The organism is Actinomyces lilanjuaniae, assembly GCF_003606385.1.
Taxonomy (GTDB): domain Bacteria; phylum Actinomycetota; class Actinomycetes; order Actinomycetales; family Actinomycetaceae; genus Actinomyces; species Actinomyces lilanjuaniae.
On sequence record NZ_CP032514.1, the window covers coordinates 2,817,610 to 2,874,810 of the forward strand.

Genomic DNA, 57,201 nt, shown 5'->3' on the forward strand with positions numbered 1-57,201 from the left:
GCCCGTCGCCACCGCGCTGTCGGCGCCCTCCTCCCTAGGATCAGGCAGGACCTCGGTCACGTAAGGTCCGTAGCGGCCGTCCTTGGCGATGATCATGTGGCCTGTGGACGGGTCGACCCCCAGCTCGCGGCCGTCGTCGGCAGCGCGGGCGAACAGCTCGCGCGCCTTATCCAGGCTGAGCTCGTCGGGGGCGACATCGGCAGGCACGTTCGCCCGCCTACCCTCAGCGTCCTCCAGGTAAGGGCCGTAACGCCCCACGCGCAAGGTGACACCCTCACCGAGGTCAATGGAGTTCACCGCCCGCGCGTCAATCTCCCCCAGCCCGGCGACCAGACCTCTGAGACCGTGGAGCGTCAGCTCCGTGCTCCCAGTGTCCTCAGTACCTCCAGCATCCTCATCGCCCCCGGGGCCTGCAGTACCCTCAGCACCCGCAGCGCCGTTGTTCCCCTGCGAGCCGTTGTAGAAGCGGGACAGCCAGGCCACCCGGTCCTCCTCGCCAGCGGCGATCCGGTCCAGGTCCCTCTCCATGGAGGCAGTGAAGTCGTAGTCGACGAGCTCGGCAAAGTTCTCCTCCAGCAGGCGGGTGACGGAGAAGGCCAGCCACGTGGGCACCAGGGCCTGACCGCGGTGGTCCACGTAGCCGCGGTCAGAGATCGTCGACATGATCGAGGCGTAGGTAGAGGGACGCCCGATCTCGCGCTCCTCCAGGGCCTTGACCAGGGAGGCCTCCGTGTAGCGGGGAGGTGGGGTGGTCTCGTGCCCAGAGGCCTCAGCCCTAAGGGCAGCGAGCTCCTGTCCCTCCGTCATGGCGGGCAAGCGCACGTCCTTGCCCGCATCGGCCTTGCCAGCCCCGGAGGAGTCCTCATAGCGCTCAGCGTCACGCCCCTCCTCGTAGGCTGCCAAGAAGCCACGGAAGGTAATGACCGTGCCCGAGGCGCTTAGCCCCGCTACTGAGAACGTCGGCCCGGCGTCCCGGGAACTACCCGCCGCTGGGGTCAGGGGCACCTCAACAGTCACCGTCGCGGTAGAGCCGACGGCGTCAGCCATCTGGGAGGCCACGGTACGCCTCCAGATCAGCTCGTAGAGACGGAACTGGGCGCCGCTGAGGTCACCACTGACCTGGGCCGGGGTGCGGAAGTGGTCACCAGCGGGACGGATCGCCTCGTGCGCCTCCTGAGCACCCTTGGCCCGGGAGGCGTAGACCCTGGGGCGCTGCGGGAGGTACTGGGAGCCGTAGAGCTCGGCCACCTGCGCCCGGGCTGCCTCCACAGCCTGGGAGGACAGCACCGTCGAGTCAGTACGCATGTAGGTGATAAAGCCGTTCTCATACAGTCCCTGGGCCACGCGCATCGTCTCACGGGGATTCATCCGCAGCTTGCGTGAGGCCTCCTGCTGGAGGGTCGAGGTGGTGAACGGAGCAGCAGGACGGCGCTTGTACGGCTTGTCCTCGACAGAGGCTACCCGCGGCTGCCCGCGACCGACCGCCTCGGCGACAGCAGCCGCTCCCGCCTGGTGCAGGTGGACCACAGAGGCCTTCAGCGCAGCCGGCCGCAGCTGGCCGTCGTCGTTGAAGTCGCGTCCGGTCGCCACCCTCCGCCCGTCCAGTGTCGTCAGACGGGCAGAGAAGACGGAGTCGTGCTGGTCCTGGGACTCCTGCTGGGACGGCGCAGCCGCCTCGGGGGTATCCGGGCTCCCGGGCAGCACGGTGCTCAGCTCAGCTTCCACCCCCAGTAGGAGGCCGAGGTAAAGGCCATCCGCTCGCGCTCACGCTCCACCACCAGGCGGGTCGCCACGGACTGGACCCGCCCGGCCGACAGCCCGCCCTGACCTTGCGCCACAGGACCGGGCTGACCTCATAGCCGACCAGCCGGTCCAGGATGCGCCTGGTCTCCTGGGCGTCCACCCGGTGGGTGTCCAGGTCACGCGTGCTGTCCAGGGCGCGGGCCACCGCCTCGCGGGTGATCTCCGTGAAGGTCATGCGCCTGACCGGGATCGTGGGCTTGAGCACCTCCAGGAGGTGCCAGGCGATTGCCTCACCCTCCCGGTCGTCGTCCGTGGCCAGGTAGAGCTCGTCAGCCTCCTTGAGCGCCTTCCGGAGCTGGGCGACTGTCTTTTTCTTGTCCGGGTTGACGACGTAGTAGGGGGTGAAGCCGTCCTCCACGTCCACGGCGAACTTGCCGTAGGGCCCTTTCTTCATAGCGGCGGGCAGCTCGGAGGGCTGCGGCAAATCACGAATGTGACCCACGGAGGCCTCGACGTCGAAGTCCTCCCCGAGGTACCCGGCGATAGAACGCACCTTGTTGGGGGACTCCACGATGACGAGCTTGGTGGACACGGGCGACCTTCCTCACAGGCGGGCGTGACGGGTGGTGGCGAGACAGGCCGACTGGCAAGCCCTCAGCCAGGACACGCCTGTACCCCGTTGTGCATCAACCGCACAACCAGGCACGCCTACGCGTCCCAGACGTCTGGGAGCCGGTCGGGAACCGACAGGGACGACCCCCTCCCAGCTGACTGTAACGTATTGCGGCCGCTGGTACCTCGCAGCAGCCACGTCGTTGTGGAGAGGTCGTGGGGTCGTGGAGAGGCCGTGGGAACCACGGCTGCTGCGGACCGCACCTGCCGCCACGCCGGGAACTACACGCCCAGACCAGGTCAGCCAGCCGTCAGGACAGCTCCGACAACGCGCCACGGATCGTGGCAAGCCTCTGTGTGGTCGCGGTCTCGTCGTAGGGCAGGCCCAGTCCCCGGCACTCCGCGGCAAGCTGGGCGAGAGACCGCACCTCAGGGAATCCCTGGGACGCCAGGGAGGCGACCTCGTCCACCACGGGGGAGCCGGAGACCCCGTTGCCGCCACGGGCGTCCACCCACTGGCCCAGGCGGCGGGCAGCACGGTCGAGGCTGGAGGTAACCACGCGCAGGGCGTCGTCCAGCTCGCCGACCTGGGTGCTCACGCTGCGCAGAACAGGCCCCAGGCCCGCGACCCCCGACTCCAGGGCCTCGCACAGGTCCCTCAGCGAGCGGACGGCGTCCTCCTCCGAACCGTCCAGGATGGACTGGGCGAACCGCCCCACCATGAGGGTCAGCAGCCGCATCAGGGCTACGGCGAAGCGCAGCTGCGTGACCGCCTCGTGCATGGAGCGCAGGCGCCGGGGCAGCCCGCCGAGCTCGCTGCCCGCGGTACCGGACAGCTCACTGATCCGCTCAGCCAGGGACTGAGCCCGGGTACGCGCACCGCCCCCTCCGTCCTGGGAGACCAGCTGACCGATACGCATGATCCGCCCCCGGGCCGCCGAGATGGAGTCGTGAGCCGCCTCCATGGCGACAATGAGCCGCATGTACTCGTCAAGCTCGTAGACCAGGGCGTTGGTCTCCCGCTCGATCACGGCCACGGTGCTGAGGATACGAGCCACCGGCCCCAGCACGTCCGGGGCCGCGGCAGGAACACGTACCCCCGCAGCCACCAGCGCCGCCACCTCGCGGGGGAGAGTGGCCTCGGTCATCTCGTACAGGGAGCCGAACCCCAGAGCGGCGAGCTCGGTGGACAGCTCCTGGGCACCGTACTCGCCGATCTGCCGCCGTGAGGCTGCACGGGCGGCCAGCTCGCGCTCCTTGGCCCGCACACGCCGATAGGCCTCCTCCACCTGGGTCCGGGTGCTCGCGTCCATCGGCTTGATCCGCACCGAGAGGAACCCGTCACGCAGGGGAACTACTGTGGCAAAGACCCGGTAGTCCAGGCCGTCCACCGCCCGGTTGATGACATAGGCGCACACGGGCCTGCCCGCCTGGAGGTCGTCCCACATGAGCCGGAACAGACCCGCAGGCATATCCAGGTGCCGTACAATATTGTGAGGTGACCCGATAAGGCGCTCACGCGAGTAGCGGGAGAGGACGTCAAAGGTCCTGTTAGTGTTCTGGATGACGCCTCTAAGGTCCGTCGTCGAGAAAAAGATGTCCTGCGGGTCGAACAGCCGCTCGTATCCGATCTGCGATTCCATGGGTGCTCTCTTCCGGTCAGTGGAACATGACGCTCAGCGGGGAGCCGCTACGCCCCGCCCTGGCACCGCCAGGACCCCGGCACTGCATGACGTGCCCCGGCCTTGACGGTCACCCTCGGCAGCGGCTATCCCCCCATCTGCGCCAGGGCCTGGCGAACCGTGGAGACACGCTCACGGATAAGAGGCTCGTCCAGGGTCACGACGACCCCGCGCGCCTTCGCTGCCAACTCGGCCAGGGAGGCAGTCTCGGGGAAGCCCTGCTCCCCGAGCTCGACCGCCTCCTGGAGCACAGCAGCAGCGTCCACGCCCTCAGCCAGGGCCTGGGCACCCTCGTCCTGGAGCGCCCGGATCCAGCGCTGGAACGGACGCTTGACCCGGTCGAGGTTGCTGACCACCGACCGCAGGTCCGCGTCCAGGCGCTCAGCGAGGTCGGCCGCGTTCTGGCAGGACGGCGCAAGCGGCTCAAGGTCCACCAGGAGCGCCTCAGCAAGGTCACTGATGGCGTCGGCGGAGTCGACCTCCGTCTCGTCCAGGACCGCGGCGGCGAAGATCCCCGTCATCAAGGTGTGCAGACGCATCATCGAGGAGCGGAAGCGCACCTCGGAGGCGACCTCGTAGAGGGCCACCAGCGAGGAGTTCAGCTGCTGGAGAACCTCCACGGCCTGCGCACTACGCTCCCTGACCCGCTCTGAGACAGTCGGCACGGAGGAGTCCTGGTCCGGGCTGGTCACCTCCCCTACCAGCGCCCCCACGCGGTTAGCCCGGTCGATGACCGAGCGGACACTCGTCGCCCAGGCCCCCAGGCCGTTAATGAGGTCCTGGTACTCGTTGAGCTGGTAGATCAGCTCGTCGGTGTCCCGCTCAATGACCGCCATGGCCGACAAGATGGTGGACATGGGGCTGTCCGACTCCGTGCGGCGGGGTACACGCACGCCCTCGACCACGAGCAGGGCCAGCTCTCTCGGCAGGGCTGCCCTGGCAAAGGAGTACAGGCCGCGGAACTGCGCCTGGCTGAGCTCCTCAGACATCAAGGTGGCACCACGGTCAGCCACCTCACGACGGCTGTGCCCCTGGTCAGCGTACTCACGCTCTGCGGCACGGACCCGGGCGTACATCTCCCTAACCGGGGTGAACAGCGCGTGGTTGCTGGGGCGGACCCGCACCGAGAGGTAGCCGTCGGCAAGGGGGACGACCGTGGCAAAGACCCAGTAGTCTAGCCCGTCCTTGGCTCTGTTCAGGACATAGACGCATGCTGGCCGCCCTGCCTCCAGCTCGTCCCACATCAGCCTGAAGGCGCCTGCGGGCATGTCGTCATGGCGGATGATGTTGTGCGGAGCGCCGACCAGCTCCTCAGAGCTGTAGCGGGACAGCGAGTTAAATACCCGGTTTGTCCTGCGGATAACGCCCTTGGCGTCCGTGGTCGAGAAGAACAGGTCCTCGGCACCGAAGCGGCGCTCGTTGCCATCGACGTATTCCATGACTCTCCTGGTAGCGTAGTTATAAGGATGGCGGGCCGCAGCCGGTGGTAGCGCTGGTTCACGTACCACGCAGCCGGGACGCGACCCGGTCAGGTACAAGAGACTACGCTGCCATAGCCCTGATAGAACAGCAGGACCACAGCCTGGCACGGCGGCCCAGCACGACAGAAGCAGGTATGGGGGCGCGCACCACGGGCTCCGCCCCGACACTACTTTGATTCTTTGTACCAGAACCGGATCACCTCGCGGACGCGGCCACCCGGACGCTGCCCCGCTCGACATGTGCCCTGGTTTCTGGCACCAGGACGATCGGTCGCACGGCGCAACCGGTCCAGCATTTCATACACCGCCAAGGCATGTGGGTGTTTGTGGTCCCAACCTGATAACACAGGCTTCTCCCAGGCGGCAACTCGAAAGAATCCAGCAGCCTTATGCTGGAATTAGCAGCATGAGCACCACCCCTGAGCCCCTCACGCGCCCGGACGGGTCGCCTGTGCGCGTCCTCGTGGTCGACGACGAGCAGATGCTGGCCGACCTGCTGGCGAGTGCCCTGCGCTATGAGGGCTGGGAGGTCACCACAGCCGGCACGGGGACGGCGGCGGTCAGGACGGCCCAGGAGATCCAGCCGGACGTCATCGTCCTCGACGTCATGCTGCCCGACTTCGACGGGCTGGAAGTCATGCGCCGCGTCCACGGCCACACTCCCGGGGTACCCGTTCTCTTCCTGACGGCCAAGGACGCCGTCTCCGACCGGGTGGCTGGACTGACCGCCGGGGGTGACGACTACGTGACCAAGCCCTTCTCCCTGGAGGAGGTCGTGGCACGGCTGCGCGCCCTGCTGCGCCGGTCGGGAGCCAGCGAGGAGAAACCCGCTTCCCTGCTGGAGGTCGGCGACCTGCGCATGAACGAGGACTCCCACGAGGTCTGGCGGGGCGAGGATGAGATCCACCTCACTGCCACCGAGTTCGAGCTGCTACGCTACCTCATGCGCAACCCGCGCCGCGTCCTGTCCAAGCCACAGATCCTGGACCGCGTCTGGAACTACGACTTCGGCGGGCAGGCAAACATCGTCGAGCTCTACATCTCCTACCTGCGACGCAAGATCGACAAGGGGAGGGACCCCATGATCCACACGATGCGAGGCGTTGGTTACGTGCTCAAGCCCGCCGCTGACGCACCAGCCGCTGCGAGACACTCCCAGGAACCCGCCACGGCCGCAGGCGCCGCATCTCAGGGCCCGGCAGGCTCCTCGGGCGGGAGCCTCTGAGACCCCCGTGACGGCAGCACCCCCCGGGATACCGCCCAAGCCACCTGGCCCTGCCGGGCAGGACGACCAGACCCCTTCCTCACCTCTGCCGCGCCCACGACGGCTGCGCAGCCTGCGTACGACACTCGTGCTCAGCGTGCTCGGCCTTGTCCTTGTCACTGCCGCCCTCATGAGCGCCTTCTCCACGCTGACCCTGCGCTACACACTGACCGAACACCTCGACGACAAGCTGGCTGCCGCCTCCGAGCGGGCCGCGAACCGCCGCAACGGCCTGGAACAGGGACCGGCGGGCCCGCCCCAGTACCCTGACGTCGGCAGCACCGAGGAGGTGGCCCCGGGACTGGACGCCGCAGGCCAGTCCACGGGGACGCTGACCGTCATTATCACCTCGGGATCCGTGAGCAGCGCCACCTATATCGATGCCGAGGGCCACTATGTCAGCCTGTCCCCACAAGCCCATGCTGACCTGCTGCCAGTTCGTACCGATGGTCACCCCATGACGGTCAGCATTACCTCTCTGGGTGACTACCGGGTCGTGGCCAGCAAGGACGACTCCGGCGCTGTCGTCGTCACCGGCCTGTCCATGGAGGACGACAACAGGCTGGTGCGCACCCAGCTGCTCATCGAGGCCGGGATCGCGCTGGTGGGTGCCCTTGTGATCGCCCTGGCCGGGAGGAGCATGGTCAGGTCCTCCCTGGCACCCTTGGAACGGGTGGCTGTCACCGCCCAGCACGTGGCCTCCCAGCCGCTGGAGCGCGGTGAGGTCTCCATCGACGAGCGCGTGCCCGCTGAGGACCTGGTCTCCTCCACGGAGGTCAGCCAGGTGGGGACCGCCCTGAACACGCTGCTGGACCGGGTTGAGGACGCCCTGGGCGCCCGCCAGCGCTCGGAGACGCAGGTGCGCCAGTTCGTGGCCGACGCCTCCCACGAGCTGCGCACGCCCCTGGCCTCCATCCGCGGCTACACCGAGCTGATCCAGCGCGAGGGCGCTGACGCGAACCTGCCCGAGGAGGCTGAGCACGCCCTGCAGCGGGTGCACTCGGAGTCCCTGAGGATGACGGCCCTGGTGGAGGACCTGCTGCTGCTGGCCAGCCTGGACGCGGGACGCGGGCTGGTCCTCACGGAGGTGGACCTGGTCGGTCTCCTGGTGGACACCGTAGCCGACGCGCGCGCTGCAGGCCCCGACCACGACTGGGAGCTGGTCCTGGAGGCGCTGGAGCCTCCTGCGGGGAACAGTGATCGGGCCGCGCAGAACGGCTCCGGGATCCCCCAGGGCTGTGAGGGCCAGGAGCCCGAGCCCGAGGAGGAGTTTGTCCCCGAGCCGCCGCTGGTAATGGGAGACGAGCCCCGGCTGCGCCAGGTCCTGGTCAACCTCCTGGCCAACGCCCGCGTGCACACCCCGCCGGGGACACGGGTCACCACGACCCTGCTGCGCCACGACAACCACCTGGTGGTGCGGATTGCCGACAACGGGCCCGGTATCGAACCTGCCCTGCGTGAGCGCCTCTTCGAGCGCTTTGCCCGCGGCGACACCTCCCGTGAGCGTCGTACCGGCTCCACCGGCCTTGGGATGTCGATCGCCCTGGCTATCGTGCAGTCGCACCAGGGGACGCTGACCGTGGAGTCAGCGACCCGACAGGAGGACCCCGAGCACCACGGCACCACCTTCGCCATCAGTCTGCCTGCCGTCGAGGTCCGGTAACCGCCCGGCCAGTCCTGTCAAGAACGCGAAGGCTGCCACGGATATCGCAGCCGACGCCGGGATGTACCGGTTCCTCGCAGAGTGACCGGATTCTCACAGGGCGACCGGCAGGTCAGTCCTCTATAAGGATTCGGTCCGTTATGAGACTTGGTAGTTGTTGCTGCTGAGGATGTCTGCGGTCCGGCTCGGCTCCTACCCCGTCCTACCTATCGCCGCCAGCCACTCAGGCCGACCAGAGCGCCCAGAGCGAGGCAGGACACTGCGACAGTCGCCACCGATCCTGCGGTATAGGCGGCAAAGAGGTCCCACCGGGTCAGCGGGGCGGCGCTGCGCGACCACACCCACATCTCCAGGAGACCGGCACCAGCACAGCCCACGGCTCCTGCGACCGTGAGCACGGTGTTCCACAGCTGCTGCGAGCCCCTGGCTGCGGCTGCCTCACCGCCAGCACCCTCGTCACGATCCCCGTCGCTGTGGCCGCTGCCATGCTGACCGCCGTCATGCTGACCACCGTGCCCGTCCGGGTCGCGGTCACCGCCCTGCCATGCTCCCGCGGCGACCGCCACCGCGCCCCAGGCGACGGCTACCAGCACGGCCGAGAGCACGTCGGAGGGCCGGTGCCACTGGCACACCAGGGTGGAGTACCCCATGGCCGCCGTGGCGCCAGCCCCCACCCAGGCCGCAGCCGTGCGCCAGCGGGTCCCGGCGAGCAGCACCAGGGCCACGGCGGCTGAGGCCGCCATGGTCGTGTGCCCCGAGGGCAGGGTATTCGCGTTGTCCCAGCGCGCGGTAATGTCATAGTCGGGACGCCATAGGACCCACTGCTTGATGACCTGGGTGCTCAGGTTCGCCCCGACCACAGCGACCACCGCCCACAGGGCACGGCGGTGGCTGCCACGCAGCCAGCCGACAAGGAGGATCACCGCTACCAGGACCACCGCTGCGGGCATGGAGACCGTGGACAGGAGAGCGCGAGCCTGGTCGGAGACGTAGTGGGAGCCGATCTCAGAGCCCTCCAGGGCGGCCGCTTCCAGACGCTGGCCGGTATAGGTACCCACAAACAGCCACCACAGCGCGAGCACCCCCACCAGGCAGCACGACACCAGCAGCAGCGCCCGCCCGCGCACACCTGGCGCTGTAACACCTGGGGGTGCCGCCCTGCCTGGAGTAGTCCGGGAGCTCATCATCACCGAGCGATGGTAGAGGCAGTGACCGGGAGAGCTCCTGGTAGGTCCCAGCGATTCCACTGCGGAAGTGCTCACGGTGGCGCCACGACACGACTTTTGTCCCGCGCCTCGTTGCAGGTCCAGGGGGCTCTTCGTAGACTTTGTGCAAACAAGCCCCTTCAACTGCAGGGAGGCTGCGCATGCTGATCCGTTTTTCGGTTGGCAACTTTCGCTCGGTCAACGAGCCTGTGGAGCTGACCTTTGTGGCAGTCGACGAGGACCGCGACGTCGTCCGGCCCCATCCCCACATCGGCGTCGGCCTGCTGCCTGCGGCAGGCATCCTGGGCCCGAACGCCTCAGGCAAGACCAACGTCCTGCGCGCACTCCAATGGCTGTGCGACGCGGTCAGAGGCTCCGTCACCCGCTGGGACGACGAAATCCCGGTACAGCCCTTCGCGTTCGGTGACCCGGGCGATGAGGGTCCTAGCGAGACCACCTTCACCGTGGAGCTGGCCATCGATGGGATCCGCTACGAGTACCTCCTGGACCTTGACAGTAAGCGGGTAGCCTACGAGGCCCTGTTCCACTACCCTCACCGACGGCGTAGCCTTGTGTTTGAGCGTGACGGCGGCACCCTCAGGCTCCAGCGGGGGCTCGGAGCCCTGTCCGGGACCAGGGCACTCCTGACTGACCGTGTGCTCGCCCTCAGCATCATGCGGCGCTTTGACGAGCCCACGACCTCCGCGTGCGGGCAGGCTCTTCGTCGCATCACGTCGCTGGGGAGGTCCCTGAACCTCGAACTGCTGCCACACCCCGTCTCGCCGCGGATGACGAGCCAGTTCTGGGCCGAGGCCTCCCCAGAGCTGCGACGGCGCGCCCTGGCACTTCTGCGCCTGGCAGACCTCGGGGTGGAAGACGTCGAGCTCGTCAGGGAGCCAGACCTCACTGACTCTAGCCCAGGTAAGCAGCTGCCTCTGCCCGATCTGGAGCCGACCAGAAGACGTCGCGTCCTCAGGTCTCGGTATGGCGGCCCGGAGCTGCGCCTTGTACACCGGGCCGGGCAGGAGCGGGCCACCCTGGCGCTGTCAGAGGAGTCCGCTGGTACACAGGGCTGGCTCCGCCTCATTGCCCCCGTCCTGGGGGCACTCGACACCGGGGCGCTGGTCCTGTTCGACGAGATCGACGCCAGCCTTCACCCAGTGCTCACCCTGGAGCTTCTCCGTCTCTTCCAGGACCAGGACTCCAACCCCAACGGTGCACAGCTGTTGTTCACCACCCACGACACCGGCCTTCTCAACCACCTGGGACGCGACGAGGTCTGGCTGACGCAGCGCCGCCCGGACGGCTCCACCGAGCTGGGGGCGCTCTCCGACTTCGCGGGAAGGGCGGTGCGCCGTTCGGCGAACCTGGAGAAGGGGTACCTGGAGGGGCGCTTCGGCGCGCTGCCGGACACGCACCGCCCGGACCTCCTGCGCGAGCTGGGACTAACAGGATGAGCCCCGGGAGAACCGGACGGCAGCACCAGGCACGCAGGCTGCGCCGCTCCACCGGCACCAAGAGAGTCCGCCCTGTCTTCCACCTCTACCTGGAGGGGGGAGATCACGGAGAAGGAGTACTTCACCGCGCTGGGAAGCGACCCCAGGTACCGGGCCAGGGCCGGGCACGGTGGCGTCACGATCCAGGTCGTCCGCAGCCAGGGGCACCCTGAGGAGCTGGTCCGCGCCGCGTGCTGGGACAAGGAGCACAGCGACTACCCCGAGGAGGACCAGTACTGGTGCGTGTTCGACGTCGAGGCTCCCGAGCCGCACCCACACCTGCGCCAGGCCTGCCAGCGGGCAGAACGCGCTGGAGTCAGGACAGCCGTCTCCAACCCCTGCTTCGAGCTGTGGCTCATACTCCACCACAGGGATCACTGGGGCTACCTGACAACCGCTCAGGCCGGCACGCTGCGGAACCAGCTCGACCGCTCCGTCTCGAAGCACATCAACTCGGTAATCTACATGGACAGGCGAGCCGAGGCGGCACAACGCGCACGCAGCCTGCGAGGACGTCACGAGCGGGACAGGGCTGAGTTCCCTGCGGACAACCCATCCTCCGGTGTGGACCTGCTGCTGGACGCCCTGGACCAGGCGGCGCTCCCGCGCTTCTAGACACCCCGCCTGGCTCTAGCAGCCACCAGGCAGCTCTGGAAACTCTTGACAGCACTACGCTTCTGTGCTGCGCACCTTGTTTACTCCAGGACCAGGAAACCGAAGCGGGCCAGCTCGCGCACGCCTGCCACGAGCTCGGCACGCAGTGCGGCGGCATCAGTCAGTGCCTCCACTCCGGTCAGAGCCGCGACCGCCTGCGCCACCTGCTCCACGCTCAGCTCGCCGTCAGAGGCCCCCGCCAGGGCGGCCACCCCAGTGCTGACCCGTACAGCCCGTCCCAGGCCCCCACCCTGTCGCAGCATGATCACCGAGGGGTCAGCAGCGCCAGGCACCAGGTGGCGCTCCTCGGTGACGTCGGCAGCCAGCACGGGGTGCAAGGCGGCGACGGCGTCGTCGTCCAGGCCAGCCAGCAGGTCCTGGACTTCCAGCACCTGGGCGACGTGCGGTCCCAGGGGGGCGTCCACCACCCCGGTAACCTCCTCCAGGACCCGCCAGGGCCTGCGCGGCGCCTGCGGGCGGTGGAGGACCAGGTAGCCGAAGCCGACCCCCTCCACCCTCCGCTCCTCGAAGTCCCCGACCCATGCCCCGACGGCGGCGTCAAAGACCCCCGGCGCCCGCTCTGGAGCCACCCCGCCATCGCGCAGCCACATAGTCGCGTAGGACACCGGGTCCTGCTGCTCTCGCTCGATGACCCAGGCGTCGGCCTCCTGCGGCAGCCAGTCGGCAACGTCCTGGCGCCAGTCCCTCCCCCGGTAGTGCTCCCAGTTCCCCAGAAGCACGGCGGTGCCACCCGCCTGCAGGTGGGCACCCAGGCCCGCCACGAGACCAGGCAGGATGTCCTCCCCTGCGTCGCGGTACTCCATCAGCGCCAGCCCCTTCTCACGGACTGCGGCAGGCGTCAGGACGAACGGGGGGTTGGAGACCACGAGGTCAAAGCGACGCCCTGCCACCGGCTCCAGCAGGGAGCCCGCCGCCAGCTCCAACCGCTCCTCCTGACCGGCGAGAGCGACGTTGAAAGCAGTGAAGTCCAAGGCCCGACGCGAGATGTCCGTCGCAGTCACATGCCTGGCGTGGCGCAGGAGGTAGAGCGTCTGGATCCCGCAGCCGCACCCCAGGTCCAGGGCGGTACCCACCGGCGTGCGCGGGACCAGGCCGGCCAGGGTCAGCCCCGCCCCGCCGATGCCCAGGACGTGGCCGGGTGCCAGCTCACGGCCGGTGACCATCTCACCTAGGTCGGAAGCCACCCACCAGCGCACCTGCCCGGTGTCGTCACGAGCCTCGTGGGGGCGCAGGTCCACCAGGGCACGGACCCGGCCCCCGGCGTCAGGCGGGCTGACCAGGCCGATATCGACCGCACCGCGGGTACGAGTGCGCCTCAGGACGTGGTCGAGCTCGGTGGCCAGCACCGGCTCACCAAGCATGAACAAGGCGGTCAGGACGGCCGGAGGCGAGGGCCTCGCGCCTGCGGCCCGGTCCTCGTCCATGACGGCCCGCAGCGCCCGCAGGGCGGGGGAGCGGACCTCCCGGCGCAGAGCAGCATCGCCCACCTCCCCCAGCAGGTGGGCGACGGCGTCCACACCCCAGCCGCTGGCCTCCAGGTCCTTGCGCAGCCTGAGGGCCTGCTCAGCAGTGGCACGCGGCGGTGGGGGCACCACCGGGGGGTCGGCAGAAGAGTCGGACTGGGAGACCGGGACGTTCATGAGGTGACCGTAGCGCCTCGCAAGGGCTGAGCTGGTGCAAGCCTGCCCCTCACGCCACTGCCGCTACGTCTGCCTGGGCAGCCAGGGCCGTCCCAGTCGCTGCCCCTCCCCCCACGCCACTGCCGCTACGTCACCACGACGGCTCAGGCCAGTCGGGCGGCAAGCTCGGTGTACTGGTGGATCTTGGTCTCGACGTCCTTGATGTAGCTGATGAGCATGACCTCCTCGGTGTGGTGGCTCTCAGCAAAGGCCCTGACCCGGGAGGCGACCTCATCGTAGGTGCCGACGATGACGGCCGCGTCCCGCTCAAGGTGGGCCTCCACCTTGGCCCGGTAGGAGGTCTCCAGCGTGGAGGGGTCCCGGAAGCGAGCTGGACGGCCGGTGCGCAGTGCGTAGCGGGCGTCGGCAGCCACGAGGGCCTGCTCCCAGGCCTCGTGCCTCGTCGGGGCAGCGCTGACGCACAGAGCCGACAGTGTCTGGCCGCTTCGGTGTCCTGCTGGCAGGTGTGCCCGGTAGTGGTCCATGACCTCCACCTGCTGGCGGCCGGTGAAGAACTGCGCGTAGGCGTAGTTGAGGTCCCGGGAGCCCGCCCACGCCGCAGACTGGCCTGAGGATCCCAGGAGCCACACCTCGGGCAGCTGGTCGGGCCTGGGATCCACCGTCACAGAGGCGTAGTGGTGGTCAGCCGGAAGCTCGTCACGCAGCAGGGCCACCGTCTCCTCGACGAGGAGGTTGATGGAGTCAGGGTCGATGACACGCCCCTGGTTGAGCGCTCCCGCCGTGCGCATGTCGCCGCCGGGCGCGCGGCCCAGGCCCATATCCACACGACCAGGGTGGAGCGCGGCCAGGGTGGCGAAGCGCTCGGCCATCTGCAGAGACCCGTAGTGCATGGCCATGACTCCACCCGACCCCACACGGATACGCCGAGTACCGTCCAGGACGTGCATCATGAGCAGGTCCGGGGCCGAGGACTGGAAGACCCCCGTGCTGTGGTGCTCCGCCAGCCACAGGCGGTGGAAGCCCGCCTCCTCCACGCCACGGGCCAGGTGGACCACGTCGTGAAGGACCTGGTAGGAGCTGCCGCCTTCGAACAGGGGAATCTGCTCCAGGACGCTGATACGCATGTCTCTCCTTAGTGTGTACGCTGGTTGACGATGATCGATTGATCCGTCGTGACGGGGCACAGCCTGCCTCAGGCTGGCCAGCCCGGTGCTGACCACCTGCACGTACCGACGTCGACGGGGAACGTCCCGTCCACTCATGTCCCTTTCTACTCCTGCTTCCCCTGCTCCGCCCCAGTTCGGCAGCGGCTCCTCCCTTCCGTCCGGGACCACACCCCGGCCGCAGGCAGGTCCGCCCGTATCAGCACCACCGCGGCAGTGTCGCGTCCGTCCCCGGCAACCTCAAGGAGGTCGAGGCCATTCAGCCCGATAAGCTGTGCGCCTGCAGCCGAAAGGCCGACACCGCCGCCACGCTCAGCGGCGTCGCCCAGGCTGTGGTCGCGGTGGAGGCACTTGGGCAGGGAGGGCGCAGAAGGAACGACGGCCTGCCTGGTGCCCGGCTTAGCGGCGGGGGGCGAGGTCAGCAGCCCCCTGGACAGCCCCTTGGACGTCGTTGAAGAGCAGGTTGGCGATCTCGACCTGCACCGCCTCCACGTGGGGGACGTCCCTGAGCAGGAGCGGGTCGTCTGAGCTGGTCTGCAGGATAAGGGTGCCGCACCCGAAGAACCGGTCGTTGAGGTCCTTGTCCTGCTGCACGTCGGAGATGCGACTCAAGGGAAGGTCGTGGCCGGTGCGCCTGAGAATACCGGAACGAGTGATCACCCTTCTTGTGGTGATCGTGTAGGTGTCGGTGTACCACCTCAGCCACGGCAGGAGCAGGAGGGGGAGGCTCACGACGGCGGCCAGTGCCCACAGCGCCACAAGCCCCCACGGCCTCCAGCTCTGCGGGGCAAGGACCGACCCCGCGACTGCGGCGACAAGGACGACGACCTCCAGGAGGACCCGCCACAGGAGGACCTTCACGTGGGTGCGCATGTGCCGCACGACGACCTCGTCGCGGCTCAGCAGCTTCTTTGACAGTGCCATGGTCACATCGTGCCAGTCTGTCGGCCCACGACGCACGCACCCCACCGCCGCAGGCAGCTCAGCAGACATGGTTACGGGACGGACGGGGTGTGGCCAGACAGCGGGCACCCCGCCACCACGCTCACCGCTGCGAGGTTACCGTCATGAGGCCAGTAGTCCCGCACCGACCGAGGCAATGACGGGCACAAGCCCCAGGAGGACAAAGGCAGGCAGGTGGCACGCGCCCAGGGGCACCACCAGACGTACCGCAAGACGCTCAGCGGCCTCCTCGTCCCTGGCCCTGCGACCCGCCCTGATCGTGGCAGCCGTGGCCGCCAGCAGCGTCTGGGGTGAGGCGCCGTCCTCCCATCCGGGTCGCAGGCACCCCTCAAGGCTGGCGTACCTGTTCCGCCACACCGGGTCCCCAGGAGCCTCCCAGGCCTCCTCCCACCCGGCCCCCAGCAGCAGCGCCCGCCCCACCACGCACAACGCCTCCTCCTCCACGGCCTCTCCCAGAACGACCAGCACCCCGGGCAACGACGCCCCGGCGGCAAGGGAGGCGGAGGCCAGGTCCAGGACGAGCGCCTCGTCGGTACCACAGGCCGAGGCAGTGGCCGCCCGCACCATAGCTCTGGTGGCCTGGTGCCCGGCGACCATGAGCGCACCTCCCGTAGCTCCCAGGACTGACCCCCACCTTCCGTCCAGGAGGAAGGAGAGCGGATCAGCACCCACCAGAACTCCCAGGCCCAGTCCCACCAGTGGCAGGCCCCCCAGCAGACGGGCCGTGGTGCGCGGCCCGGTCAGTGCGCTCACCCGCGAGGCCTCGGCGCGCCCCGACTCGGCGACACCGCAGGCTACGGCATCCAGGACCTCGGCCAACGGGGCACCCAGGGAGGCTGACAACCGACAGGCCGCAGCGGCTCCCGGGGCCGCCGCAGCAGCGGCCTCAAGCCGTCGCCGCGCCGCGCCGCGGACGGGCAGCTGCCAGCACAGGTGCCCCTGCTCCCAGCGCGGCCAGGTCAGCGTCACAGCCGGGACCCCCAGCTCCGTAAGCGCGGGAGGGACGCCGTCATCCCCGGGGTCAAGCCCCTCGACCACTCCGCAGCGCCCCAACGCACGCGACCATGCCCGGGCCGGGGAGGCCCCTGCCCGCAAGAGGCTGGCGACCTCGGTCAGCAGCAGACCGATATCCACCTCCTGGCGCGATGTCGTCACCCGCACCGGCAGCCTCAGACGGGTCGTGCCCCGAGCGTCGGCCCAAGCGCGTCGCGGCGGGAGCAGCACGACCGCGACCGCCAGGAAGACCGCTAGGAAGACCGCGAGAAAAACCGCCGGGAAAGTCGGTACTGCTGCCATCCATACACCCCCGCTCACGACCGCCTCCCCACGGGACGGCAGCTGCCCCACGCGCGCGGCAGGGCCGCCGACACCGGCTCCTCACCAACACGCGACACCAGGCGGTCGACGGCGGGCCCGGCGGACACCACGCCGTCGGCTGACACGCTCAGGGCCTCTTGGCAGGTGAGAACCGCCCCAGCCACCGTGACCTCCCGCATGAGCACTCCGACCGAGGACACCCACCGCGCCCCTGGAGGCCTCGGCGACACGCCTTCATGCTCTGTAGTCTGTCGACCTCCCGGTCGACGCCGCAGGTGGACCACGGCGTCGAGCGCGCTCACGGCCTGAGAGGCGACAGCGCCCTCATCGAGACGGGCAAGCGCCCCCAGGGCGGTCAGACGCGCGGGCACATCCTCCACAGAGTTGGCGTGCAGGGTGGCCCACCCTCCTTCGTGACCGGTGTTGAGCGCGGTCAGGACGTCCCTGACCTCGGGTCCCCGGCACTCTCCCAGGACGATCCTGTCCGGCCTCATCCTCAGCGCCGCCCGCACCAGGGAGGTCATGCTCACGGCACCGGCCCCCTGGATATTGTCCCCGCGCTCCTGGAGGTGGACGACGTGCGGGTGGCGAGGACGCAGCTCGCTGGCCTCCTCAATACAGACGATGCGCTCACTGGAGGGCACCAGTCCCAGCAGGGCAGCCAGGAGAGTGGTCTTTCCTGTGCCGGTGGCCCCGGTGACCAGGCACCTGGCCCGCTGCCCCACCAGGGCGGCCAGCACGGCGTCAAGGCCTGGCGCCACCGTCCCTGCGCCGACAAGCTCTGCCAGAGTGAAGCCTTGCGGCCTCCTGGTCCGCAGACTGATCACCGTGCCCTGGCTGCTCAGGGGCGGCAGGACGGCGTTGAGGCGCGTCCCGTCCGGCAGAGTCGCGTCCACCACCGGGCTGGCGTCGTCAAGACGGCGCCCCGCCGAAGCAGCCATCCGTACCGCGAGCGCGCGGACCTGGCTCTCCGGTATCACCGGACCGGCGACTCTTTCTACCCCGTGCCCACGGTCGATCCAGGTCAGGCCGTCGAGCACCAGGACGTCGGTGACCCCTGCGGTGTCGATAAGGGGCTGCAGGAGCGGTCCGGCACCCTCCGCATCGGCGTGCACCCTGTGCCTCAGGCGTGCCAGACCCGCCTCACCCGTGGCAGGGTCGGTGACCTCCTCAAGCGCCTGGTCTAGCCGGGACCCGTGGGCGAGGGCACGACGAACCCGGGCCAGCTCGGAACCTGACGTCACTGCCACCCCGAGCCCTCCCGCCCTACCACCGACTCCTGCTGCGCGGAGACAGGGGCCGTCCCCGCGCCAGGTACGAGCCGTCGCGCCAAGACAGATGCAGCCCTACGCATGGCCGAGCGTGAGCGCACGGGGTCCTCCCCCCGAGCAGCACGCTGGACGACAGCACGGTCCCTGGGAACAGACCCCAGGACACGACACCCGGTGATGCGCTCGAGGTCAGCAGCGGTCACGTCCTCGCCCGAGCCACGCACCACCAGTCTCACCGGGTCGGTCTCCCCCGCACCCTTGTGGGCGGCGTCCTGGCAGCCGCTGCTGATCGTGTCCTCCCCCTGTCCCAGGGCGGAGGCCCGCAGCCTGGGGACGAGCACCTCCGCCGCGACCGCCGAGGACAGGTCGCGCCCGGTGAGCAGCAGGACCTGGGCGCACACCGGGACGGGCATGCCTCGGGGCAGGTCCACCAGGACCACCTCGTGCTCGCGGGCCACTGCTGTCAGCACGGCGTGCACGCACCCGGGAAGGCGGCCGTCCTCCCCTGTGGCCGGGCCACCTCTGGCGTCCCCGGTGAGGACCGACACAGTGTGCCATACCGGTAGCGCCCCGACCAGACGCGCGGCCCGGAAGGCAGTCTCCTGGGTCGGCAGGTCGGCCCAGCGCAGACCGGGCAGGACGTCGTCGCCCAGGAGCAGTCCCAGACCGCCCGCCGGGTCCAGGTCAACAGCCGCCGTACGACAGCCCCTGCGCCCAAGAGCCCAGGCCAGGTGAAGCAGGAGCGTGCTCGCCCCCAGGCCGCCCCGGGCACCAGTGACCGCGAGGAGGCGCGCCCCGCCAGCACCACCGTCGGCACGGTGCTGCCGACGGGCGGAGCCCGGTGCGGGATCTGGGGAAGGCTGGGGCAGTAGGTCAGGCATCAGTGTCCTCTCCGGCTCCGGCCGCAGCCGAGGCACAAGCACGTAGAAGTTTGCGGGGGACGGGGCATTGCAGGGTATGAGGGCTCCAGGGTGCGCGTCCTGGCCCCGGCACAGGACCTCGCTGCGGCAACCCTGTGAAGAACGGCCGCGTCATGCGTCCTGTGGTGACTGGTCACAGCCGTGAGCAGGAGGCGCGCACGGATCGGAGGCAGGACGGGCACCGCAGTGCCCGGGCGAGACTCGGACAGGACGCAGTCCAGACCTGGGCCAGACCTGAACCAGACCCGGTCCAGGCCTGGTCCAGAAGCGGGCAGGACGCGCAAAGGCACGGAAAATATGGGAAAAGGCGCGGAAAAGACGGGGAAAAGACGTAGCAACCTGGTGCAACCACGGCCGCGCAGTGTGATGATAGGGCCATGAGCCCCACAAGCTCCGTGACCCCTGAGCAGGACACCGGCCGCCCGGCAGCGTACTTTGATCTTGACAAGACCATCCTGGCGACCTCCACCGCCTTTGCCCTGAGCACACCGATGCACCGCTCGGGCCTGCTGTCCACCGTGGCCCTGGCCCGTGGTGTCGTGGCTCAGCTGCCCTACCTGCTGATAGGAGCAGGCGCCTCCCGTACGAACCGCCTCATGGACCGCCTGGCGACCCTGACCGCCGGAGTGCCACGCAGGCGGCTGCAGGAGGTTGTCGAGGGCGCGCTGGCCACCGCTATCGAGCCCGCCGTCTACGCCGAGGCGCTCGACCTCATCGCCGGGCACCGCCAGGCCGGTCACGACGTCGTCGTCGTCTCCGCCTCCCTGGCCGAGATCGTCGAGCCAGTCGCCCGGGTGCTCGGAGCCGACCGGGCCGTGGCGACCACCCTGGAGGTGGACGCCGACGGCCGCTTCACCGGGCGCATCCGGCGCCGCCTCCTCCACGAGGAGAAGAGCCGCGCCCTGATGGAGGACGCCCAGACCCACGGCGTGGACCTCACTCGCTCCTGGGCCTACTCGGACTCCTCCTCCGACGAGCCGATGCTGACCGCCGTCGGGCACCCTGTCGCCGTCAACCCTGACCGGAGCCTGAGGAGGCTGGCTGAGTCCCGGGGCTGGCCGGTACGAGACTTTGAGCGGCCCGTCACGCTGCGTACCACGTGGCAGTCCCGCTGGCCCGCCCTGCCGCGTCCCCGCGGCCCCCTGCCCAGCGCGCTGGCAGGCAGTCTCTGCGTGCTGGCAACCGCTGGCACCACAGCCTGGCTGGTGGCCCGCCGCCCGGGGTGAGGGCACCTGAGCCTGCTGGTCCACAGTCAGGTCCGCCGGGCTAGCCCGCCTTCCAGGTCCCAGCCTGCACCGCCCGGCACAGGGACTCTGCCTCCTCCAGGCCATGGAGAATCGCCTCGGCCTGCCACTGCACCCAGGACACCACCCCGTCCAGGCTGCCGGAGGCGTAGGCGCTCAGCGCCTCGGCGTAGGACGCCGGAGACCGGGCGGCCCACAGGTCCGTCACAGCCGTCCCCGTGGGCTCTAGGCCGTCACGAGTGACGAGGTGGCGGGCGAGGAGCCTGCCGAGGGCGGCACTGCCCACGGTGAAGGGTCGTACCACCGCTGTCTCCGCGTGAACGACTGCGGCTCGCACCAGGGCCGGGGCACCGGGAACGTCCACCATATCTATCAGCGCACCGACCCGGGTGACCAGCTCCTCCCCCTGCGGGGCCTGAATCGACCCGCCTTCCCGGGGGAGCGCGCCGGGCGCGCGTGGTGCGGCGACGTCCTCCAGAGCGATCTGGCCGCAGGCCGCCAGCGGTGCGGTCACGTCACGGTGCAGCGCAGCCAGCAGTCCCCGCGCCGGGGGAGCGGACGGACGTCCGGCTCCGACCAGGTCTGGCATCCACCCCACCACTCGGCTCCCTGCGCGCCACAGGCCTGCCACCGCGTCCAGGGCCGGGTCGCCCGTGGTCACCTCCTCCAACCCCGCCACCACATGCTCACGCAGCACGTCGACAGGCACCACTACACCATCCACGCCCCCCGAGGCGGCCGCGCAGCGCACGGACGCCTCAGCCCGCGCCTCGCGCCACCGGCGCCTCAGGGCCTCGTGCCATCTCAGCCTGGCTGAGGCCTCACGGACGACCTCCTCAGCCCGCGCTACCCGCCGGTCACCCGCGATGGCCTCCAGGGCGGCCAGTACTGCTGGACCCCCGGCGGCCTCGACCCCTTCCCGGGAAACCCGGGAAAACCGTCTAGCGGAGGTGGGAGCCGACTCCGGCTCCACCCTGTCGCGAATGTGCCTACGACCGGCGGAAGGGCTCGTCGTACTGTTCACAGCGTCACTGTCGCACACGGCGCAAGCCAGCACCGCCTGCGCGCAGAGACTGCAGGACCCACCAGGCAGCCAGGCCAGGGCAACAGGCCCGAGGCGACCTCCCTCGACCAATAAGCACGAGTTTGCACGTTTTCAACTGAACCGAGACTCGGGGGCTCATCCAGATCCGCGCCACCACGCCATCCGTTAGCATAACGGCAGAGATCTCATTGTGATCATCTGCAACAGGTAACGGGTGTGAGCACCCGTGCCAGGCCTGCGGAAGGCCTCCGGAGGGGACAGCGTGTCCTCGCGCCGCCAGCGCCCCTCTAGACTACTCTCGATGAGTACCTCCCCCTCCCTTCACTATCTTGCGCAGCCACCGGTGCCGCCCCCCGGCACTGGCACGGCTGCCGCTCCGCGGGGCCGACGCCGCGACCACGCCCTGGCCGTAGGCATCGGCACCGTTCTGACCCCGGTCTCCCTGACGGTCATCGGCCTGGCTGCTACCAGGGACGCCTCAGGCCTGGTCCTCCAGTCCGTCCTTATGCTGGCGGTCTTTGGTGCCCTGTGCGCCTCAGCTGCCACCTTCTTCGCGGCCCGCTCCTCGGCGGGAGCCCTGGCCACCGGATTGACAGCCCTCCTGGCCCAGATGGTGATCCTGCTGGCCCCCGGGCACATTGTCACTATCTCCGCGCCCTGGTCCAGGCCTCTCGCCCACACCTGGATGGTGCTGGTCATGGCAGGCCTATGGCTAGGTGGAGCCTGGGGGATGCGCCTAGCCCGTCGCGGAGGGCACGTCCAGGGCCGCCTGGCCTTCAGGCTCACGCAGTCGGACAAGGAGGTCGGCACGACGCCGACGCCACCTCCCTCCCGGCGACGCGACCACCTTGCCTCGCTTCCCTGGGTCCTGGGCAGCCTCGTCCTGACCGCTGCCATCTTGAGCAGGTACTACCGGATCGCTGTCTCCCCCGGCGTGCACCTGAGCCTGGTGACCACCGCCAGCATCCTGGCAGCGCTGGCCCTGCTGGTGGCCGCGGGGGCGTCTGTCGGCCGTTCGACCCTGGGCGCACGGGTCACCGGGCTGCTCCTTGTCCTCGTCTCGCTGCCACCTCTGATCAGCACCGCCGTTGCTGAGAGATGGCCTGTGCACCACCTGCTGCCGCGTGGTCCGGGCCCCGTCGTCACGGCCGCTATCGGCCTGACCCTCCTGGTCCTGGGCTGGGGCGGGCACGCCGCCCGTCGCCAGGCGCGCACGAGAGAGCTGGACGCTCTGCGCGCTAGTCACCAGGAGCCCTGACAGGCCCCTGACCGCAGGGGCCTGCCGCACGCGCGGGGAGTGCAGCGCTGCTGTACTCCCCGGGTCACTCGTGACGGCGTCACGCACAGCTCCCACAGGCCAGTACTCGCCTCAGGAACACAGACCTGGCACCATATGCCACGAGGCCGACGTCAGCCGACGCCGCGCCACCCGACGGAAGGAGGCACCACCATGGGACTTGAGGACCTGACGAAGAAGGCCAGCGAGGCTCTGGGCTCCGACAAGGCGGAGGAGATCAGCGACAAGACGCTCAACACTGCTGCGGGTGTCGCTAAGAAGGTGACCGGCGGCAAGGCTGACGCCACGATCGACTCTGTTCGCGACGCCGCCGACAGAAAGATCGGCCGCGACTGAGACCCTGAGCCAGGAATCGCGGTCTTCTGATCGCAGGGCGAGTGCCCCGCACCTTCCGGTGCGGGGCACTCGTGCTGTCGCCAAGGCTTGCGAAGGCCCCACACGGGCACCGACAGCGCTGCAAGCACTGCTGAACTGACTTCCTCCTCACCCGGCTCCTGTCGGCCTTCTGTCCTGTCAGGCTCGCTGACGCACCCCTCGGGACAGCCCTAGGACAGTGACGGCAAGACCGGTGACACCGCACAGCAGCGCCCCCAGCAGCATGGCACCAGCCATCACAAGACGGTCGGTGCGCAGCGGCGGCCCCACAAGCATCCCCTCGGTGCCACCCTCACAGCGCACCGTGTAGGTCCCGCTGGTAGAGGCGGTGAACCGGGCATAGGGAATACCCTGCTCCGGCACGCTCTTGGAGACTGCGGCCCCGTCAGGGCCGGTAACCGTGCACTCCGTGGTCTGCTCCTGGGAGCCGGAGTAGACCATGGCCTGGGTCCCCTCCTGAAGGTAGACGGCCCCCGACGTCCCTAGGACCGTCGTCTCCGCACCACTCCAGTCCACGGCCAGGCGGAACGCGCCAGCCACGAGAACCAAGGGCACGACCAGCATCAGCACCAGCCCGACGGCCACCGTACGCCACCGGCCGCGCCCTGCGCTCCTGCGAACCGAACGCTCACTACGGCGGCTGTCCGACCTGCTGGTCCAGCGCTCCAGGCTCACGCCACCTGGTGGCGAGACCCACCCGGAGGAGGCCTGGACGGCTGCGGGCAGCGTATGCGTCGCCTGCTCCCCACCAGCGGGGTCAGGAGCCGTCCCAGCAGGCTCGATACCCTGCTCAGCCAGAACCGCCGCCAGCTCATCAGGGCTGACACGCCTACCGTAGCGAGGCTGGCCGTCGTCGGTCTCGAAGGAGCTCACAGCGTGCTCCTCATGCGCTTGTACCTGTCATGTGCTCATAGGGCTGCGGCAGGCCGCCTCAGGAGCGCGCCCCGATCCTGACCGAGCTGCGCACGAGCTCGACGAAGAGACGAACGAGCAGGATCAGGGTCACGTTCCACGGGGCGCGCATGAGCAGGTCGACCACGAACTCGCTGAAGCTGAACTCAGTCTCGTAGGTGCGGGAGTTGAAGTGGTTGGCCCCCGCGTTGTAGCCCGAGTAGAGCCAGTTCACGACGATAGCGACGACAGCCACGACAAGGACAGCCCTCCCGTATCGCTCCACGTAGCCCTTTGAGGTGTCGAAGAGGTTCCCGAAGAAGGAGTCAGGGGCCTGGGGCGGGTAGGGCTGGCCCGGCGCCCCGGCTCCCGGCGCGGGAGCGCTGACGGTAGGGGCCGCCTGGAACTGCTGGGATGGGTAGGGCTGGCCAGGAGCGGGGGCCGAGGGTGCCGAGGGCTGCTGAGGGTAGTAGGGCTGGCCAGGGACAGGGGACTGGGTCATGACGAGGTCTCTTCCTTTGCTATCAGGGACACGGGCACACTACCGTGCCCCCAGGTCAGGACGAAAGCCGGGCGACAGCTCTCACACCTGGCAGACCTGGCACAGCCGTGGTACCGAAGAGTGCCGGAGGGTACCGTCGGATACGACGCCGCAGCCGGGGCTAGCCGGGGCTACAGCAGCTCGATCCACCGCTCTACGGTCTCGACCTGGCTGTCAGTGACCTCCTGGCCGGAGAGGTCCACAAGCGCGACCTGCAACCCTCTGCCTACCGCCCAGGTGGTCCCCCTGCTCTCATAGGGCCACGAGGTCTGGTAGTCCTGACGTGCCAGGAGAGTGCTCCCGTCGGACAGCGCCGTACGCTCCCCGACAGGACGGTAGCCGCGGGTGACGGCGCGGGCAGCGTTCATTGCCAGGTCCAGGGCCTGGTACACGTCGGCAGCGGTCACGGACTGGGCCGTCATGAGCACGCTGGAGCTGTCCGAGGGATCTGTCCACCGCGTGGTCCACAGACCAGACTGGGGCACGGTCCGGTCCCAGCCGGAGGGGACCGCCAGGGCGAGGCTGCCGTCCTGCGGCCTGTCCCACCCGGCCCCGGGGCCGGGACCGGAGGAGCACCCCGCCACCACCGTGGCCGCCAGGCCAGCCGAGGCGCTCAGAGCCGCCGCGATCCCGGCCCTTCTTGAGGAGCGCGTCATGACTGCCTCCTGACGAGGTCCAGGGTGTCCTCGACGCCGTTGCGCAGCCCGTCGTCGGTATAGGTCCCCAGCAGAGTCACCACACCCGCGCCGACACCTGAGGCAAGAATCCACGTCCAGCCGCACCACAGGCCCTCAGGCCCCCAGGAGAAGGCGGTGCGTTCCACAGCCGTGCCGCTGTCACGCTGCCAGGAGACACGGGCGAGCTGGGCGTAGCCGGTAACGAGCCCGGCCACAGCCAGGTCCACCGTCTGCCTAAGGCCGTCGGCAGTCGTGGTGGTGTCCAGCGCGGAGACCATGAGCCGCTGGTCAAAGCCCTCCTGGGAGGAGGCGGCCATGTCGTAGGACACCGTGTACGGTCCCCAGTCGCGGTGGGGCGTGGGCCCCTCCATGGCGGACAGCAGGCTGAAGGAGATCCCGGAGACGTTGACCGGGATCCAGTCCGTGGGCTGCTCCTGGGGGCCTGGGGAGGGGTCATGAGGCTGGGCCACCTCGGCCACGGCCTGCATCGCGTCGTTGGGGGCGGTCTCCTCCGAGCGGGCACAGGCAGAAACCATCCCCGCTGCCGCGCCCCCGGCCCCCGAGACCAGCAGGCTGCGGCGGCGCACAGCCTGCCGCTGGCCTGCGGCCCCACACCCTGGCACGGACCCGGCCGGGTTCTCCCCGCGCCTCATACCGGGCTCACCACGACCGACTCCAGGACCGCCTCGGCCTGCTCCAGGCTGCTCGTACTGGTCGAGTCCGCCAGCACGTACACGCCATAGCTGTAGCCCTGCGTCCCGTCAACAATAACGGCGGCACCGGCGACAGCTACCGTGCCCGGGCGCGACTCCCGGGACCACGGAGCAGGTCCCGAGGACTCCCACCTCAGCAAGGCCGCCTCATCCGCTCCCTCGACGCTCACCTCCTCCGTACTGGCCTCCACCCCCTGTTTCTCCAGGGTCTCCTGCTGCGAGGCAAGAACGTCGGAGGCCGACACGGAGCCGTCCGCGTAGTACTCGACGTCAACCGTGAGCGCGGCAGAGGCGGAGTCGTAGTAGATCTGACGCATACCGTCCTCGTAGACGGTGGTCTGCGCAGTGGTGGCGTCTGCGGGGACGCGGAGCATGAGCCCTGGAGCGGGCAGCAGGACCATCATGGCATTCGTCGCAGCATCTGTGGCAGCGTCCGCAGGGCCGGGCTGCGTCTGCGGGGACGTGGAGCTGCCCGTACTTCCGGACCCCGGGGACGAGGCCTGCGACGTCCCCGGAGCGGCTGAGGCGGCCTGCGACGCATCGGCACCCGCCTGCGTCCGCGAGGATGACGCACCAGCCTCCTGCCCGCCGGAGCAGCCCGCAGCCACCAGGACGACTGCGAGCACGACGACAGGCAACATTACGGGAAAAGTCGCGGGAAAAACTATGGAATGGGCCGTAGGGGGATCCGCGGGAAGAACCGTGCGCGGAGCTGTGGAAGGAGACGCGTGCGGCTGCCCCGCCCGAGGCCGCGCCTCATGGCTGGAGCTCCTGGGTGGCGAGCTGGTCGCGGCCCTGGGCCAGCTGGTTCGCGCTCCACCCGGGAGTCACCGCCTCCGGCCCCCCGTTGTCAGTCACCGCTGTACCCTCCAGGACCTGCTGGGTGGTGGTCGCCTGGAGCGCGATGACCTCGGCAAGCCCCTCACCCGGGTCGGCGGAGGGGCTCAGCGCCGTCAGCGGGACCGACAGGCCACCCGAGGACAGGCTCGCGTGACGCGCGTAGGCGGTGACGAGTCCACGCTCGGAGTCGCTGAGCACGGGGACCTCCAGCCTGGTGGTGACCACGGTGGTCACCACCGTTCCCGGATCGACCCCGTCAATGCCCTCCTCTGCGGCGCCCTCAGCCGCGTGGGTGACAACGAGGCTGTCCAGGTCACCGCCGCTGTCATAGGTGAGGGTCAGCAGCCCCACGCAGATACGCTCCCCCTCCGGCGGCGCTGTGGTGCCGAAGGCGGCCCAGGCGTCCTCCTCATCCGGCGCAGGGGGAAGGACCTGTGCGGTGTAGGACAGGGTGTGTGAGACGGTACCGGTGCCGTCAGGCTCCAGGGAGCTGGCACGCTGATAGCCCACGGCATCGCCGGAGGCTGACACGACTGCCTGCGAGGAGTCAGGGGTCCCGGTAGCGGTGGGCTGAGGGGTCTTGGTGTCCTCCGGCTCCCCGGCGACGTCGGGGTCCTGCCCGCCCCCGGTCGTCTCACCAGCACCCGAGGCCTGCGCCGCCTGCGGATCCGGTGAGCCTGTCGGTCCAGCCTGGTCGTCGGAGGGGGCCGGGTCGGCGTAGTCCTGGGCGGCCGACAGGGAGATGGTCACCCCCGAGGACTCCACCGACGGGTCGAGCCCGCCGCTGGCCAGGGGGTGCCCGGGACGGACCCGGCCCGTCCCGGCGTTGTCCTCCTGGGTCAGGTCCGACCCGGTGCCCGACTGGCTACCGTCACACGACCCTGCGGCCGCGCACGTCTGCGCATCTGCTCTCAGCAGCGCTGTCACCTGGGCGCCCAGAGGATCACCCTGGGAGGTGGCGGAGCCCGCGGAGGAGCCGGGGTAGCCGGTGGACAGCTGGCGTGTGGTCGCAGCCACCGCCTCAGCGCCGGAGTCGGCCGCGTCATCCGCTACGGCTACCGGCGTCGTCCCGGTGGCAAGGGCTCCCGCCGCCAGTCCCACAGTCACCAGGACCCGAAGCACCGCCTGGCGGTGAGCGGCTCGCCCCCTGCTGGTGGCAAGGCACCGGGCAGGGAGCAACCGCACCAGCCAGGGAGAGCGCTGGGAGGAGCATCGTGGAGACCGTTGCGCCTGGGGAGGACGACGCATGCAGCGTTCCTTTCGTCGACAGCAGGAAGCAGGGACTTCCTGACACCCGCGCGATGCAGGGTCGTGACCCGCAGGCAGTCTAGGGTCACCTCAGCTCCCTGTCCACAGGAAGCCGCCCCGTCCGGCGGGCGTCCGGTAGGCGCTGCCGCTGCGACCGGGGTGGCGGCACACGCCCCCCGACCAGAGGCGACGACTGACCCAGGCCCCGGGCAGCCCCGGGATCAGCGCACCAGCCTGGTGGAGACTGTCGCCTTCTCAGCCATGCCCTCGGGCACCGTGAAGGGGGTAGGTGGTGCCGAGGAACCGCTCGTGGAGGTCGAGGTCTTGCCCGGCTTAGCGGTCACACAGGTGCCGCCGATATCGAAGCCGACCTTGCCCCCGCTGAGGCAGGCGCCCTCCTCCAGGACCACCTCAGCGGTGGCCGAGGCAGTCATCGTCTCACCTGTGGCCTCCACGGGGGTGTCCGTCTCTACGCTCACAGTGACCTGCCTGCGGGCGGAGTCGATGGACAGCGACGTCAGGGTCGCACCGTTGCGGGAGGCGTAGCGGCTGGCGGCGCCCCTGACCCCAGCCCCGGCGAAGGAGCCGATGCCGCTGCCGGCGGCCCCCCACAGCCCGTCATCATCGTCAGCCCCGTAGGCGTCGTCGTACATGGACTCGATCGAGTCCGCCCAGGCCTGGGCGGCGGCCAGGGCGGCGGCATCAGCAGCGGTGGTAGCGTCACGCCGGTGGAGGGTGACGTCACCCAGGCCTGCCATGAGAGCCAGCGCCACCGTCGCCAGGACCGCGCAGGCCACGCTCACGTAGGGCAGGATGCTGCCCCGCTCGCTACCCGGCCTACCACGGCGAGCCCGCCGGGGTCGTCCGAGCAGCCGGGACACCACCGGGGGCAGCAGGGAGGAACGCACCCGCATCAGCTCCTTACCAGCACCATCAGGGAACACGCCGCCGGGGCACGGAGGCGGCAGCGCGCGGCGAGGTGCCGCCCCGCAGCGCCCCCCGCACCGTCCGTCACGACTGCCGCCAGTCAACCACGCCCAGCTCCGGCGGCACAGGGGCGAGCGCCCCATAACTTCAGTCCTGGCAGCCCTTGGGCCTGCGGCACCGGGCTCAGCGCCCGGCGGCGCCCCGGCGCACCAGCCAGACCAGCAGGGCACCGGCACACGACCCCAGGACCCCGGTGGCCACGAGCTGGAGCGCCACCTGCTCGTACCGGGGGAACACCTCCAGGGACATCTGCGCCACCGCGTTCGCGAAGTACACGATCGGGACGGGCAGCACGCACCCCGTCGAGCGCAAGGTGAGGAGCAGGCGGTCTTCTCAGGCCTCGACGACGGGGACGTCGGTGAGGCGGAAGGCGTAGTCGCCGTCCTCGGTGCGGCTCTCGTGGTCCAGGACCACCGTGTCCTGGCCCGTGTCCGGCCAGGCCACGCACACCCGGGTCACCATCCCCTCCTTGAGACCAAACCCCAGACCACGCTCGGTCAGGGGGGTGTACTTCTCCTCCCCGGGGGCAGGTAGTCCGTGGGGAAGACCCGCTCCCCACCCGATAGCAGCGTCAGACCACTGGCGGCCGCGGTGGTGTCTAAAGCAACCCCCTCTCCCGAGAGTTGGACAAGGCTTTCGCCCGCTCGTCGCCCAGCCACGCCCCAGGAAGGTGCTGCCGCTGTCGCCGGTTCCGCCCGGTCCGGCGGTGAGCTCGAGCTCGCCCAGCAGGAAGCCCCCGCCCGGGTCACCTGCTCCAGGACCACGCTCAGCTCACCGTCACCCTTGCGCCCGGGGACCGTGACCCCTCCGGTCCCCGGCCCACCGGACCGTAGGCCTCCGGCAGCCCACCAGACCCAGACGCCGAGGGATCAGCCGAGGCGGAGGGGCGGCGCTGCTAGCACTGTCCTGGCTGTCGGTGCCCTCGGTGGGGTCAGGGTGATCTCCACCCGTCGGTTGGCCGCCCGCGCCTGGTCGTCAGTACCCTCCACCGCAGGCTCGGACTCCCCTTGCCCGTCACATCTACATCCCAGGAGCCTAGGTCCACCAGGTCGCCCAGCCGGTCCGACACCGCCTGGGCCCGCTCCTCCGACAGGCCCTGGTTGTAGTCCTCCTCGTCCACGTCATCCGTGTGGCCCACGATACTCAGGCTGCCCCCGCCCGGGTAGCGCCTCACCTGCTCAGCCACCACCTCCAGCTGGGAGCCCGCCTCACTGGTCAGCTCGGCCGAGTCCGACTCAAAGGTCACGTCACTGGCCAGGGTCACCACCACCTCCTCCTGGGTGGTCAGCGTCGAGGAGGACTCGTCCAGCGCCCGCGTAAAGGTCTCCAGCCCCACCGGCCCCGCCAGGGAGGAGTCCGTGCCCATCTCCTCCAGCGCGGCCTCCACCTCCTCCAGGTCCACACCGGCATCAGCCGCCTGCTCCCGGTCCACTACCTCGACCTGAACGAACCCCGCCATCGGCACAAACACCCACACCGTCTCCACGTCCACCGCCCCGAACGGCACGTACGCCACCCCCGGCTCCCCCGCAGCCAGCATGATGGCAGCACCGGGCTTGTCGTGGGTCGGCACCCACACCCGCCCCCGTCCAGGTCAGCCACACGAGTGCCCACCGCCCCAGTTGAGTTAAAGAAGTCGTCACTGAGGTAGAGACTGACCCACAGCAGGTTGTCGCTGCTGCCGTTCCCCTCCTCCACAGCCATGTCGTCCTCGGCGCGCGTCAGCTCCAGCACCACCACCGAGGCCTCCTCCGAGACCCGCACCACCGGGGAGACCCCCACCGTGACCCGGTGCCCCGCCATACGGGCCTCCGCCTCCTGCGCCCCTACCAGGGCGGAGTGCCCGGTTGAGGAAGCCCCGCCCGACGCCTCATCAGAGGACCGCCCTGACGACCCACCAGCACCCGACGAGCTCTCAGGCCCCCTGATCCTCCCGAACCTACGCACCCCGTCATCACTGCACCAGCCCAGCCAGCACCGGCACCATCAGCAGCGAACGACGACGCACCATGAGGACCCCCAAACAAGGAGCTACGGGCAGAAGCCCGGGAGACGAACCACGGACAAGGCAATATCACGCAACCATAACACCATACGACTGGGCGCACCCGGCAGGCCGGGTGCGCCCAGTCATGCAGACGGTAGGAGCCTCCTAGACCCTCAGCCTAGACTATCGATAGCCTCCTGGATCCTGTTCACGATAGCGTCGCCGATACCGCCACCACTGCCGCTAACAGCAGCGACGACAACAGCAATAATAGCTGCGACAACCAGGGCGATCCCGGCGTACTCGACCATGGACTGGCCCCGCTCGTCACGCAGGCCGGCAAAGGTCTGCTGGATACGGACCTGGAGACGAAGAAGTGAGTTGCTCATGATGTCCTCCAATCAGGTTAGGTCGGTCATAAACGGGAGCCGTGCTGCCCCCTTGACGCCGTCAACACTAGGAAGGCCTGTGCCCCGCCATGTAGGGGCGCCCGCCCCGTCTACCGCCCCCGACCTCGCCCCAACCAGGATGACACCGCCTGAGCCCGACTGTGCGCCCCGATCTTGGGGTAGGCCGCGTTGAGGTAGTTCTTGACCGTCCGCTCCGACAGGAACAGCCGGGTCGCAATCTCCCGGTTGGACAGGCCGGAGGCCGCCATGTCCAAGATCTCCGCCTCACGTTCACTCACCTGCTCCCGCAGGGGGTTGGGCGGGACATAGTTCTCCGGGTTGAGGACCACGTCAGCTGCCTCCCGCCCCAGTACCAGCCCACCGCGCTGGCACGTCTCAATGGCGCCGGCGACCTCGTTGGCTCCCAGCTGGCCGTGCACCAGGTAGCCCCGGGCACCGGCGTCCAGAGCCTGGCGGATGAGCTCGGGGTCCTGGTTAGAGGTGAGCATGATGACCGACATGCGTCCCACCAGCTCAGGGAGGATGTCCAGGCCGCTGCGGCCCGGCATGGAGACGTCCAGCAGGACGATATCGGGCGAGTGCACCGCGGCTGTCTCCAGGGCCTCGAAGGCGTCACCGGCCTGAAGCACCTGCGTCACCGAGTCCACCCGCTCCAGCACCGCCTGCAGCCCCGCCCGCACGATCGGGTTGTCGTCCACGACCATGATCCTCATACCTGTCTGCCTCCACTCTCTGTCAGTGCCGTCATCGGCACGCTCATCCGGGTCCGTACACCGACACCCGGCTCTGGCTGGGACTCGATAGTCAGCCGGGCACCCAGCTGCCCGGCACGCTCACGCATACCCGCCACCCCGTAGTGGCCCCCCGACGGCGGAGTCGTCAGGTCCTGGCCACCCAGGCCGACGCCGTCGTCACTGACCTCCAGGTGCAGCGCGCCGTCCTCCACCCAGGCGCAGAAGTCCACGCACTGCGCCTGTGCGTGCTTCTCCGTGTTGGCCAGCACCTCACCAAGCACACGCTGGATCTGCCACATCGCCTCCGCCCGGCAGGCCACCCGGGGTGGAGCCTGCCCGCGGCGGCAGGTCACCTCAATGCCGGTGCGCTCGCTCCAGCGCACGACCTCCTGGGTCAGGGCACCCACGACGTCGTCCTCACCGCTGGCCCGCAGGCCGTCCAGCACCAGGCGGGCCTCCCGGCTGGCCTCGTCGGCGGAGTCGAGCAGGACACGGCTGAGACCGACGTCGTGGTGGTTCTCCGAGGCCAGCGAGTCGTGCAGGGACTCTGCCAGCATCCGGATGCCGTGGACGCTCTTGGCCAGGGAGTCGTGCAGGTCCCGGGCGATGGTGAGGCGCTCTGCCAGCGCCCTCTCCTCCGCCCGGGTCGCAGCCACCTCCGCCGACAGGCGGCTGGCCTCCCGGACCTGAGTGCGCAGCCGGTCCCCCAGGAGCACACAGGCCGCGACACCCAGCACCGAGGCCACCAGGACCACCGAGGAGAGCTCCTCCTGGCCGGTGCGGACCAGGGCCAGGGCGCTCACCACGCCTGAGGTCCACACGGCGGCCTGCACCGCCCGCAGGACGATGCCCACCAGTAGCGCCGAGGCCAGGACGTAGGGCACCACCAGGTGAAAGGCGTTCTCGAAGGCCCCGGACAGCAGCAGGACGGTGAGGACTGTCACCAGGAGGTCCGCGCACGGGAACCACCACCCCTGCCCCAGGGTCTCCGGCCACCTGCGCAGCAGGTACAGCGGCACCCAGCCCATAACCATAGCGGCCAGCAGGACAACCATGATGCGGGGCGAGGACCCCGTCAGGATCAGCCCGACCTCGCAGGCGAACAGCAGTCCCAGCCGCACGTCGCACACCAGTCCCACGGTGGTGCGCATGCTGCGGCCCTGCACCACCGCCGCCAGCGGGGAGTCAGCCGCCTCCGTCACCCCAGCACCTGGCATCGCACCTGACATGTCACCCGCCCAGGAGTCCGGAGATCATGTCCCGGTTGGCGTAGAGCATGCCCCCCATCATGAGGATCATGGTGCCGGGGAGCATGGTCGCCGAGGCAATGAGGGACACCTGGGGAGCCGTGCGAGCCGCCTCCCGGCGCACCTGCTCCGCCCGCTCACGCCGGATCTCCTTGACGATCCCCTGGAGGGCCTCACCAATGGGGGTTCCCAGCTCCTCCGACTGGAGCAGAGCCGTGACAAAAGTATCAATGCTCTCGGAGCGGCAGCGCTGTCTCACCGCGGTAAAAGCATCCCGCCGGGAGACCCCCAGGCGCATCTCGTGGAGCGCTGTACGCATCTCCTCCGATACCGGGCCCTCAAAGTGGTCACACACGCGCTCCAGGGCGTTGCGGAAGGGGGTGCCCGAACGCACCGTCACCGCCAGGACGTCCAGGAAGTCGGGCAGGTCCCGCTCGATCGCCTTCCGACGCGTCCGGACAGCCTGGGCCAGCCACAGGTACATCCACCCGGAGAAGACAGCCGCCATCACGACACCTATCAGCAGCTGCCCCATGAGGGCACAAAACAGGAAGAGCACCGTACTGAGGAGGATAAACCCCGCCTCCCGTTGGATAAAGAGGTCGAGGTGCAGCCCCTCCGGGTTGCCCGCGCCCCGGAGCCTGCGGTCCAGGGCGCGCAGCCGGACCGGACCGTAGACCCGGCGCAGCGTGCGCTGCCCCCTGACCCCCAGGGCGTCAATGAGCCTGACGAAGGCGCTCTCCCGCTGGGGCTCCTCGGCCTGGGCCGCGAGGTCGTCACGCAGGTAGGCAGCCCCGTCCTCCCGGACCATGCGGATGCCCTGCGCCGCCCCGAGCACCAGGAGCGCGCCCACCAGCCCCGCCACCACGGCTACCACCTCACACCTCCACCCGGGAGACCAGCCTCATGAGCAGCGCCCCCAGACCGAAGAAGACCAGTGCGCCTCCCAGGATGACGCGGCCAATGAGGGTGGAGGCCATGTCATCCAGGATTCCGGGCTCCATGAGGTTGAGCAGCACCACGCTGCCCACCCCCAGCACCGGGACGATGTAGCCGCCGATGGCGGAGCCGAGGATGGCAGTGCGCACCTCCCGGTGCAGCTGCTTGCGCTCCTCCAGGGCCAGGGCGATGTCCTGCAGGGCGGAGACCAGGGCGCCACCGGACTTGGACTGGATGACCACGGTGCGCACCAGGACGTTGAGCTCACGGGAAGGCATGCGCCGGGCCAGGTTGCCCAGGGCGTCGTCAAGGGTGCGGCCCAGGGCGATCTCAGAGACCACCCGCCCCAGCTCGGTACTGGCGGGCACCGGTACCTCCCGAGCGGCCAGGCCCAGCGAGCGCTCCACAGACATCCCGGCAGACGTCCCGTTGGACAGCACCCGGGAGACCTCCGGGAGCTGGGCGATGAACTGCTCCGCTCGCCGGGCCGCACGGCGCTGCAGCCAGCGGAAGAAGACCAGCGGCACGGCCGCGGCAAGGACTCCCCCGGCGATCCGCCCCATGAGCGGGCGGGTACCGACATAGGTCACCGCAATCCCCGCGACCAGCGCCACCTCGACCAGGGCCTCGTCCCACCCCAGCCCGGCGGCGCTGATACGGCGGCGCAGCGCAGGACTCAGCGGCAGGCGGCGCAGCAGGGAGAGGAGCACCGACACCGGGCCCCGCCCCTGGGACTCGCCCCTGCCCCCAGGCTGCGAGCCACCTCCTGACTGCGGCCCGCGCTGGCTCCCAGGGTGATCACCGCGGCGGCAGCCAGGCAAAGGGTCACCGTCACGCTGAGCAGGACAGGTCCCGGCTCGGTCACGAGGCCACCTCCCCTACTGTCAGGCCCGTAGGCAGGGAGTACCCGTGGCGCTGCACCCGGTGCGCCACGGCCTCTGGCAGCCTCAGGAGCTCGAAGCGCCCCTCCTCCCGGCCCCTGCCGTGGACGTAGCGCATGAGCGGGGAGGTGGCGTAGGCCTCCCGGTGACGTGAGGTCACCGCCTCGATGGTGCTGACCCGGCGGGCGCCCGAGGCGTCACGCTCCAGCTGGACGATGACGTCGATGGCCCCGTTGATCTGGTCCCGCACCGTCTCTACCGGCAGGGCCACCTCCGACATGGAGGCCAGTGTCTCCAGGCGGCTGAGCGCGTCCTGAGCCGAGTTGGCGTGCACCGTGGTAAGGGAGCCCTCGTGGCCGGTGTTCATCGCCTGGAGCATGTCCAGGGTCTCACCGCCACGGACCTCGCCGACGATGATCCTGTCGGGGCGCATACGCAGGGAGTTGCGCACCAGGTCACGGATAGCCACCTGGCCCTGACCCTCAATGTTGGGCGGGCGCGACTCCAGGCGCACGACGTGGGGCTGCTGGAGGGACAGCTCGGCCGCGTCCTCGATGGTGATGATGCGCTCCCTCTCCGAGATCATGCCGGACAGGGCGTTGAGGAACGTGGTCTTGCCCGATCCGGTCCCGCCGGAGACCAGGATGTTGAGCCGGGCTGCCACCAGGACCCCGAGCAGGTCGGCCGCCTCCTGGGGCAGGCTCTTGCGCGCCACCAGGTCCGCCAGGCGGAAGGGCTGGGGGAATCGGCGGATCGTGATCGTCGGCCCGTCCAGCGCCAGCGGGGGGATGATGACGTTGACCCTCTCACCCCCGGGCAGGCGGGCGTCCACCATGGGGCTGGACTCGTCCACGCGGCGGTTGACCGAGGAGACGATCCGGTCGATAAGCTGGTAGAGCTCCGCCTCTGAGGTGAAGCGGGTGGGAACCCGCTCGATGCGGCCCAGACGCTCCACAAAGACGTCCTCCACGCCGTTGACCATGATCTCGGTGATGCTGTGGTCAGCCACCAGCGGCTCCAGCACCCCCAGCCCCACGGCGTCGTCAATAACGCGCTTGATGAGCCACGCCCTGTCCCGGGAGGACATGACCGGCCCCTCCAGGGAGAGGACCCGGGAGAGCACCCGCTCCAGGCGGGCACGCTGCTGCGCCACCTCCAGCCCGGCTACCTCATCCAGGTCGATCTCCTCCAGGAGGCGGGCGCGGTAGGTCGCTACCAGCTCCTCTCGGCCGCCCACCTGCCGCCTGGCACTACCAGCCGACACCGCGCGGTCCCGCAGCGCCATCTCAGTCCTCCGGGAAGTAGGCGGTACGGCTCACCGTGACGTGCTCGGTGGTCAGCATCGGCAAGCCGATGGGGACCCTGGCTGTCACCTCCACGCAGTGGGCGGAGCCGCAGCCGTCCCTCACCGACTCCAGAGTGACCCAGCTAGGAAGCGAGCGCTCTGCGGCCACGGTCGCAGAACGCCCCAGCATCGCGGCCCGGGCACCGTCGCGGGCCGCCGCGCTGACAGAGGTCACGGTGGCGACGGCCAGGAACCCCTGGAGCAGCATGAGCAGCACCAGCACCACGATGGGGACAAAGGCGATCAGCTCGATGTCAAGGACACCGCTCTCGTCACGGCCCAGCCTCCTCAGCAGGCGTCCAGGACGAACCGTGCTCCTGGTCGTAGTGGTCGTCTCAGTCACCCTCTCACTCACCTTCTCAGCCTCCGTCTCGGTCACGGGGCCTGTCACCGGCCCAGTCGCGGGCATGGTCACGGGCATGGTCGCAGGCATGGTCGCGGTCATGGCTGGGCCTCCCACACGATCCCGGCCCTGGCAGAGGTGCTCAGGTCCAGGACGGAGGGCACCGGGACGGTGGCCGTCACCTCACTGGAGGCGCTGCGCTCGATCCTGAGCCCCGAGCGGTAGGGAGCAGGCAGCCGGTCCCTCACCTCACGCTGGACCTCCGCCGTGCTCATGCCGGTCCCGTAGGCGTGGGCCGCCTCCTGTGCCGCGTGGTTGGCCATCATGTAGGACACTCCGTAGCCGAGCAGCTGGACGCACAGCAGCAGCGCGGCCGTAGCCAGGGCAAACACCACCGGGAACTCGACAATCACCTGTCCCCGCTGCCAGCGACGGCTCTTGGCACCGCCACCGCGACGGCGCAGCCGCGAGCCCGGCGCCCCCGCGGCCTCCGGGGGAGGCGCTGAGGCGGCCGCGGCCCCGCTCAGGAGCAAGCTGGTCACGGGCTGGACCGCCTTGGCCAGGGCAGGCACCGTGGCGGTGAGCAATGTGGAGGAGTTCACCGCCACGTCCATCTGCGAGGTCAGGTCCGGGACAGAGGCCGCCAACGGAACCTCGGTCATCCGTGCCGCCATCCTGGGCTGGATCTCGCGCTGCCGGCCACTGCGATTCATCACCATCTCCACGATTCGTCCATGGGCAATGTCAAGTCGGGTGAACGCCTGCGTCAGGCGCCGCACTGAGCGCAGGGCCGGGGCGTCGGGGGTGGCCACCACAAGCACCCGGTCCGCGCAGTCCAGCGCCATGGCCAGGACGTCGTCCATGCGGCTGCCGCAGTCCAGGACCACGTGGTCGAACTGGTAGCGCAGCATGCTGATAATCTGGCGGGTGGCCGCCTCGGTCATAGCCTCCCCTGCCTCGCCGTGCTCCGGGGCAGGTAGCAGGGAGAGCCCGCCCGGCAGCGGGTACATGACCTCGGCGACCTCGCGGGCGCTGGCCTCCGCCGCGATGTCTACCAGGTCGATGACCGAGCGCCGTACGGACAGGCCCGTCATCGCGGCCAGGTCTCCGCCTCGCACGTCCAGGTCCACCAGGCAGGTGCGGACGTGCTGGGCCAGCTGGGCGGCCGCTACCACCGCGATCGTCGAGGTGCCCACCCCGCCCTTGGCCCCGACCACGGCGGTGACGGTGCCCTGCCGCCGAGCGCCGGCCTCCTCCTGCGCTCCGACCTCACGTACCGCCTGGGACCAGGCGAGCACCGGCTGAAGGCGGCTGTAGAGCTCCTCCAGGGAGAGGGGGAGGGTGAGCACGCTGCGGGCACCCGCGTCCATGGCAGCGCTCAGGAGCTCGGTGCTGCGGCTGCGAGCCAGCAGGATGACCGGGACCAGGGGGTAGGAGCGGGCCACCTCCTGCACGACCGCGAGCGCGGAGACGTCGGCGAGGGCCTCGTCGACAAGGACGCAGGAGCCCTCGTCCGTATCCAGGTGCTCGCGCAGACGTGCCAGGGACTCCACCGCTGTGACCTCACCCAGCCCCTCGGCCTCTGCCACCGCCGCAGCCACCTGTCGACGCACAGCCTCCTCACTGGTCAGCAGGTACTGCATCACTGCTCGCCCTCCTCGTCCTCAGCCGGGGCGCCCATCGCGGTGTACTCCGGGTTGACGACCAGGCTGTCGTCGCCCTCGCGGCGCAGCAGGAGCCTCAGCTTGGTGGAGAAGCTCTCCCCGTAGGCCAGCTTGAGCGAGTCGTCCGGGGTCAGGGCGAAGGTGACCGGCACAGCCTCCGACTCGGTGAAGTCGCCGGAGTCGGACTCGTCCTCCACGGTGGTGGCCACCCCTACGTCAGTGACCAGGGCGTTCTGGATGATGACCTCGGCCGTGCGCTGCTCGGTGGTGGGGTCCTCCAGGGTGGTCACGACGTCCACCCGGGCGCCGGAGGTGATCTTGCCGGCCACGCCGGTCTCCGCGTCCACCATGATCGTCACCTCCCGGTACCCCTCCGTCAGCTGTGGGGGGTCCTGGAGCATGCTGGCCTGGAGGACCGCCCCCTGGCTGTAGGAGGAAGCGGCCACCTTCCCCTGGAGCTCACTCAGGTCGTGGACCGCGTCGTCAGGGACCCAGCGCTGGGGTACCTCGACTGCCGTGACGTCCTCAGCCGTGACCTCCTGCAGCTCGTTGACGTCGCCAGACAGCTCCAGGACGGTGGTCACGGGACCGACCTGGGAGGACACGGACTGGACGTAGTTGAGCACCACCACGAAAGTGACCAGGGCGCCCAGGACCGTAGCGAGGATAAGCAGGACGCCGCGTCGTTGGCGTGGATTCATCGTGCCTCCTTTGGTGAGTGGGCAGCGGCAGGTGGCGGTGGCGCGGGGGCGGCAGGTTGCGGCGGCGGGACGGTAGGTGGTGGCACCGGAGCGGCATAGGGCACGGTCTCGTAGGGCCAGGTCCCGCACAGCAGGCAGCCCTCGGAGGTGGCCAGCTGCCCGCAGCGCGGACAGGCTGTCCGGGCAAAGCGCGCCAGCGCCTGGTTGACCAGAGGCTCCGGATCCGCGTCAAGCACCGTCAGCTCCGCCCAGGCCCGCGCCGGCCAGCGCCGGGATCGGGGCAGGACCGGTTCGCGGTGGATCCCGAGCCGGTCAAGGTTGCCAATGACCCGGCCCGAGTCGTCCTGGGCAGCCCAGAGCGCCAGGCGCGTCCCCCTGGGCAGCTCCCAGGTGAGGTCGTTGACCTTGGTGACCACCCCCCGGCCCAGGTCCAGGGCAAAACGTGTTCCTGGCAGCAGGCCCTGCACGTGCTGGCTGAGGCTGGGTGCCGGGCTGGTCAGCCCGCTGACGGACGTCAGCGCGACCCGGGTGCGTAGTGCGGGCGCAAGAGCGCTGACGACGACAGGGGCCTGGCCTAGCGCCCACGGACTGAGCCGGAGCAGGCAGTAGGCGAGCGCCCGGAACCGCGTCTCCGGCTCGTCAAGTGCCAGCACGCCCAGCGAGCCGTGGTTAAGGACGGCGCGAACCGTACGGGCCTCCTGCTCCTCCTCGCCGGTGCGGCACAGGAGGAGCGTGGGACCGTGGTCCTGGCCCGCGAGGACCTCAAGGACCTGGGACGCGGCCCGGTCACCGGTGTCACCACCCGGGGAGCGGGAGCCAGGGAGCACAAGCATCGTGTGGGGACTTTCTGTGTCGTTGCCGCACGCCGTGCGCGCAGCACCGTGGCCGTTTCAGTGAGCCACAGCCAATGGGATCTTTGGGAGGCAACTGGTAATCAGGCGCTTAGGAGGCGCCACCGAGATGATCTCCTGGTGAGTTCTCGGCGAGCCTCAAGGAACACCGTAAGGAACACCGTAAGGAACAACGTTTGGATAACGACGGTATCAGAAACATACAACCCTCTTCCCAATGACTGTGTGTTCTAAACATCACACTAAGAATCCCTCTTCGTCCTCCCATCACACTGTCAGGTCACCACCAGGGGCCAGGTCAGCAGGGCACCCGCCACCAGGTAAGGGCCGTAGGCCATGGGGTCCTTGCGCCCGGCCCGGCGGGAGACCAGCAGGAGCACGGCCGCCAGCCCGCCGAGGAGGACACCGACCCACAGGGCCACCAGGACCACCAGGCCGCCGTACCACCCCAGCCACAGCCCGATAACCGCGCACAGCTTGACGTCACCCATCCCCAGGCCTGAGGGGAGCAGCGCGAGCAACAGGCTGGCACCTCCCGCCCCCAGGCCGCACAGCACCGCCCGCAGGGCCGCGCCCGGGCTCCCCGGTCCGACCATCACGGCCACCACTGCGCTCAGCCCCAGCCAGGCCGCCGCCGAGCCCAGCAGCCGGTTGGGCAGCAGACGGGCCACGACATCCACGCTGGCGGCACACGTCAGCAGGGCATAGACCGGCACAGCCACCAGCGCCGCGCCCGTCGCCCCCGCCCGCAGACCCCATCCGGCGCACAGCCCGCAGGACAGCAGCGCGAGCACGGCCTGCGGCCCGGTCCCCAGGAGCCCCGGCCACACCAGCCGCTGGCCCGAGGTGGCGACAGCATTGCCACTATCACTATCACCCGCATCATCACCACCATCACTGCCGTCACTGTCGTCATTGCCGTCACTACCGTCGCCGGTATCTTCATCGGGGACCGGCTCGCGGACGTAGCGGCGCGCCCACGCCGACACCGGCCCCGCTACCACCACCACCGAGCAGACGAGGACAGCACCGAGCAACCAGGGGGCGAGTGCGGACAACGAGCTGAAGGTCCCAGAGAAAGCCCCAGAGAAGAGCGGCGCAGGGAAGAGCACCGGGGAGGGAGACAGGGATGACGGTGAGGGCACGACAGCGTCCCTCAGTGGCCCTGGACCGCGACGTTGCCGCACCTAGCGGCGTCAGCAGCCCCACACGGACCGGTCAGGCCAGCCGGGTCCACCGCACCGGCCGGGTCCGCGAGAACCACGCTCGACAGCACCGCGCCGGGGGCCACCCCCGCACGAGCGGCCTGCCCTTGCGCCATCTCCACCACTGCCGCAGCACGCGGACGAGGCAGCCCCACACGGCCGGGCGCCAGCGGGGCGACCGCGAGCACCTCGCCGGAGCGGGCGATATAGACGACATCAATGGGATAGCGCATGCCCCAGCAGTGGACCCAGCTGCATCGCGTGATCCACACGGCACCGTCGATTCCGTCAGTCCCCAACAGACCGGTGCGGCGCTCGCTCCTGCTGCGCGCCGTCCACACCGGCAGGTCCGTCACCTTCCCGTCGACGGCAAGTCGGGGGAGCGGGCTTGTCGCTACGGCTGACCAGGTCGGTGTTGTCCTAGGCACGCGCGGAGAATACAGAGCCGCCCGGCCCCCTCATAAGGGGCGTCCGCCCCCACACGACGGGGCGTCAGCAGGGCACGACGAGGTACCGCCAGGTGGAAGGCCGTGCTCCAACCGCGCCGAACCGATCCTCAGTAGGACGCGCCTCCCGCCGCGCAGGCGACTCGCCGCCGCACCTGCGGGACCATCCCACTCATCTGAGTGCCCACCACGGCTCACGGCGGCTCTGCCAGCCGGACGCACCCACGACCACTAGGATGACCTCGTGATCTTCAAGGCAGTGCGCGAGGCGGCCCCGTACCCGGAGCACGGGGTCACGACCCAGCGCGAGTGGGCTGTCATTGCGCCACGCCAGGTTCGGCTGGCCGATCTCACTACCACGCGCGCGACCCTTGACCTGCGCACCCTCCTTGACGACGACTCGACGTTCTACGGAGACCTGTTCGCCCACGTCGTCGCCTACCACGGCGAGCTCTACCTGGAGACGGGGCTGCACCGCGCCCTGCGGGCCGCCCTCCAGGGGCGCACCGCCATCCACGCCAGGATACTGGAGGTCGACGCCAACGGCGTGCCCCGTCTCGCCCCGGCCCCGCCGACAGACTACTGAGAACTGCTGACGGACGACGGCGCCCACCGCTGTCGTCTACTACCCTGGGGGCGTGAGCAGCCCCACGGACCCACGTGCCGAGTACCGGCAACACATGCAGCGTCGGCAGACAACCGTCATCGGCACGGTTCTGGCTATCATGGCCGGCCTGGTCGTGATCGGCCTGCTGGTGTGGACCGGTCTGATTCCCCTGAGCGGCCCGGCCTTCTCCCGCGACGAGGCCACCGAGGCCTACACCCCGCCCCCTGCCCCCCGGCCGACTCCACCACCGTGGACCTCACGGGGCTGACCATCAACGTCTACAACGGCTCGGAGACTATCGGCCTGGCCGGCACTGTGGAGACCGCGCTCACCGACGCCGGCCTGACGGTGGGCACCGCTGACGACTGGCCTGAGGACTACCGCGGGAACGTCCAGATCATGGTCTCCCAGGCCGGGCTGGTCAACGGGTACTCCCTGGCCCAGATCTTCCCCGACTCCACCGTGCAGATCGACACCAGCCTGGACCCCTCCGACGAGACGGTCTCTGTGGTCCTCGGCGCGGAGTACGCTCACACGGTACTCACCGCTGACGAGATCGCCCTGGTCGGCTCCGGCCAGACAATCGTCCCGCCGTCAGGCTGCGTCGCCCCCGGCGATGCGACCGCTGCGGCCACCGACGACTAGCCCACTGACGACAAGCCGACAGTGCCTGGCACTGACCGGCACCGACCGGGACTGACCGGCTCAGGCTGACTCAGCCGACTGGCTGGCCTGCCCCGGCCCCGCTTCCCCTCAGGTCCCACCGCTCAGTCCTGGGCGGCTCGGGTGGCTACCCGCTGAGAGTAGGGCGGGCCCTCCAGCTCGCTGCCCGCAGGGGCCGAGGCCGGGGAGACCTGCTCCAGGTTGGTCCCGCGCACCCTCGAGATCCACCGCATAACGTGGTAGATGACAATTGCGGCGGCCGAGCCCAGGGCGATCCCCTCAAAGCTCGTCCCGTTCCACACCAGGGTGTAGTTGGCAATGGCCACCACCATGGACACCGCAGCAGTGTTGAGGTTGACGGGGTCAGAGAAGTCCACCCGGTTCTGTACCCAGATACGGACCCCCAGCATCCCGATCATGCCGTACAGCACCGTGGCCGCCCCGCCCAGGACACCCGCAGGGATCGTCGCAATCACCGCACCGAACTTAGGCAGCATGGACAGGACCAGCGCCGTGACAGCTGCCACCACGTAGGCCGCTGTCGAGTAGACGCGAGTGGCCGCCATGACACCGATGTTCTCCGCGTAGGTCGTGGTGCCCGACCCGCCTCCCGCTCCGGCCAGGACTGTGGACAGCCCGTCAGCAGCCAGGGCACGCCCGGTGACGTCGTCGAGGTCCTCCCCCGTCATGGCGGACACCGACTTCACGTGCCCGATGTTCTCCGCGACCAGGACCAGCACCACAGGGACGAACAGCCCCAGGAGGGAGACGTCGAAGGCGGGAGGGTGGAAGCCCGGCAGCCCCGCCCAGGACGCGGAGGAGACCGCGGAGAAGTCCACCTCACCGCGTAGGCAGGCTGTCAGGTAGCCCGCCAGCACGCCGATCAGGATCGCCAGGCGGCTGATGATCCCCTTGAACAGGACGGTCACTAGCAGGACGGACACGATGGTGACCACGGCGGTCACCGGAGCGGCCTGCACGTTGTCCCACGCTGACGGAGCCAGATTGAAGCCGATGAGGGAGACCACCGCACCGGTGACGATCGGTGGCATGAGCCGGTCAATCCAGGAGGCACCCGCCAGGTGGACCACGACGCCGACGACCAGCAGGGAGGCTCCCGCTGCGATAACACCCCCCTGAGCCAAAGAGGCCCGGTGGGCGTCAAGGGGGGCGCCTCCGTCGGCTACGTAGCCGGTGACCGCACCGATCGGGGCGATCAGGGCGAAGGACGACCCCAGGTAGCTAGGTAGGCGTCCCGAGGTGATCCCCAGGAACAGCAGCGTCCCCACCCCGGTGAAGAACAAGGTGGTGGCCGGGTCGAAGCCTGTCAGCAGTGGCACCAGGAAGGTGGCGCCAAACATGGCCACGACGTGCTGAACGCCGATACCAATCGTGCGTGGCCAGGTCAGCCTCTCGTCAGGGGCCACGACCTCGCCCGGCGTGACGGAGCGACCGTCACCGTGAAGGCGCCAGCCGCGGGAGAAGGGGAGTGAGGAGGGCAGCGGGGACATTCTTCTCCTGCCTGCAGTGTGGACAGATGCGTGGGGCAGGTGAGCGTCGGCGGCCGACGTCGTCCGCGCCTGCGCAGCAGGACCCGGCAGAGCCTGCCGGGCCTTCAGCATAGGCGTGCGCCCACGAGCTGGTCGACCTAGGCAAGGGTGGGATCGGTCGCAGGTCTGTCACTCCTGGGGCAGGTCGCCCGTGGCTACGAGGCGCTCACGCCCGTGCAGGCATCAGGCATGATGAGGTCATGAGCCCGCCCCCACCCCTACCACCGCAGCAGGCCCCCGGAGCCGGATCGGCAGCCTCAGCAGCCTCGGCGGCGGATCTGGTATCTGACCTGTGGCCAGGACCCTTCGCCGCCTTCCCCGGGACCGAGATGCTCCAGCCCTCAGAGGTCTTTGCCGGCCCCGGCTACCAGGCCCCGCAGCCCCGTACCGACCCGGTAGCAGCCCTCGCCCTGGGCTGCACTCTCCTGTCCCTCGTGCCGGGCGTGGGGATCCTCGCGCTGGGTCTGGGCCTGTGGGGCGCCCGACGCGTGCGGACCCGGTTTGCCACCGGGGCCTCCCTGGCCCGGCTGGCAGTCGTCGTCGGTGCCGCCGCCACCGTCGCCTGGCTGTGGCTCGGTGCGCTGCTGCTGCTCCCGATCTCCTGAGCCTCTCCCGTGCCGCGCCTTCCCGCGGCACGACGACCACCGGTTCCCCTGAGACAACGGTTCCCCTTAGGGTAGTGGCGTGAAGCCTTTCATCATGGTGTCTACGCGTCCCGAGCTGGAAGCGGCACAGCACGAGTACGAGTCATTCCTGGCGCAGAGCGGGCTGGCCCGCCAGGACCTGCAGCACGTCCAGCTGGAGGAGATCGACTTCCTGGACGCCTTCACCGCCCGTGACGTCTCCGGGGTCTTCATCGGTGGCAGCCCCTACAACCCCTCGACTCCCGCGACCGCCAAGACCCGCAGCCAGCTCAGGGTAGAGGACCAGGTGCGCGAGCTGCTAGCGGTAGCCCTCAAGGAGGGCGTGGCCCTGCTGGCTACCGGCTTCGGCCTGCAGGTGCTGGCCGCCTACCTGGGGACACAGGCCGAGGAGGAGTTCGGCGAGGAGCTGGGCGCCGCAGACATCTTCCTCACCGCGCAGGGCCGCGAGGACCCGCTGCTTCACGGAATGCCCCAGGTGTTCAGCGTGTTTGTCGGCCACCACGAGGGGGTGGGGCAGATCCCGCACAACGCGACCCTGCTGGCCAGCTCCCCGGACTGCCCCGTGCAGATGATCCGGGTGGGCAAGGCTGTCTACGGAACCCAGTTCAACCCCGAGCTGGACGCGGCCCGCTTTGAGCAGCGCGTGAGCATCTACGCCGACGCCGGCTATGGCGACCCCGACCTGAGTGAGGACATTCTGTCCAAGGCCCGCTCCGAGGCCCCGCACGAGGCCGGACGGATCATCCGCAACTTCGTGACCCACTTCAGGCGGGACTAGAGCCTGCTGCGTCCCCCTGCGCCGAGGGGGGCCGAGGGGATCGGTTCGGGAGCGGGCCGCAGGCTCCGGGGCAGGACAGGCTCAGGACAGGTCTGCGTAGGCCAGGGGCACGTCAGCCACCGCTTGGGCGATCGGCGTGTCACCGTCGTGGAAGGGGATGACCCGACCGACGCTGCGCGGCTCGTCCAGGACAGCCGCGATAACGCGTGCCACGTTGCCTCGCGAGGTCAGTGCCGACGCACCGGACTGGTCATCTCCGCCGACCCGCTCCACGGTGATGCGCCCCGACGGCTCCTGGGCCGTCAGCCCGCCGGGCCCGAGGATCGTCCACTCCAGGTCGGTGGACTGGAGATGGCGGTCAGCGGCGATCTTGGCAACGGCGTAGGCCCGCAACGGGTGGTCCTCCGGGACCTCGCCGTAGGCAGTGATGAAGGAGACCATGACGTAGCGGGTGGCGCCCGCTGCCGCAGCAGCGTCCATGGAGCGCAGCGCCGCTGCGCGGTCAACGGCGTCAGTGCGGGCCGGTCCGCCCTTGCCGCCCGCTCCGGCTGACCACACGACCGCCCGTGCCCCGGCAAAGGCCTGCGTGAGCTGTTCGGTACTCGCCTCCTCCACGGAGAGCACCACCGGTAGGGCGCCGGTGGCGGACACCTCCTCAGCATGGTCCGGGTTACGGATCAGGGAGAGGACCTCGTGGCCTGCCTCAACGAGCAGCGGAGCGGTGAGAAGAGCGACCTTGCCGTGGCCGCCGACGATGACGATACGAGACATGAACAGGTCCTTTCGACTGGCACCAGGCGGTGCCGTTGCTGCTGCCCCAGGCGAGCACCTTCTGCGCGACGACCAGGGCTGGCCTGGGTCCTGCCTGGAGCGGCCCCGGACGTGGCTGCCATCCTCCACCTGCCACCGGGTCCCCGGCCAGCCTCACTCGCCGCCCGCGAACGCGCCCGCGAACGAGGTCAGTCGCGAGCGTGCACCGCCACGAAGTTGGCCAGCACCTTCCAGGAGTCACTGACGTCCGGCTCACTGGTCCAGGCCTGGATACGCGGCAGGTCCTGCGTCTCAAAGTACCCGTGCCCGGCGTAGAAGCCCAGGCGGTAGGACAGGGCGGGACCATCAAGCTCGGGGTGGAACTGGGTGGCGTAGAGATTGCGACCGACCCGCAGCATCTGGTAGGGACAGGAACCTGAGGTCGCCAGCACCACGGCGTTGCGGGGTGGCACCGTGACAGCGTCCTTGTGGGCCACGAAGGCGCGGAAGGTCGCGGGGATGTCGACGCAGACCGGGTCGTCAAGCCCCTCAGGCGTGAGCGTGACCTCCGGGGCGGAGACCTCCTCCCGGTAGGTCCCGTCAACCACCGCCCCCTGGTGAGTTGCCAGGGTGCCCACACCGTAGCAGGCTCCCAGGAACGGGAAGTCGGCCTGCACCAGACGGTCGAGGAGCGCGTCGAACTCGGCCTCCACACGCAGCTGGGTGGCCGACTTCCTCTCCGCAGGTGTCGTCGTGTTGAAGGGGGACCCGCCCACGATGATGCCGGACCAGTCCTCAAGGCTGATCTCCGGCATAGGACGAGCCTCGAGGCGGTGGCGTACCAGGGTGGACTCCTCCAGACCGGTACGCAGCAGGAACGACTCGTACTCAGCATCCGCAGGCCCGTCAGCGTCACGGGTCGCCAGGAACAGGAAGGGCTTCACACCACGACTCTAGCGAGCAGCAGGCGGCGCAGCCGCATGATCGTGCACGCCGGGCACGTGGCCTGCTCCACGCCGGGCTACGCCTCGCGACGGGCCAGCCGGGCCAGGACAGCCTCAACGGCCTCGTGGACCACGACCGACGCCGGCTGCTGCGCTGTCGAGCCAGCCGGGGCAGCGCGACGGCCGCTAGGCTGACTGACAGGACCAACGGCCTCGTCGACGAGAACCAGCGCCGCGGTGGCCACCCCACCGCCAGCCAGGGCCATCCCCTCCGCGACCGTGTCCGTGACGACGGCGTCGACTCCCATGCCAGCCAGGATCCTGGCCTCAGCGGGAGTGGGGCGGAGCGGACCCGCCCCCAGGGCTACGACACCGGTGCCTCGCACTCCGGGCAGACGCGACACGCGTGTGGTCAGGTCCTCGTCCCAGGTGGCCTGGATCAGGCGCTCGGAGGGAAACAGCGGCGTGCCCGAGAGGCTGACGTGGTCACCGACGGCCAGGAGATCACCAGGAGCCGCCCCGCCCACGGAGGAGGCGCGGGTGACCAGGAGAGCGGCTCGAGCACCGGAGCCCGCCACGATCCTGGCCAGCGCCGTGGTACTGCGAGCGGGGTGCCCCTCGTACAGGCAGGTACGGCCCCGGGCGACAAGGACGCCGAGGCCACCGCGGTCGTAGGAGAGCAGGGCGTCCTCCTGGTCGGCACTCCTGGGCTCCAGGACCCCCGGCAGAAAGGACAGACGCACCCGCGCCTGAGGAGCGCCCCAGGCCGCGTCCAGCTCGGCCAGAAGCTGCGGTTCACACACGACCAGAAGGTCGTGACGCGGCCGACCCGTAGCCAGGAGGATGGAGACTCCGGCGGGGTCCTCGTCCCAGGTCTCAGGCACAGCTGGCGACAGGGCCATTGGTCCTCCCTCTGTCGTGTGTGGTTGACGTACCCGAATGAGGGTAGCGCTATAAGACACCGTTTACCTGCGCACGCCTGTGAGAAGCACCTAGGATGATTATGGTCCGCTGGAGAGAACCTCAAGAAAGTCTGGGTATTCTGAAGTTCTCTCGCCACGCCGGACCGCCGTCCAGTCAAGGCAAGATTCGTCACATAAGCGCTTGAGCAGACCAGGCTGAGCCGTTACGCACACCGGCAGGTCAGGCCGCCAGCAGCACAGGAACCACGGCACCGCTGCGCACACGTAAGCCCGGGTCGCCCCGTCATCGTGAGGGGCCACCCGGGCACTGCGGCGGTAGCGCTGGGATTCGAACCCAGGGTGGCTGTAAACCACACAGACTTTCGAGATCTGCACCTTCGGCCGCTCGGACACGCTACCTTGTGGCACCGAGGGTACACGGGGCCTCCAGCTCCCTCCAACGGGCGGCTGCTGCGAGGTAGGTCACCACATAGCTGACCGGGCGCCGGGCGGCCGGTCGACGGGCGCAGGCTCCAGCCGCACGAGCAGCGGAAGACCGTGTCGCAGCGATCCACTGGCCTTACCGGCTGGCCTTACCGGCCCCATCAGGCCTCAGGCACCTGCCTGATGACCCGGGCCGGGACGCCGCCGACGACGGTCCGCGCGGGCACGTCCCTGGTCACGACTGCCCCTGCGGCCAGGACCGCCCCGTCCCCCACCGTGACGCCGCTGGTGACAACGACCTTGGCTCCCACCCAGACGTCGTCGCCCAGTCGGATCGGAGCCGGGTGGGTCGTGGCCCGGTCGGCGACCGCAAGGGAGTGGTCCAGCGTCGCCAGGACCACGTCGTGCCCGATAAAGCAGCGGTCCCCGACCCAGATGCCGCCCTGATCCTGGAACCGGCACCCGGAGTTGATGAAGACCTGCTCCCCCAGGTGGATGTTGGCTCCGAAGTCTGTGGTGAAGGGCGGGAAGAGACGGAAGGACTCCGGGACGGCGCGAGTGGTGATGCGCTCCATGAGCGCCCGGATTTCCCCCGGATCGTGGTAGCCGGTGTTGAGCTCGGCCGTCAGACGCTGGACCTCCACGGCACGCTGGCTCTGGAAGGCCGCCTCCTGGCTTCCGCCACGGATCGGCTGGCCAGAGGCGACATAGTCAAGAAAGGTACGAAGATCCATCGCTACCCCCAGGTCATTTCATTGCCTGCAGTGCCCCTTGCAGCGCCACAAGGCAGGCGCAGCCCGGCCCCTGCAGGCCTAGTGTGTCACAGTGGGGACCGTGGCCACGAGCCCTCGGCCAAAGCATCGACGCCGCTCGTGGCAGCCCTCCCGCCGCCTACCGTCGCCGGGAGAAGAAGTCCTCCAGCAGGGCAGCCGACTCCTGCGCCCGCACCCCGGCACGCACCTCGACCTGGTGGTTGGCGCGCGCATCGCGCACCACGTCACGCACCGAGCCGCAGGCACCGGTCCTGGGCTCCCAGGCTCCCAGGACGAGCCGCGCCACCCGGGCCAGCACAAGAGCGCCGGCACACATGGTGCACGGCTCAAGCGTGACCACCAGCGTGCACCCCTGAAGCCGGGCGTCCGCGAGGACGGCTCCAGCGGCGCGCAGCGCCCGGACCTCCGCGTGCGCCGTGGGGTCGCGCTCGGCCTCACAGGCGTTGGCAGCCTCAGCCAGGACTCGGCCGTCGGCTCCCAGGACCACCGCGCCCACCGGCACCTCGCCCTGCTCTCCCGCCGCCGCCGCGAGCTCCAGCGCTCGCGCCATGGCTGCAGAGTCGGCAGAAGAGGCAGGAGGTAATATCCCAGAAGAGCCTGCGGAGCCCGGTATCGCCGACGTCGCCCACGTCGCGTCCAGCCTCGGCCCCTGTCCCACTGCCCCAGGATGGCAGACCAGCCTCGCAGTCCCGCACGCACCACGCCCCAACAGCCCCGAGAACCGGGCAGAGACCTCCTCGCGACAGAAGAGACAGATCTCACAACAACCCCGCTCATTCCCCCAGATACCAGAGGTCGTACCACCAGATTTCAGCAGCGCAGCAGGGGCTGCGGTTGCCATATCTCCATGAACCTGCCAGGGTCGCCCCGGTTTGCACGAATCTGCCTGAGTCACCACGACAGGCACGAGCCACAGTGACTACGAACGGAGCACATCGGTGTCTCAGCCACCAGCACGTCCTATGACCGGGGCTGCCGCCAAGGAAGCCACGGAGCAGCAGACTGAGCACTCGCCGCGACAGGTCCTCAACGCGCCGGTCTTCGTCTCCTCCGCCATCGTCATCGCTGTCATCGCCCTGAGCGCCATCTTCTTCCCCCGGGCGGTGTCAGACGCCTTCGGTAGCGCAGTCTCCTGGACGGGTCGCTGGTTCGGCTCCTTCTACATCCTCCTGGTCACCGTCACCCTCCTCTTCTCCATCGTCCTGGCGCTGTCGAAGTTCGGCAAGATCCGGCTGGGACCCAGCAACTCCACCCCCGACTTCTCCACCTTCTCCTGGGCCGCCATGCTCTTCGCCGCAGGCGTGGGAACCGCCATCATGTTCTACGCCGTGGCCGAGCCGGTTGCCCAGTACATGGCGCCCCCCACAGGAGAGGGCCAGACTGTCGAGGCCGCCCGTAACGCCATCGTCCTGACTCTCCTGCACTACGGCATCACCGGCTGGGGCCTGTACTCCATCGTCGGCATGGCCCTGGCCTACTTCGCCTACCGTCGCCACCAGCCCCTGGCCGTGCGCTCCACCCTGCGCCCCCTGCTCGGCGACCGCGCCGACGGCGTGCTGGGGCACGTCGCTGACGCCGCCACGCTCATCGGCGGGGCCGTGGGCATCGCCGCCTCACTGGGAGTCGGCGTCGTCCAGCTCAACGTCGCCCTGACCATCCTGTTCGGCCTGCCTCAGGGCACCCCCACACAGATCGGGCTCATCGTCCTGTCCGTGCTCATGGCCACCATCTCCGCCGTGTCCGGGGTGGACCGTGGCGTGCGCGTCCTGTCCAACATCAACGTCCTGCTCGCGGTGGGCCTGGCCATGTGGGTCCTGGTCACCGGCGACACCGCCTTCCTCATTGACGCGATCGTGGGCAACGTCGGCGACTTCATCACCCAGTTCCCCTCCCTGACCCTGGAGACCTACGCCTACGACCGGCCCACCGAGTGGCTCAACAGCTGGACACTCTTCTTCTGGGCCTGGTGGATCGCCTGGGCCGCCTTCGTCGGCATGTTCCTAGCCCGCATCTCCCGCGGGCGCACGATCCGCGAGTTCGTCATCGGCGCCCTGGTCCTGCCCTTCAGCTACGTGCTCATGTGGAGCTCGATCTTCGGCAACAGTGCGCTGGACCTCATCCGCTCCGGCAACCTGGACTTCGCCGAGCTGACCGTCAACGAGCCCGAGCAGGGGCTCTACACCCTGCTCACTCACCTCCCCGGGGGCACCTTCCTCGTCGCGCTGGCACTGTTCATCGGGATCCTCTTCTACGTCACCAGCGCGGACTCCGGCGCCCTGGTGATGTCCAGCCTGTCCAGCCACGTGCGCTCCGAGAGAGAGGACGCCCCTGCCTGGCTCCGGATCTTCTGGGCCAGCCTGGTCGGTGTCCTCACGATCGCCATGCTCGTGGCCGGCGGCATCCCGATCCTCCAGCAGGCCACCATCGTCATGGCCCTGCCCTTCTCTGCCGTCATCATCGTCATCATGTTCTGCCTGTGGAAGGCGCTGAGCACCGAGGCGAGCCACAGCGTGACCCGCTCGCAGGCCTACCGTAACCGCAGCCTGGGCCTGACCGGGACCGCAGCGGGGCTCACGCGCATCTCCTGGCAGGACCGGCTCTCCCACACCTTCAACACGGTCTCCCCCAGCCGCGCCAAGCGTGCCCTGGACAACCGCATCGTCCCCGCCCTGGAGGCCGTGGCCACCGAGCTGCGCAAGGAGAACCTGCACGCTGAGGTGGTCGTTGAGGGTGAGGAGGCTCAGGACCCCGACGACGAGCGTAACTTCCTGGGACGCGCCACCCTTGTCGTCAGCGCGACCGAGGCCGGGGAGTCCGCAGAGGGCGAGGACTCCCTCGACACCGACTACGAACGTTCCAGCGGGCTGGACTCCTTCCGCTACGTGGTCCGCATGGTCCAGGCTCCCGTGCCCGCCTACGGTCCTGTGGTCCACGAGGCAGACGACCTGACCGTGCGCCTGGAGGTGCGTCCCAGCGGCGGCGGCCAGGGCTACGACCTCATGGACTGGTCCGCCGACCAGGTAGCCCACGACGTCCTGGACCACTACGAGCGCTGGCTGGAGTACCTCGGCTTCACCGAGACGGCGGCCCGGGCCTCGGGCGGTTCCGCCCAGTAGGGCGCCGCACAGCGCTCGGCCGTGTACAGGCGTACGCCACCCGCGCTGCACGCCTGTACACAGAACAGGCACAACAGGGTCGGGCGGGACCGCAGAAGCCAGCGGTCCCGCCCGAGCCTGTCACTAGAAGGTGCACGACGACGGGCTCAGTCCTCCTCGACCTGATAGGTGGCCAGGTACCCGATGAGCTCAGGGTCGCGGTGGTCGACAGTCAGGCTGTGGCCCTCGTCCAGGGCAGCCACGGCCTCCAGGTCAGCCTCGTCTAGCGAGAAGTCCAGAATGTCGAGGTTCGCGGCCATGCGCTCGCGCTGGACCGACTTAGGGATAATGATGACGTCGCGCTGCAGCAGGTAGCGCAGGGCCACCTGGGCCGCGGTCTTGCCGTGCCTCTGCCCTACCCTCGTAAGCACCGGGTGGGTGAAGATGTTGTTCCTCCCCTGAGCCAGCGGCCCCCAGGACTCCAGAGCAGTACCGTACTTGGCGTACCAGGGGCGGCTGTCCACCTGCTGGTTGAACACGTGGGTCTCCATCTGGTTGACCGCAGGGGCCACGTCGACGTTGCCTGCCAGGTCCACAAAGCGGTCAGGGTAGAAGTTGGACACGCCGATGGCGCGCACCTTGCCCGACTCCAGCGCCCTCTCCATGGCGCGGTAGGTGCCGTAGTAGTCGCCGAAGGGCTGGTGCACCAGGAGCAGGTCGATGTAGTCGGTGCCCAGGCGGCGCAGGGAGCCGTCGATGGAACGAGCCGCCTTGGCCTCCCCGGCGTTGGAGATCCACACCTTGGTGGTCAGGAAGACCTCCTCGCGCGGCAGGCCGGAGGCCGCCACGGCGGCCCCCACACCCGCCTCGTTACGGTAGGCCTGGGCGGTGTCGATGTGGCGGTAGCCGACCTCCAGGGCCTCGCGCACCGCCTGCTCGGTCTCCTCCGGCGGGGTCAGGAAGACGCCGTAGCCGATCTGCGGGATGGTCACCCCGTTGTTAAGAATGATGTCCGGAATGGTCTGGGTAGTCATGACACTCCTTCGTGGTCCTCTGACAGCTCTTCGACGGGCTGCGGTGGACTCGGCGGAGCCGCGCGCATCACCGCAGACACCCCTGCTGCTTTCTCACGCTGTCGAAGCGCCTGCACGTGACGCCTCACCGCATTGCCATGGTAATGGCGCCGCGAGAACGCGGCGCACAGCCCAGCCCAGACTGCGCCAGCCGCGTATCTCCCGGCGCGCTGCCTTGCGCAACAGGCCTGGCTATGTGCAAATTAGGTCACACCGATCGGCGAGCCACAACGATCGGGCTTCCCCTCCGTGTCCCCACGCCTGATCCGCAAGGTCCTACACGCTACGCAAGACACACTCGGCCGGAGGACGCGTCGACGATGTGCAGCATCCCTGCCGTCCTGTGGCATCCCCTTCAGCGTCCCCCGCAGCATCCTCGCGGGGACGCCTACCAGGCCAGACGCAGGCAGGGACCGTACCCTGGTCCCATGCGCCTGCTCGTTGCCGACCACCCGCTCATCAACCACAAGCTCTCCGTCCTGCGTGACGCCAGGACACCCTCGGCGGTCTTCCGCCTGCTGGTAGACGAGCTCGTGACCCTCCTGGCCTACGAGGCCACACGGGAGGTGCGTACCGAGCAGGTGGACATCACCACTCCCGTGGCCGTGGCCCACTGCCGCCGTCTGGCCGACCCTCGCCCTATCGTGGTGCCGATCCTGCGGGCCGGGCTGGGCATGCTGGAGGGCATGACCCGGCTGCTACCCACGGCTGAGGTCGGGTTCCTCGGCATGAAGCGCGACGACGACACCCTTGAGGTAGAGACCTACGCCAACCGCCTCCCCGAGGACCTATCGGGGCGCCAGTGCTTCGTCATCGACCCGATGCTGGCCACCGGGCACACCCTGGTCGCAGCCATCGACTACCTGCTGGAACGCGGCGCCCGCGACGTCACCGCCATCTGCCTCATCGCTGCCCCCGAGGGCGTAGCCGCCCTGGAGGCGGCGGTCGGCCAGCGCGCCAACGTCACTGTGGTGACCGCTGCAGTAGATGACAGCCTCAACGAGCACGCCTACATCGTGCCGGGCCTGGGCGACGCCGGGGACCGGCTCTACGGGATCGTGGACTAGCCCGGGCCCAAGGCAGCCCGAGTGCTGGTCGCGCGCCGTCTGCAGGGCGCAGCACTCACTATGCTTCCCTCGTGAGTGAGTCGCAGAGCGCAGCAGGCGGGTGGGCATCGGCAACGGACCACACCACCGTGGACCGTGACGCCGTCGACCGTGACGCCGCGACAGCAGCCAGCCGGTTCGCCCCACCCGGCGACCTGGAGCGGATCGCGGCTGCACGCCCTGACCTGCACCCCGTCCTGGCAGCGAACCCTGCCACGCCGTCGCCGCTGCTGAAGCACGTAGCCCAGTCCGCTGACCCGAGGGTTCAGGAGGCCCTCAGGAGACAGTCGCAGAAGGCAGAGGCAGCGCCGCACCCCTGGGCTGCCGCGTCTCGCACAGACGCACCGCTCACACCCGGACCATCCGCCGCCCCGTCTGCTGCTCCACCCTCGCCTCCCCTCACCACCCTGACGCCCAGACCGCCCCGCAGGCGGAGGCTGGCCCGGTCACTCGCCGTCGTCCTGGCGGTCCTCCTGGCACTGGGCGGTGTCGGCGGGGCTGGCTGGTACTGGTGGCAACGGGACTGGTCCAGTACCACCGTCAGCACGACAGGCGTGGTGATGCTGTCCGACTCCTGGGTCGCCGGCGCCCACACACTGTGGCGGGAGGCGGTCGATCGTGACGCCGAGGTCGTCGTCCTCGGGAGCTACCTCCTGGCACTGTCCGGGCAGGACAGCACCAGTGACACGGTCACCGCTCACGGGTACAGGGTGACGCCCACAGCACTGGAGGACATCTGGACCTCCGAACTTCCCAGGCCCGGTGAGGACAGCCCTGTCGATCCCCTGGACACCCCGACACCACTGACCCTGTGGGGACAGAGCACCGCCGTCTACGGCTCGGTCCTCATCGACCTGGAGACCGGGTCCACGAGCAGCGCCCCGTGGAACGACGACCAGGCGGCCGGTATCGCAGGCACGACCGCCATCACCTGTACCGAGAGCGACAGGTGTACAGCCTGGGGTGAGGACCGCGAGCGGCTGTGGTCCCTCTCCCTGCCGGACATGGGCACGGACGCCTACAGCGACGGAGCCTCAGCCGACTACACCAGCAGCGTCTACCTCCCGGTCTTCCGGCACGGCGACGACGAGTTCGTCATCATCGCGGGGGCCGTCATCAACATGGCGACCGGGGATCCGCTCCCGCTGACGGGCCCGCGCAGCGACTATGCCTACACCCTCGCGGCCCAGGACGGGTGGGCACTCGTCTCCAGCCGGGCCGGCAGGAGCGCTCAGACTGTCACCACCTACACAGTCGAGGGGTCGAAGCTCGATGAGATCACGGTGCCGCGGGAGAAGTCCCTGCACACCGTCGGCTCCTGGACCGCTCTGAGGACTTTGGACCAGATCACCTCAGACCTGCGCGACCCTGGTCCCTCCGCCAGCGGCGTGCTGGTACGCACCGACAGCAGCTACTGCGTCTATGAGGTCGTCGTGGAGGGTGAGAACTCGTTCCCGGTACCGCACCGCTCCACGGACACCACCTCCTGCCCCGCTACGGGGATACTGCTCAGCCAGCGCACCGCCATCGCCCTGGTCCCGAACTCCTACAACCCAACGAACGCCTTCACCTCCATCATGGACCTGCGCACTGGCGCGGAGGTCGAGTTCCCAGGAACAGACCCGCAGGACGGCACCACCTACACGGCTTCCTCCCCCGAGCTTGTCATCGCCGCCTCGCCTGGGGACGGCACGCTGACCGCCTACGCCCCCGGCACCTAGGCTGACCAACCGTGATTGGCGCCCAGGTGCCGGGCAGGAGACCACGGCAGCCCCGGCTCGCACGCAGCACAGGGCACCCCGGGGCTCCTCAGCACCCCGAAGCTCCTCAGAAGGCAGGCAGCACCGAGCCGTCGCTCCAGTTCTCCTCAATAAAGGCGCGCACGTCGTCGTGGTTGAGGAGCTCAGCGAGCTTCTGGAGGCTCGCCTCCTCCCGGTCCCCGGCGCGCACGACGAGCTGGTTGACGTGGGGGCTACCCTCAGCCGTCTCCAGGAGCAGCGAGTCCTCGTTGGGGGCCAGGCCCGCGTCGATGGCGTAGTTGCCGTTGATCACCGCGGCGGCGGCATCAGGCATGGAGGCGGCCGTCTGCGCCCCGTCGACGGTCTCGAACTCGAAGCCGCTCGGGTTAGAGGTGACGTCGTTGGCGCTGGGCATCTCGACGGACTC

55 protein-coding genes, 1 tRNA gene and 1 pseudogene (2 of these 57 cut by a window edge) are annotated in these 57,201 nt (G+C 69.4%); 15 read left to right on the forward strand and 42 right to left on the reverse strand.

The annotated features are described in order from the left end of the window. The 3 genes and pseudogenes from topA to D5R93_RS12080 all read right to left on the reverse strand — a co-directional run. Positions 1-2,335: pseudogene (gene topA / locus D5R93_RS12070) on the reverse strand (type I DNA topoisomerase) (it extends 759 nt beyond the left edge of the window). A 331-nt stretch (positions 2,336-2,666) separates the two neighbouring features. After that, the gene (locus tag D5R93_RS12075) at positions 2,667-3,998 is read right to left on the reverse strand and encodes a PAS domain-containing protein (RefSeq protein WP_119835512.1); all 1,332 of its coding nucleotides are present in this window, start codon (positions 3,996-3,998) and stop codon (positions 2,667-2,669) included. Positions 3,999-4,123: 125 nt separating this feature from the next. Beyond that, the gene (locus tag D5R93_RS12080) at positions 4,124-5,476 is read right to left on the reverse strand and encodes a PAS domain S-box protein (protein WP_120205481.1); all 1,353 of its coding nucleotides are present in this window, start codon (positions 5,474-5,476) and stop codon (positions 4,124-4,126) included. 448 nt (positions 5,477-5,924) lie between these two features. Here D5R93_RS12080 and D5R93_RS12085 point away from each other — a divergent pair, with 448 nt between their 5' ends. Together D5R93_RS12085 and D5R93_RS12090 are read left to right on the forward strand one after the other, a co-directional pair. Further along, a complete protein-coding gene (locus D5R93_RS12085; RefSeq protein WP_243106795.1) occupies positions 5,925-6,743 on the forward strand; it encodes a response regulator transcription factor in 819 nt (272 codons plus the stop codon). 127 nt (positions 6,744-6,870) lie between these two features. Then, positions 6,871-8,445: a sensor histidine kinase gene (locus D5R93_RS12090; protein ID WP_310732064.1), complete on the forward strand. Its 1,575-nt coding sequence runs from the start codon at positions 6,871-6,873 to the stop codon at positions 8,443-8,445. Between the two features lie 206 nt (positions 8,446-8,651). Here D5R93_RS12090 and D5R93_RS12095 read toward each other — a convergent pair whose 3' ends face one another. Further along, a complete protein-coding gene (locus D5R93_RS12095; protein WP_243106797.1) occupies positions 8,652-9,572 on the reverse strand; it encodes a phosphatase PAP2 family protein in 921 nt (306 codons plus the stop codon). A gap of 239 nt (positions 9,573-9,811) precedes the next feature. Between D5R93_RS12095 and D5R93_RS12100 the strand changes: the two genes are divergently transcribed. Both D5R93_RS12100 and D5R93_RS12105 read left to right on the forward strand, forming a co-directional pair. Then, entirely contained in the window at positions 9,812-11,107 is a 1,296-nt protein-coding gene (locus D5R93_RS12100) for an AAA family ATPase (protein WP_119835510.1), read from the forward strand. Positions 11,108-11,209: 102 nt separating this feature from the next. Beyond that, positions 11,210-11,761 carry an RloB family protein gene (locus tag D5R93_RS12105; RefSeq protein WP_259390645.1) on the forward strand — a complete coding sequence of 184 codons (552 nt, stop codon included), beginning with the start codon at positions 11,210-11,212 and terminating at the stop codon, positions 11,759-11,761. Between the two features lie 80 nt (positions 11,762-11,841). Here the strand turns inward: D5R93_RS12105 and D5R93_RS12110 are convergent, their stop codons facing one another. The 6 genes from D5R93_RS12110 to D5R93_RS12135 form a co-directional block, all read right to left on the reverse strand. After that, complete coding sequence (locus D5R93_RS12110) at positions 11,842-13,461, reverse strand: DUF7059 domain-containing protein (RefSeq protein ID WP_119835508.1); 1,620 nt, start codon at positions 13,459-13,461, stop codon at positions 11,842-11,844. Positions 13,462-13,604: 143 nt separating this feature from the next. Beyond that, positions 13,605-14,585 carry an MsnO8 family LLM class oxidoreductase gene (locus D5R93_RS12115; protein ID WP_119835507.1) on the reverse strand — a complete coding sequence of 327 codons (981 nt, stop codon included), beginning with the start codon at positions 14,583-14,585 and terminating at the stop codon, positions 13,605-13,607. Between the two features lie 438 nt (positions 14,586-15,023). Continuing rightward, the gene (locus D5R93_RS12120; RefSeq protein WP_119835628.1) at positions 15,024-15,548 is read right to left on the reverse strand and encodes a PH domain-containing protein; all 525 of its coding nucleotides are present in this window, start codon (positions 15,546-15,548) and stop codon (positions 15,024-15,026) included. 141 nt (positions 15,549-15,689) lie between these two features. Next, positions 15,690-16,883, reverse strand: coding sequence for a hypothetical protein (locus D5R93_RS12125; RefSeq protein ID WP_120206085.1), 1,194 nt, complete (start codon positions 16,881-16,883; stop codon positions 15,690-15,692). A gap of 14 nt (positions 16,884-16,897) precedes the next feature. Continuing rightward, positions 16,898-18,148, reverse strand: coding sequence for a TadA family conjugal transfer-associated ATPase (locus D5R93_RS12130; protein WP_120205484.1), 1,251 nt, complete (start codon positions 18,146-18,148; stop codon positions 16,898-16,900). Then, positions 18,145-19,056 (reverse strand): nucleotide-binding protein, encoded by a 912-nt coding sequence (locus tag D5R93_RS12135; protein ID WP_119835505.1) that lies wholly within the window; start codon positions 19,054-19,056, stop codon positions 18,145-18,147. Before D5R93_RS12135 ends, D5R93_RS12130 begins: the two co-directional genes overlap by 4 nt. A gap of 416 nt (positions 19,057-19,472) precedes the next feature. Between D5R93_RS12135 and D5R93_RS12140 the strand changes: the two genes are divergently transcribed. Beyond that, positions 19,473-20,321, forward strand: coding sequence for an HAD family hydrolase (locus D5R93_RS12140; RefSeq protein WP_119835504.1), 849 nt, complete (start codon positions 19,473-19,475; stop codon positions 20,319-20,321). Positions 20,322-20,361: 40 nt separating this feature from the next. Here the strand turns inward: D5R93_RS12140 and D5R93_RS12145 are convergent, their stop codons facing one another. Next, on the reverse strand, positions 20,362-21,363 hold the full coding sequence (locus D5R93_RS12145; RefSeq protein WP_243106798.1) for a Fic family protein: 1,002 nt from the start codon (positions 21,361-21,363) through the stop codon (positions 20,362-20,364). A gap of 322 nt (positions 21,364-21,685) precedes the next feature. Between D5R93_RS12145 and D5R93_RS12150 the strand changes: the two genes are divergently transcribed. Both D5R93_RS12150 and D5R93_RS12155 read left to right on the forward strand, forming a co-directional pair. Continuing rightward, a complete protein-coding gene (locus tag D5R93_RS12150; protein WP_243106799.1) occupies positions 21,686-22,642 on the forward strand; it encodes a hypothetical protein in 957 nt (318 codons plus the stop codon). Positions 22,643-22,834: 192 nt separating this feature from the next. Beyond that, on the forward strand, positions 22,835-23,017 hold the full coding sequence (locus tag D5R93_RS12155) for an Rv0909 family putative TA system antitoxin (protein WP_119835503.1): 183 nt from the start codon (positions 22,835-22,837) through the stop codon (positions 23,015-23,017). 177 nt (positions 23,018-23,194) lie between these two features. Here the strand turns inward: D5R93_RS12155 and D5R93_RS12160 are convergent, their stop codons facing one another. The 22 genes from D5R93_RS12160 to D5R93_RS12255 form a co-directional block, all read right to left on the reverse strand. Continuing rightward, entirely contained in the window at positions 23,195-23,929 is a 735-nt protein-coding gene (locus D5R93_RS12160) for a hypothetical protein (RefSeq protein WP_119835502.1), read from the reverse strand. Positions 23,930-23,987: 58 nt separating this feature from the next. Then, positions 23,988-24,449, reverse strand: a complete 462-nt coding sequence (locus D5R93_RS12165) for a collagen-like protein (protein ID WP_119835501.1) — start codon at positions 24,447-24,449, stop codon at positions 23,988-23,990. 170 nt (positions 24,450-24,619) lie between these two features. After that, positions 24,620-25,144 (reverse strand): hypothetical protein, encoded by a 525-nt coding sequence (locus tag D5R93_RS12170; protein ID WP_120205487.1) that lies wholly within the window; start codon positions 25,142-25,144, stop codon positions 24,620-24,622. Next, a complete protein-coding gene (locus D5R93_RS12175; RefSeq protein ID WP_243106800.1) occupies positions 25,141-25,818 on the reverse strand; it encodes a hypothetical protein in 678 nt (225 codons plus the stop codon). The genes D5R93_RS12170 and D5R93_RS12175 overlap by 4 nt, the downstream gene beginning before the upstream one ends. Continuing rightward, complete coding sequence (locus D5R93_RS12180) at positions 25,815-26,504, reverse strand: hypothetical protein (protein ID WP_162933967.1); 690 nt, start codon at positions 26,502-26,504, stop codon at positions 25,815-25,817. The genes D5R93_RS12175 and D5R93_RS12180 overlap by 4 nt, the downstream gene beginning before the upstream one ends. Before the next feature lie 130 nt (positions 26,505-26,634). Continuing rightward, positions 26,635-27,966 carry a hypothetical protein gene (locus D5R93_RS12185; protein WP_243106801.1) on the reverse strand — a complete coding sequence of 444 codons (1,332 nt, stop codon included), beginning with the start codon at positions 27,964-27,966 and terminating at the stop codon, positions 26,635-26,637. Positions 27,967-28,187: 221 nt separating this feature from the next. Next, positions 28,188-28,880 carry a pilus assembly protein TadG-related protein gene (locus D5R93_RS12190; protein WP_162933968.1) on the reverse strand — a complete coding sequence of 231 codons (693 nt, stop codon included), beginning with the start codon at positions 28,878-28,880 and terminating at the stop codon, positions 28,188-28,190. Positions 28,881-29,076: 196 nt separating this feature from the next. Continuing rightward, entirely contained in the window at positions 29,077-29,247 is a 171-nt protein-coding gene (locus tag D5R93_RS13430) for a hypothetical protein (protein WP_162933969.1), read from the reverse strand. A 39-nt stretch (positions 29,248-29,286) separates the two neighbouring features. Continuing rightward, positions 29,287-29,415 (reverse strand): hypothetical protein, encoded by a 129-nt coding sequence (locus D5R93_RS14625; RefSeq protein WP_279221364.1) that lies wholly within the window; start codon positions 29,413-29,415, stop codon positions 29,287-29,289. Positions 29,416-29,884: 469 nt separating this feature from the next. Continuing rightward, positions 29,885-30,526, reverse strand: coding sequence for an OmpA family protein (locus D5R93_RS12195; protein WP_162933970.1), 642 nt, complete (start codon positions 30,524-30,526; stop codon positions 29,885-29,887). 587 nt (positions 30,527-31,113) lie between these two features. Continuing rightward, positions 31,114-31,329 (reverse strand): hypothetical protein, encoded by a 216-nt coding sequence (locus tag D5R93_RS12200; protein ID WP_162933971.1) that lies wholly within the window; start codon positions 31,327-31,329, stop codon positions 31,114-31,116. A gap of 110 nt (positions 31,330-31,439) precedes the next feature. Continuing rightward, on the reverse strand, positions 31,440-32,063 hold the full coding sequence (locus D5R93_RS12205; RefSeq protein ID WP_119835496.1) for a response regulator transcription factor: 624 nt from the start codon (positions 32,061-32,063) through the stop codon (positions 31,440-31,442). Continuing rightward, a complete protein-coding gene (locus D5R93_RS12210; protein ID WP_243106802.1) occupies positions 32,060-33,286 on the reverse strand; it encodes a sensor histidine kinase in 1,227 nt (408 codons plus the stop codon). The genes D5R93_RS12205 and D5R93_RS12210 overlap by 4 nt, the downstream gene beginning before the upstream one ends. Before the next feature lie 28 nt (positions 33,287-33,314). Continuing rightward, positions 33,315-34,208: a type II secretion system F family protein gene (locus D5R93_RS12215; RefSeq protein WP_279221365.1), complete on the reverse strand. Its 894-nt coding sequence runs from the start codon at positions 34,206-34,208 to the stop codon at positions 33,315-33,317. A 1-nt stretch (position 34,209) separates the two neighbouring features. Further along, positions 34,210-34,986 (reverse strand): type II secretion system F family protein, encoded by a 777-nt coding sequence (locus D5R93_RS14630; RefSeq protein WP_279221366.1) that lies wholly within the window; start codon positions 34,984-34,986, stop codon positions 34,210-34,212. 145 nt (positions 34,987-35,131) lie between these two features. After that, positions 35,132-36,436, reverse strand: coding sequence for a TadA family conjugal transfer-associated ATPase (locus tag D5R93_RS12225; protein ID WP_120205499.1), 1,305 nt, complete (start codon positions 36,434-36,436; stop codon positions 35,132-35,134). Between the two features lies 1 nt (position 36,437). Continuing rightward, positions 36,438-36,941, reverse strand: a complete 504-nt coding sequence (locus D5R93_RS12230) for a pilus assembly protein (RefSeq protein ID WP_243106803.1) — start codon at positions 36,939-36,941, stop codon at positions 36,438-36,440. Beyond that, positions 36,938-38,482 carry a CpaE/TadZ family protein gene (locus tag D5R93_RS12235; RefSeq protein ID WP_120205501.1) on the reverse strand — a complete coding sequence of 515 codons (1,545 nt, stop codon included), beginning with the start codon at positions 38,480-38,482 and terminating at the stop codon, positions 36,938-36,940. Before D5R93_RS12235 ends, D5R93_RS12230 begins: the two co-directional genes overlap by 4 nt. Continuing rightward, positions 38,482-39,204, reverse strand: a complete 723-nt coding sequence (gene cpaB, locus D5R93_RS12240; protein WP_119835492.1) for a Flp pilus assembly protein CpaB — start codon at positions 39,202-39,204, stop codon at positions 38,482-38,484. The genes D5R93_RS12235 and cpaB overlap by 1 nt, the downstream gene beginning before the upstream one ends. Next, on the reverse strand, positions 39,201-40,037 hold the full coding sequence (locus D5R93_RS12245) for a hypothetical protein (RefSeq protein WP_119835491.1): 837 nt from the start codon (positions 40,035-40,037) through the stop codon (positions 39,201-39,203). Before D5R93_RS12245 ends, cpaB begins: the two co-directional genes overlap by 4 nt. A 293-nt stretch (positions 40,038-40,330) precedes the next feature. Continuing rightward, positions 40,331-41,200 carry a prepilin peptidase gene (locus tag D5R93_RS12250; RefSeq protein WP_243106804.1) on the reverse strand — a complete coding sequence of 290 codons (870 nt, stop codon included), beginning with the start codon at positions 41,198-41,200 and terminating at the stop codon, positions 40,331-40,333. Between the two features lie 11 nt (positions 41,201-41,211). Then, positions 41,212-41,688 carry a DUF192 domain-containing protein gene (locus D5R93_RS12255; RefSeq protein WP_119835490.1) on the reverse strand — a complete coding sequence of 159 codons (477 nt, stop codon included), beginning with the start codon at positions 41,686-41,688 and terminating at the stop codon, positions 41,212-41,214. Positions 41,689-41,950: 262 nt separating this feature from the next. Here D5R93_RS12255 and D5R93_RS12260 point away from each other — a divergent pair, with 262 nt between their 5' ends. The 3 genes from D5R93_RS12260 to D5R93_RS12265 are packed head-to-tail and all read left to right on the forward strand — an operon-like array spanning position 41,951 to position 42,958. Beyond that, positions 41,951-42,292 carry a type II toxin-antitoxin system VapB family antitoxin gene (locus tag D5R93_RS12260; RefSeq protein WP_119835489.1) on the forward strand — a complete coding sequence of 114 codons (342 nt, stop codon included), beginning with the start codon at positions 41,951-41,953 and terminating at the stop codon, positions 42,290-42,292. Between the two features lie 52 nt (positions 42,293-42,344). Then, a complete protein-coding gene (locus D5R93_RS14870; RefSeq protein WP_341466827.1) occupies positions 42,345-42,581 on the forward strand; it encodes a hypothetical protein in 237 nt (78 codons plus the stop codon). Further along, positions 42,563-42,958 carry a LytR C-terminal domain-containing protein gene (locus tag D5R93_RS12265; protein WP_341466828.1) on the forward strand — a complete coding sequence of 132 codons (396 nt, stop codon included), beginning with the start codon at positions 42,563-42,565 and terminating at the stop codon, positions 42,956-42,958. Before D5R93_RS14870 ends, D5R93_RS12265 begins: the two co-directional genes overlap by 19 nt. 122 nt (positions 42,959-43,080) lie before the next feature. Here D5R93_RS12265 and D5R93_RS12270 read toward each other — a convergent pair whose 3' ends face one another. Beyond that, entirely contained in the window at positions 43,081-44,487 is a 1,407-nt protein-coding gene (locus D5R93_RS12270) for a uracil-xanthine permease family protein (RefSeq protein ID WP_119835487.1), read from the reverse strand. 239 nt (positions 44,488-44,726) lie between these two features. On the opposite strand from D5R93_RS12270, the gene D5R93_RS12275 reads away from it, so the two are divergent. Together D5R93_RS12275 and D5R93_RS12280 are read left to right on the forward strand one after the other, a co-directional pair. Next, positions 44,727-45,131 (forward strand): hypothetical protein, encoded by a 405-nt coding sequence (locus D5R93_RS12275; RefSeq protein WP_243106805.1) that lies wholly within the window; start codon positions 44,727-44,729, stop codon positions 45,129-45,131. Positions 45,132-45,210: 79 nt separating this feature from the next. Continuing rightward, the gene (locus D5R93_RS12280; protein ID WP_119835486.1) at positions 45,211-45,948 is read left to right on the forward strand and encodes a glutamine amidotransferase-related protein; all 738 of its coding nucleotides are present in this window, start codon (positions 45,211-45,213) and stop codon (positions 45,946-45,948) included. Positions 45,949-46,029: 81 nt separating this feature from the next. On the opposite strand, the gene D5R93_RS12285 is transcribed toward D5R93_RS12280, so the two are convergent. From D5R93_RS12285 to tadA, 6 genes are all read right to left on the reverse strand, one after another. Next, the gene (locus D5R93_RS12285; RefSeq protein ID WP_119835485.1) at positions 46,030-46,719 is read right to left on the reverse strand and encodes an NAD(P)H-binding protein; all 690 of its coding nucleotides are present in this window, start codon (positions 46,717-46,719) and stop codon (positions 46,030-46,032) included. Between the two features lie 188 nt (positions 46,720-46,907). Next, positions 46,908-47,642 (reverse strand): glutamine amidotransferase, encoded by a 735-nt coding sequence (locus tag D5R93_RS12290; protein WP_119835484.1) that lies wholly within the window; start codon positions 47,640-47,642, stop codon positions 46,908-46,910. Positions 47,643-47,719: 77 nt separating this feature from the next. Beyond that, the gene (locus D5R93_RS12295) at positions 47,720-48,544 is read right to left on the reverse strand and encodes a nucleoside phosphorylase-I family protein (RefSeq protein ID WP_119835483.1); all 825 of its coding nucleotides are present in this window, start codon (positions 48,542-48,544) and stop codon (positions 47,720-47,722) included. Between the two features lie 334 nt (positions 48,545-48,878). Beyond that, a tRNA-Ser gene (locus tag D5R93_RS13435) sits at positions 48,879-48,964 on the reverse strand. Between the two features lie 185 nt (positions 48,965-49,149). Further along, the gene (locus tag D5R93_RS12300; protein WP_119835482.1) at positions 49,150-49,722 is read right to left on the reverse strand and encodes a DapH/DapD/GlmU-related protein; all 573 of its coding nucleotides are present in this window, start codon (positions 49,720-49,722) and stop codon (positions 49,150-49,152) included. 157 nt (positions 49,723-49,879) lie between these two features. After that, complete coding sequence (gene tadA / locus D5R93_RS12305; RefSeq protein ID WP_279221436.1) at positions 49,880-50,347, reverse strand: tRNA adenosine(34) deaminase TadA; 468 nt, start codon at positions 50,345-50,347, stop codon at positions 49,880-49,882. Positions 50,348-50,723: 376 nt separating this feature from the next. On the opposite strand from tadA, the gene betT reads away from it, so the two are divergent. After that, positions 50,724-52,877, forward strand: a complete 2,154-nt coding sequence (gene betT, locus D5R93_RS12310) for a choline BCCT transporter BetT (protein ID WP_120205503.1) — start codon at positions 50,724-50,726, stop codon at positions 52,875-52,877. Between the two features lie 146 nt (positions 52,878-53,023). Here the strand turns inward: betT and D5R93_RS12315 are convergent, their stop codons facing one another. Beyond that, entirely contained in the window at positions 53,024-53,890 is an 867-nt protein-coding gene (locus D5R93_RS12315; protein ID WP_119835479.1) for an aldo/keto reductase, read from the reverse strand. Between the two features lie 467 nt (positions 53,891-54,357). On the opposite strand from D5R93_RS12315, the gene upp reads away from it, so the two are divergent. After that, entirely contained in the window at positions 54,358-54,996 is a 639-nt protein-coding gene (gene upp / locus D5R93_RS12320; RefSeq protein WP_119835616.1) for a uracil phosphoribosyltransferase, read from the forward strand. A gap of 71 nt (positions 54,997-55,067) precedes the next feature. Next, positions 55,068-56,756, forward strand: coding sequence for a variant leucine-rich repeat-containing protein (locus D5R93_RS12325; protein ID WP_162933972.1), 1,689 nt, complete (start codon positions 55,068-55,070; stop codon positions 56,754-56,756). 106 nt (positions 56,757-56,862) lie between these two features. Here D5R93_RS12325 and D5R93_RS12330 read toward each other — a convergent pair whose 3' ends face one another. Beyond that, positions 56,863-57,201: the final stretch of a MetQ/NlpA family ABC transporter substrate-binding protein gene (locus D5R93_RS12330; RefSeq protein ID WP_119835477.1), read on the reverse strand. Its footprint extends 561 nt past the window's final position; 339 of the gene's 900 nt are visible here — the last part of the coding sequence; the start codon falls outside the window, past its right edge; it ends in the stop codon at positions 56,863-56,865.

Bases quoted from the DNA above. Each gene is read 5' to 3' on its own strand.
- D5R93_RS12075 (WP_119835512.1), bottom strand. From the start codon at position 3,998: ATGGAATCGCAGATCGGATACGAGCGGCTGTTCGACCCGCAGGACATC.
- D5R93_RS12080 (WP_120205481.1), bottom strand. From the start codon at position 5,476: ATGGAATACGTCGATGGCAACGAGCGCCGCTTCGGTGCCGAGGACCTG.
- D5R93_RS12085 (WP_243106795.1), top strand. From the start codon at position 5,925: ATGAGCACCACCCCTGAGCCCCTCACGCGCCCGGACGGGTCGCCTGTG.
- D5R93_RS12100 (WP_119835510.1), top strand. From the start codon at position 9,812: ATGCTGATCCGTTTTTCGGTTGGCAACTTTCGCTCGGTCAACGAGCCT.
- D5R93_RS12110 (WP_119835508.1), bottom strand. From the start codon at position 13,461: ATGAACGTCCCGGTCTCCCAGTCCGACTCTTCTGCCGACCCCCCGGTG.
- D5R93_RS12115 (WP_119835507.1), bottom strand. From the start codon at position 14,585: ATGCGTATCAGCGTCCTGGAGCAGATTCCCCTGTTCGAAGGCGGCAGC.
- D5R93_RS12120 (WP_119835628.1), bottom strand. From the start codon at position 15,548: ATGGCACTGTCAAAGAAGCTGCTGAGCCGCGACGAGGTCGTCGTGCGG.
- D5R93_RS12125 (WP_120206085.1), bottom strand. From the start codon at position 16,883: ATGGCAGCAGTACCGACTTTCCCGGCGGTTTTTCTCGCGGTCTTCCTA.
- D5R93_RS12135 (WP_119835505.1), bottom strand. From the start codon at position 19,056: ATGCCTGACCTACTGCCCCAGCCTTCCCCAGATCCCGCACCGGGCTCC.
- D5R93_RS12140 (WP_119835504.1), top strand. From the start codon at position 19,473: ATGAGCCCCACAAGCTCCGTGACCCCTGAGCAGGACACCGGCCGCCCG.
- D5R93_RS12150 (WP_243106799.1), top strand. From the start codon at position 21,686: ATGAGTACCTCCCCCTCCCTTCACTATCTTGCGCAGCCACCGGTGCCG.
- D5R93_RS12155 (WP_119835503.1), top strand. From the start codon at position 22,835: ATGGGACTTGAGGACCTGACGAAGAAGGCCAGCGAGGCTCTGGGCTCC.
- D5R93_RS12165 (WP_119835501.1), bottom strand. From the start codon at position 24,449: ATGACCCAGTCCCCTGTCCCTGGCCAGCCCTACTACCCTCAGCAGCCC.
- D5R93_RS12170 (WP_120205487.1), bottom strand. From the start codon at position 25,144: ATGACGCGCTCCTCAAGAAGGGCCGGGATCGCGGCGGCTCTGAGCGCC.
- D5R93_RS12175 (WP_243106800.1), bottom strand. From the start codon at position 25,818: ATGAGGCGCGGGGAGAACCCGGCCGGGTCCGTGCCAGGGTGTGGGGCC.
- D5R93_RS12185 (WP_243106801.1), bottom strand. From the start codon at position 27,966: ATGCGTCGTCCTCCCCAGGCGCAACGGTCTCCACGATGCTCCTCCCAG.
- D5R93_RS12190 (WP_162933968.1), bottom strand. From the start codon at position 28,880: ATGCGGGTGCGTTCCTCCCTGCTGCCCCCGGTGGTGTCCCGGCTGCTC.
- D5R93_RS14625 (WP_279221364.1), bottom strand. From the start codon at position 29,415: ATGGTGACCCGGGTGTGCGTGGCCTGGCCGGACACGGGCCAGGACACG.
- D5R93_RS12200 (WP_162933971.1), bottom strand. From the start codon at position 31,329: ATGAGCAACTCACTTCTTCGTCTCCAGGTCCGTATCCAGCAGACCTTT.
- D5R93_RS12205 (WP_119835496.1), bottom strand. From the start codon at position 32,063: ATGAGGATCATGGTCGTGGACGACAACCCGATCGTGCGGGCGGGGCTG.
- D5R93_RS12225 (WP_120205499.1), bottom strand. From the start codon at position 36,436: ATGGCGCTGCGGGACCGCGCGGTGTCGGCTGGTAGTGCCAGGCGGCAG.
- D5R93_RS12230 (WP_243106803.1), bottom strand. From the start codon at position 36,941: ATGACCGCGACCATGCCTGCGACCATGCCCGTGACCATGCCCGCGACT.
- D5R93_RS12235 (WP_120205501.1), bottom strand. From the start codon at position 38,482: ATGCAGTACCTGCTGACCAGTGAGGAGGCTGTGCGTCGACAGGTGGCT.
- cpaB (WP_119835492.1), bottom strand. From the start codon at position 39,204: ATGAATCCACGCCAACGACGCGGCGTCCTGCTTATCCTCGCTACGGTC.
- D5R93_RS12245 (WP_119835491.1), bottom strand. From the start codon at position 40,037: ATGCTTGTGCTCCCTGGCTCCCGCTCCCCGGGTGGTGACACCGGTGAC.
- D5R93_RS12270 (WP_119835487.1), bottom strand. From the start codon at position 44,487: ATGTCCCCGCTGCCCTCCTCACTCCCCTTCTCCCGCGGCTGGCGCCTT.
- D5R93_RS12275 (WP_243106805.1), top strand. From the start codon at position 44,727: ATGAGCCCGCCCCCACCCCTACCACCGCAGCAGGCCCCCGGAGCCGGA.
- D5R93_RS12285 (WP_119835485.1), bottom strand. From the start codon at position 46,719: ATGTCTCGTATCGTCATCGTCGGCGGCCACGGCAAGGTCGCTCTTCTC.
- D5R93_RS12295 (WP_119835483.1), bottom strand. From the start codon at position 48,544: ATGGCCCTGTCGCCAGCTGTGCCTGAGACCTGGGACGAGGACCCCGCC.
- D5R93_RS12300 (WP_119835482.1), bottom strand. From the start codon at position 49,722: ATGGATCTTCGTACCTTTCTTGACTATGTCGCCTCTGGCCAGCCGATC.
- betT (WP_120205503.1), top strand. From the start codon at position 50,724: ATGACCGGGGCTGCCGCCAAGGAAGCCACGGAGCAGCAGACTGAGCAC.
- D5R93_RS12315 (WP_119835479.1), bottom strand. From the start codon at position 53,890: ATGACTACCCAGACCATTCCGGACATCATTCTTAACAACGGGGTGACC.
- upp (WP_119835616.1), top strand. From the start codon at position 54,358: ATGCGCCTGCTCGTTGCCGACCACCCGCTCATCAACCACAAGCTCTCC.